Source organism: Phyllobacterium sp. CL33Tsu (assembly GCF_900113985.1).
In the GTDB taxonomy this organism is placed as follows: Bacteria; Pseudomonadota; Alphaproteobacteria; order Rhizobiales; family Rhizobiaceae; genus Phyllobacterium; species Phyllobacterium pellucidum.
In genome coordinates this window covers 1-57,129 of the sequence record NZ_FORJ01000003.1, presented here as the reverse complement: position 1 = coordinate 57,129, position 57,129 = coordinate 1, and the positions used below count along the sequence as shown (strand labels likewise).

The 57,129-nt window shown below is 58.2% G+C and carries 53 protein-coding genes and 3 tRNA genes (1 of these 56 only partly in view); 30 read left to right on the top strand and 26 right to left on the bottom strand.

Annotation, left to right across the window (positions count from 1 at the left end; translation table 11 throughout):
* On the bottom strand, positions 1-866 hold the 5' portion of the coding sequence (locus BM074_RS12960) for a hypothetical protein (RefSeq protein WP_244532871.1). Its footprint begins 169 nt before the window's first position; the window shows 866 of its 1,035 coding nt (coding positions 1-866); it begins with the start codon at positions 864-866; its stop codon lies beyond the left edge, outside the window.
* Between the two features lie 426 nt (positions 867-1,292).
* Between BM074_RS12960 and BM074_RS12955 the strand changes: the two genes are divergently transcribed.
* Positions 1,293-1,964, top strand: a complete 672-nt coding sequence (locus BM074_RS12955) for a class I SAM-dependent methyltransferase (protein WP_091922519.1) — start codon at positions 1,293-1,295, stop codon at positions 1,962-1,964.
* A gap of 306 nt (positions 1,965-2,270) precedes the next feature.
* Here BM074_RS12955 and BM074_RS12950 read toward each other — a convergent pair whose 3' ends face one another.
* Together BM074_RS12950 and BM074_RS12945 are read right to left on the bottom strand one after the other, a co-directional pair.
* Complete coding sequence (locus BM074_RS12950; protein WP_139217664.1) at positions 2,271-4,229, bottom strand: hypothetical protein; 1,959 nt, start codon at positions 4,227-4,229, stop codon at positions 2,271-2,273.
* Positions 4,230-4,818: 589 nt separating this feature from the next.
* Positions 4,819-4,895: transfer RNA gene (locus tag BM074_RS12945), tRNA-Asp, on the bottom strand.
* 188 nt (positions 4,896-5,083) lie between these two features.
* On the opposite strand from BM074_RS12945, the gene BM074_RS12940 reads away from it, so the two are divergent.
* Both BM074_RS12940 and BM074_RS12935 read left to right on the top strand, forming a co-directional pair.
* A tRNA-Val gene (locus BM074_RS12940) sits at positions 5,084-5,159 on the top strand.
* 157 nt (positions 5,160-5,316) lie between these two features.
* On the top strand, positions 5,317-5,919 hold the full coding sequence (locus tag BM074_RS12935; RefSeq protein ID WP_175499008.1) for a HupE/UreJ family protein: 603 nt from the start codon (positions 5,317-5,319) through the stop codon (positions 5,917-5,919).
* Positions 5,920-5,980: 61 nt separating this feature from the next.
* Here BM074_RS12935 and lon read toward each other — a convergent pair whose 3' ends face one another.
* The 4 genes from lon to BM074_RS12915 form a co-directional block, all read right to left on the bottom strand.
* Positions 5,981-8,401, bottom strand: coding sequence for an endopeptidase La (gene lon / locus BM074_RS12930; RefSeq protein WP_027232450.1), 2,421 nt, complete (start codon positions 8,399-8,401; stop codon positions 5,981-5,983).
* A gap of 440 nt (positions 8,402-8,841) precedes the next feature.
* Positions 8,842-10,116 carry an ATP-dependent Clp protease ATP-binding subunit ClpX gene (gene clpX, locus BM074_RS12925; protein ID WP_027232449.1) on the bottom strand — a complete coding sequence of 425 codons (1,275 nt, stop codon included), beginning with the start codon at positions 10,114-10,116 and terminating at the stop codon, positions 8,842-8,844.
* A gap of 208 nt (positions 10,117-10,324) precedes the next feature.
* Positions 10,325-10,954, bottom strand: a complete 630-nt coding sequence (gene clpP, locus BM074_RS12920; RefSeq protein ID WP_027232448.1) for an ATP-dependent Clp endopeptidase proteolytic subunit ClpP — start codon at positions 10,952-10,954, stop codon at positions 10,325-10,327.
* Positions 10,955-11,084: 130 nt separating this feature from the next.
* Positions 11,085-12,188 (bottom strand): NAD(P)/FAD-dependent oxidoreductase, encoded by a 1,104-nt coding sequence (locus tag BM074_RS12915; protein WP_091922515.1) that lies wholly within the window; start codon positions 12,186-12,188, stop codon positions 11,085-11,087.
* 88 nt (positions 12,189-12,276) lie between these two features.
* On the opposite strand from BM074_RS12915, the gene BM074_RS12910 reads away from it, so the two are divergent.
* The gene (locus BM074_RS12910) at positions 12,277-13,521 is read left to right on the top strand and encodes a cytochrome P450 (protein ID WP_244532853.1); all 1,245 of its coding nucleotides are present in this window, start codon (positions 12,277-12,279) and stop codon (positions 13,519-13,521) included.
* On the opposite strand, the gene BM074_RS12905 is transcribed toward BM074_RS12910, so the two are convergent.
* The 5 genes from BM074_RS12905 to BM074_RS12885 all read right to left on the bottom strand — a co-directional run bounded on the left by BM074_RS12905 (position 13,522) and on the right by BM074_RS12885 (position 17,128).
* Positions 13,522-13,866, bottom strand: coding sequence for a cupin domain-containing protein (locus tag BM074_RS12905; RefSeq protein WP_091922511.1), 345 nt, complete (start codon positions 13,864-13,866; stop codon positions 13,522-13,524). It abuts the gene before it with no gap.
* A complete protein-coding gene (locus tag BM074_RS12900; protein WP_091922509.1) occupies positions 13,866-15,152 on the bottom strand; it encodes an O-acetylhomoserine aminocarboxypropyltransferase in 1,287 nt (428 codons plus the stop codon). The genes BM074_RS12905 and BM074_RS12900 overlap by 1 nt, the downstream gene beginning before the upstream one ends.
* A gap of 152 nt (positions 15,153-15,304) precedes the next feature.
* On the bottom strand, positions 15,305-15,742 hold the full coding sequence (locus BM074_RS12895) for a CoA-binding protein (protein WP_027232443.1): 438 nt from the start codon (positions 15,740-15,742) through the stop codon (positions 15,305-15,307).
* A gap of 6 nt (positions 15,743-15,748) precedes the next feature.
* Positions 15,749-16,564, bottom strand: a complete 816-nt coding sequence (locus BM074_RS12890; protein ID WP_091922507.1) for an enoyl-CoA hydratase — start codon at positions 16,562-16,564, stop codon at positions 15,749-15,751.
* A 15-nt stretch (positions 16,565-16,579) separates the two neighbouring features.
* Positions 16,580-17,128 (bottom strand): hypothetical protein, encoded by a 549-nt coding sequence (locus BM074_RS12885; protein WP_091922506.1) that lies wholly within the window; start codon positions 17,126-17,128, stop codon positions 16,580-16,582.
* Positions 17,129-17,181: 53 nt separating this feature from the next.
* On the opposite strand from BM074_RS12885, the gene BM074_RS12880 reads away from it, so the two are divergent.
* The gene (locus tag BM074_RS12880; protein WP_091922504.1) at positions 17,182-17,637 is read left to right on the top strand and encodes a PaaI family thioesterase; all 456 of its coding nucleotides are present in this window, start codon (positions 17,182-17,184) and stop codon (positions 17,635-17,637) included.
* Between the two features lie 15 nt (positions 17,638-17,652).
* Here the strand turns inward: BM074_RS12880 and BM074_RS12875 are convergent, their stop codons facing one another.
* Genes BM074_RS12875 through BM074_RS12865 form a run of 3 tightly spaced genes read right to left on the bottom strand, consistent with a single transcriptional unit; the run spans position 17,653 to position 20,918 of the window.
* Complete coding sequence (locus BM074_RS12875; protein ID WP_091922503.1) at positions 17,653-18,288, bottom strand: Isoquinoline 1-oxidoreductase subunit; 636 nt, start codon at positions 18,286-18,288, stop codon at positions 17,653-17,655.
* A gap of 11 nt (positions 18,289-18,299) precedes the next feature.
* Positions 18,300-20,456, bottom strand: a complete 2,157-nt coding sequence (locus tag BM074_RS12870; protein WP_091922501.1) for a xanthine dehydrogenase family protein molybdopterin-binding subunit — start codon at positions 20,454-20,456, stop codon at positions 18,300-18,302.
* Positions 20,457-20,459: 3 nt separating this feature from the next.
* A complete protein-coding gene (locus BM074_RS12865) occupies positions 20,460-20,918 on the bottom strand; it encodes a (2Fe-2S)-binding protein (RefSeq protein WP_091922499.1) in 459 nt (152 codons plus the stop codon).
* Between the two features lie 266 nt (positions 20,919-21,184).
* Here BM074_RS12865 and BM074_RS12860 point away from each other — a divergent pair, with 266 nt between their 5' ends.
* Both BM074_RS12860 and BM074_RS12855 read left to right on the top strand, forming a co-directional pair.
* Complete coding sequence (locus BM074_RS12860) at positions 21,185-22,117, top strand: DUF930 domain-containing protein (RefSeq protein WP_091922498.1); 933 nt, start codon at positions 21,185-21,187, stop codon at positions 22,115-22,117.
* Positions 22,118-22,230: 113 nt separating this feature from the next.
* A complete protein-coding gene (locus BM074_RS12855) occupies positions 22,231-22,803 on the top strand; it encodes an HdeD family acid-resistance protein (protein WP_091922496.1) in 573 nt (190 codons plus the stop codon).
* A 9-nt stretch (positions 22,804-22,812) separates the two neighbouring features.
* On the opposite strand, the gene BM074_RS12850 is transcribed toward BM074_RS12855, so the two are convergent.
* Both BM074_RS12850 and BM074_RS12845 read right to left on the bottom strand, forming a co-directional pair.
* Entirely contained in the window at positions 22,813-23,490 is a 678-nt protein-coding gene (locus BM074_RS12850; protein WP_091922994.1) for a pentapeptide repeat-containing protein, read from the bottom strand.
* A gap of 185 nt (positions 23,491-23,675) precedes the next feature.
* On the bottom strand, positions 23,676-24,086 hold the full coding sequence (locus BM074_RS12845) for a cupin domain-containing protein (RefSeq protein WP_091922494.1): 411 nt from the start codon (positions 24,084-24,086) through the stop codon (positions 23,676-23,678).
* Positions 24,087-24,304: 218 nt separating this feature from the next.
* On the opposite strand from BM074_RS12845, the gene BM074_RS12840 reads away from it, so the two are divergent.
* Positions 24,305-24,730 (top strand): hypothetical protein, encoded by a 426-nt coding sequence (locus tag BM074_RS12840; protein WP_027232432.1) that lies wholly within the window; start codon positions 24,305-24,307, stop codon positions 24,728-24,730.
* Here BM074_RS12840 and BM074_RS12835 read toward each other — a convergent pair.
* The gene (locus BM074_RS12835; protein ID WP_027232431.1) at positions 24,722-25,693 is read right to left on the bottom strand and encodes an HAD family hydrolase; all 972 of its coding nucleotides are present in this window, start codon (positions 25,691-25,693) and stop codon (positions 24,722-24,724) included. The genes BM074_RS12840 and BM074_RS12835 overlap by 9 nt on opposite strands.
* 255 nt (positions 25,694-25,948) lie before the next feature.
* Between BM074_RS12835 and BM074_RS12830 the strand changes: the two genes are divergently transcribed.
* Together BM074_RS12830 and BM074_RS12825 are read left to right on the top strand one after the other, a co-directional pair.
* Positions 25,949-26,539 carry an ankyrin repeat domain-containing protein gene (locus BM074_RS12830; protein WP_091922491.1) on the top strand — a complete coding sequence of 197 codons (591 nt, stop codon included), beginning with the start codon at positions 25,949-25,951 and terminating at the stop codon, positions 26,537-26,539.
* A gap of 47 nt (positions 26,540-26,586) precedes the next feature.
* Complete coding sequence (locus BM074_RS12825) at positions 26,587-27,096, top strand: YHS domain-containing (seleno)protein (RefSeq protein WP_027232429.1); 510 nt, start codon at positions 26,587-26,589, stop codon at positions 27,094-27,096.
* Positions 27,097-27,102: 6 nt separating this feature from the next.
* Here the strand turns inward: BM074_RS12825 and BM074_RS12820 are convergent, their stop codons facing one another.
* Positions 27,103-29,319, bottom strand: a complete 2,217-nt coding sequence (locus BM074_RS12820; protein WP_091922490.1) for an adenylate/guanylate cyclase domain-containing protein — start codon at positions 29,317-29,319, stop codon at positions 27,103-27,105.
* Positions 29,320-29,528: 209 nt separating this feature from the next.
* On the opposite strand from BM074_RS12820, the gene BM074_RS12815 reads away from it, so the two are divergent.
* The 8 genes from BM074_RS12815 to BM074_RS12780 all read left to right on the top strand — a co-directional run bounded on the left by BM074_RS12815 (position 29,529) and on the right by BM074_RS12780 (position 38,167).
* A complete protein-coding gene (locus BM074_RS12815; protein WP_228018621.1) occupies positions 29,529-30,767 on the top strand; it encodes an adenylate/guanylate cyclase domain-containing protein in 1,239 nt (412 codons plus the stop codon).
* Between the two features lie 125 nt (positions 30,768-30,892).
* Complete coding sequence (gene ppk2 / locus BM074_RS12810) at positions 30,893-31,813, top strand: polyphosphate kinase 2 (RefSeq protein WP_091922487.1); 921 nt, start codon at positions 30,893-30,895, stop codon at positions 31,811-31,813.
* 187 nt (positions 31,814-32,000) lie between these two features.
* Complete coding sequence (locus BM074_RS12805; protein WP_091922485.1) at positions 32,001-33,962, top strand: elongation factor G; 1,962 nt, start codon at positions 32,001-32,003, stop codon at positions 33,960-33,962.
* 322 nt (positions 33,963-34,284) lie between these two features.
* Positions 34,285-34,749, top strand: a complete 465-nt coding sequence (rplM, locus tag BM074_RS12800; protein WP_027232425.1) for a 50S ribosomal protein L13 — start codon at positions 34,285-34,287, stop codon at positions 34,747-34,749.
* A 2-nt stretch (positions 34,750-34,751) separates the two neighbouring features.
* On the top strand, positions 34,752-35,228 hold the full coding sequence (gene rpsI / locus BM074_RS12795; RefSeq protein ID WP_027232424.1) for a 30S ribosomal protein S9: 477 nt from the start codon (positions 34,752-34,754) through the stop codon (positions 35,226-35,228).
* 129 nt (positions 35,229-35,357) lie between these two features.
* Positions 35,358-36,311, top strand: a complete 954-nt coding sequence (gene speB / locus BM074_RS12790) for an agmatinase (protein WP_091922484.1) — start codon at positions 35,358-35,360, stop codon at positions 36,309-36,311.
* A 73-nt stretch (positions 36,312-36,384) separates the two neighbouring features.
* On the top strand, positions 36,385-37,332 hold the full coding sequence (argC, locus tag BM074_RS12785; protein WP_091922482.1) for an N-acetyl-gamma-glutamyl-phosphate reductase: 948 nt from the start codon (positions 36,385-36,387) through the stop codon (positions 37,330-37,332).
* Entirely contained in the window at positions 37,325-38,167 is an 843-nt protein-coding gene (locus tag BM074_RS12780) for an aminoglycoside phosphotransferase family protein (protein ID WP_348271661.1), read from the top strand. The genes argC and BM074_RS12780 overlap by 8 nt, the downstream gene beginning before the upstream one ends.
* Here BM074_RS12780 and BM074_RS12775 read toward each other — a convergent pair.
* Positions 38,156-38,995, bottom strand: coding sequence for an MFS transporter (locus BM074_RS12775; RefSeq protein ID WP_244532851.1), 840 nt, complete (start codon positions 38,993-38,995; stop codon positions 38,156-38,158). The two genes, BM074_RS12780 and BM074_RS12775, sit on opposite strands and share 12 nt — an antisense overlap.
* Positions 38,950-39,372, bottom strand: coding sequence for an MFS transporter (locus BM074_RS23295; RefSeq protein WP_244532849.1), 423 nt, complete (start codon positions 39,370-39,372; stop codon positions 38,950-38,952). The genes BM074_RS12775 and BM074_RS23295 overlap by 46 nt, the downstream gene beginning before the upstream one ends.
* Positions 39,373-39,537: 165 nt before the next feature.
* Here BM074_RS23295 and BM074_RS12770 point away from each other — a divergent pair, with 165 nt between their 5' ends.
* Both BM074_RS12770 and BM074_RS12765 read left to right on the top strand, forming a co-directional pair.
* On the top strand, positions 39,538-39,777 hold the full coding sequence (locus BM074_RS12770; RefSeq protein WP_027232419.1) for a type II toxin-antitoxin system Phd/YefM family antitoxin: 240 nt from the start codon (positions 39,538-39,540) through the stop codon (positions 39,775-39,777).
* Complete coding sequence (locus BM074_RS12765) at positions 39,774-40,157, top strand: type II toxin-antitoxin system VapC family toxin (RefSeq protein WP_091922478.1); 384 nt, start codon at positions 39,774-39,776, stop codon at positions 40,155-40,157. Before BM074_RS12770 ends, BM074_RS12765 begins: the two co-directional genes overlap by 4 nt.
* 4 nt (positions 40,158-40,161) lie before the next feature.
* Here the strand turns inward: BM074_RS12765 and BM074_RS12760 are convergent, their stop codons facing one another.
* Positions 40,162-41,259 (bottom strand): COX15/CtaA family protein, encoded by a 1,098-nt coding sequence (locus BM074_RS12760; protein WP_091922476.1) that lies wholly within the window; start codon positions 41,257-41,259, stop codon positions 40,162-40,164.
* A gap of 158 nt (positions 41,260-41,417) precedes the next feature.
* Between BM074_RS12760 and BM074_RS12755 the strand changes: the two genes are divergently transcribed.
* Positions 41,418-41,633, top strand: a complete 216-nt coding sequence (locus BM074_RS12755) for a DUF2842 domain-containing protein (RefSeq protein WP_027232416.1) — start codon at positions 41,418-41,420, stop codon at positions 41,631-41,633.
* Between the two features lie 13 nt (positions 41,634-41,646).
* Here the strand turns inward: BM074_RS12755 and BM074_RS12750 are convergent, their stop codons facing one another.
* Positions 41,647-42,666, bottom strand: coding sequence for a polysaccharide deacetylase family protein (locus tag BM074_RS12750; protein ID WP_051615128.1), 1,020 nt, complete (start codon positions 42,664-42,666; stop codon positions 41,647-41,649).
* Positions 42,667-42,827: 161 nt separating this feature from the next.
* On the opposite strand from BM074_RS12750, the gene BM074_RS12745 reads away from it, so the two are divergent.
* Positions 42,828-43,958, top strand: a complete 1,131-nt coding sequence (locus tag BM074_RS12745; protein ID WP_091922474.1) for a GNAT family N-acetyltransferase — start codon at positions 42,828-42,830, stop codon at positions 43,956-43,958.
* Positions 43,959-43,970: 12 nt separating this feature from the next.
* Here BM074_RS12745 and BM074_RS12740 read toward each other — a convergent pair whose 3' ends face one another.
* Positions 43,971-46,118 carry a GumC family protein gene (locus BM074_RS12740; RefSeq protein ID WP_091922472.1) on the bottom strand — a complete coding sequence of 716 codons (2,148 nt, stop codon included), beginning with the start codon at positions 46,116-46,118 and terminating at the stop codon, positions 43,971-43,973.
* 240 nt (positions 46,119-46,358) lie between these two features.
* Here BM074_RS12740 and BM074_RS12735 point away from each other — a divergent pair, with 240 nt between their 5' ends.
* The 5 genes from BM074_RS12735 to BM074_RS12715 all read left to right on the top strand — a co-directional run bounded on the left by BM074_RS12735 (position 46,359) and on the right by BM074_RS12715 (position 51,249).
* Positions 46,359-46,904 (top strand): polysaccharide biosynthesis/export family protein, encoded by a 546-nt coding sequence (locus BM074_RS12735; protein WP_091922470.1) that lies wholly within the window; start codon positions 46,359-46,361, stop codon positions 46,902-46,904.
* 7 nt (positions 46,905-46,911) lie between these two features.
* Positions 46,912-48,054, top strand: a complete 1,143-nt coding sequence (locus BM074_RS12730) for a glycosyltransferase family 4 protein (RefSeq protein WP_091922468.1) — start codon at positions 46,912-46,914, stop codon at positions 48,052-48,054.
* 63 nt (positions 48,055-48,117) lie between these two features.
* Positions 48,118-49,659: an undecaprenyl-phosphate glucose phosphotransferase gene (locus BM074_RS12725; protein ID WP_091922466.1), complete on the top strand. Its 1,542-nt coding sequence runs from the start codon at positions 48,118-48,120 to the stop codon at positions 49,657-49,659.
* The gene (locus tag BM074_RS12720) at positions 49,656-50,909 is read left to right on the top strand and encodes an O-antigen ligase family protein (protein ID WP_244532847.1); all 1,254 of its coding nucleotides are present in this window, start codon (positions 49,656-49,658) and stop codon (positions 50,907-50,909) included. The genes BM074_RS12725 and BM074_RS12720 overlap by 4 nt, the downstream gene beginning before the upstream one ends.
* An 88-nt stretch (positions 50,910-50,997) precedes the next feature.
* A complete protein-coding gene (locus BM074_RS12715) occupies positions 50,998-51,249 on the top strand; it encodes a hypothetical protein (RefSeq protein ID WP_091922464.1) in 252 nt (83 codons plus the stop codon).
* A gap of 13 nt (positions 51,250-51,262) precedes the next feature.
* Here BM074_RS12715 and BM074_RS12710 read toward each other — a convergent pair whose 3' ends face one another.
* Complete coding sequence (locus BM074_RS12710; protein ID WP_091922463.1) at positions 51,263-53,419, bottom strand: mechanosensitive ion channel family protein; 2,157 nt, start codon at positions 53,417-53,419, stop codon at positions 51,263-51,265.
* A 348-nt stretch (positions 53,420-53,767) separates the two neighbouring features.
* Between BM074_RS12710 and BM074_RS12705 the strand changes: the two genes are divergently transcribed.
* Positions 53,768-54,049 carry a hypothetical protein gene (locus BM074_RS12705; RefSeq protein WP_091922462.1) on the top strand — a complete coding sequence of 94 codons (282 nt, stop codon included), beginning with the start codon at positions 53,768-53,770 and terminating at the stop codon, positions 54,047-54,049.
* Between the two features lie 351 nt (positions 54,050-54,400).
* Complete coding sequence (locus BM074_RS12700; RefSeq protein WP_091922460.1) at positions 54,401-55,078, top strand: DUF1194 domain-containing protein; 678 nt, start codon at positions 54,401-54,403, stop codon at positions 55,076-55,078.
* A gap of 83 nt (positions 55,079-55,161) precedes the next feature.
* Here the strand turns inward: BM074_RS12700 and BM074_RS12695 are convergent.
* A tRNA-Pro gene (locus BM074_RS12695) sits at positions 55,162-55,238 on the bottom strand.
* A 658-nt stretch (positions 55,239-55,896) separates the two neighbouring features.
* On the opposite strand from BM074_RS12695, the gene BM074_RS12690 reads away from it, so the two are divergent.
* Positions 55,897-56,562: a nitroreductase gene (locus tag BM074_RS12690; protein ID WP_091922990.1), complete on the top strand. Its 666-nt coding sequence runs from the start codon at positions 55,897-55,899 to the stop codon at positions 56,560-56,562.
* Positions 56,563-57,129: the final 567 nt, after the last annotated feature.

Here is a 57,129-nt window from a genome sequence, read left to right as displayed (position 1 = left end):
TTGACAGGATGGAAATAGCCGACATTGACATCGACGATGCTGCCGTTCGAATAACCGGAGCCGCCGCCGCCTCCCGAGCCCATGCCGGAACCGGTGAAGATCGTATCTGAACTTAAATTGAAGCCGCCACCGTCTCCGCCAATGCCGGCGATTTGGACGGCACCCTGATCAAAAACAACATTGTTGGTCTGGTGAGCTTCGGCCGATCCGCCGGCTGCGCCAACGGCGATGTTGATTGGCGAAAAGATGGCGACGTTCACATCGATCATGCTGCCGATGAAGTACCCGTTGCCACCGTGCCCGGCATAAAGATCGCCGCTATAGGTGAGCGCCGTTCCAGCGCCCCCAGGCGAATTGGTGATGGCACCATTGTGGTCGCCGCCATCGCCGCCGATGCCACCGATCTGGGTCGCGCCCTGCAAGAAGAGGGCATTATTGTCCTGATGGGCCGTCGCATGCGAGCCTGAACCCCAGGATACGGCCGTATTGACGGGAGCAAAGACCCCGACGTCAGAGCTGACCATGCCGCCGTAGAAAATACCGTTACCGCCGGTCCCGGCGTGGTTCACGGTATCGCCGCCCCCGCCATTCAAAACGACATTGCCGCTGCCACCGTCTCCGCCCATGCCAGCCATTTCGGTAACATGCTGATTCATCAGCGCATTGTTACCCTGATTGGCGTCGGCCGAGGAATGAGGGCCAGCGATGGCAGCATTGGAAGGCGTAAAGATCGCGAGCGGATCGGCCGATATAAGCCCGATGGCGATCCCATCGCCACCGCTGCCGGCGGAACTGCTCGGAAGAACTTCAAGCGGAAGCCATGTCGGCACGAGCGCCAGATGCCCCGAAGCGGAACCCGGGATCATGCTTTGATTGACGCTCGGGTTGAGCGCTTCTTCCGCTACGGGCCGATTATCCGCCATGACGTCTCTCCACTCCGCTTACACGCACGGTCCCGACAAAACATACGGGCGCATGGTTCTTATTGTCCGCTATTGTGAAGGCGAACGGCGAAAAAGAAGAGCCTGCAATTCGTCTACAGCCGTTTGGGCGTAGGAATAGCCGTTTGGCTATATCCCTCGGCTTTCAACTCCGCGGGCCCGACCGGCCCGAGGGTGCCCCCTAGCGCACCTTCCTGGGCAGCCGGCATAGACGACAAAATGCCTTCCGCTTCTAGAACAATTTGACGCCTTCGCTGTCGAGGAAGGCGCCGATGCGACTTTCCGGCTGCCCGTCATTGTGATCTGATGCTTCATCGATTAGGCTATGGTCGATGAAATAGGGGATATGGAATGGCCTTAGAGTCTGCAGCCAACGTCACTGAGATTTACAAGAAGCGCTTCATAGAAACTGGCCTCGCGAAACGGGACCGGGTATGGAAAACGCTTTGCAGCTCGTATTTCAACGATCTCGTAGTTGCGGATGGCTCTATCCTGGATCTCGCTTGCGGATATGGCGAGTTCATCAACAACATCAACGTTCGGGAAAAATACGCGGTTGATCTTAACCCGGACGCGGCGGAGCACCTTCTTCCCACGGTATCCTTCACGCCATCAATGGCTGATGATCTTGGCCACTTGCCAAGCGACTCGCTTGATCGCGCATTTACGTCAAATTTTCTTGAGCACCTTCCGGACAAAAAGGTTTGTGACGCGGTTCTCAAAGAAATTCTGCGGGTTCTAAAACCCGGCGGGCGATTCATCATTATGGGCCCCAACATTCGCTACGCTTACAAAGAGTACTGGGACTTTTACGATCACTATCTGCCTCTCTCCGATGTGTCCCTGGCGGAGGGCCTCGCAATGAACGGTTATAAGGTCGTTTCGGTGACAGATCGCTTTCTACCATTCACAATGGCAAACAAGCAGCCTACGCACGACCTGCTTATAAAAGCATATCTGCGTATGCCTTTCTTCTGGCGTTTCTTTGGAAAGCAATTTCTTGTAGTCGCCGAGAAGCCGTGACCAATCTTGTCGATGCTCTATTGGGCATAGATAAGCGACCAGTAAGACCATCCCCAGTCACACGCCGCGACGCATTCTGTACGCAGCTTCACTGATTGTGTGGCTTCGGGCAGTTCGATGCTCGCGGCGTGCTCGCCCCGATCCTGCTCTTCTGTAAGAGGCGTGAGACACCGTTTGAACAAGGGAGTGGAACCAGAAATTTCTGCCACAAAACATACTCCGGTTGTGGTGCCCTGCTGCCACGACCCATCCCGCATGCCAAATTTAACATTAAGCACTTTGTGACCCGATACATCTATTTTTACTTCAGTTGGGCTGTGGGCGAACAACTTTCTGTCCAGTTTCCTTGATTCTGGCCTTCAAAAAAGCGTTCGCGGTTGACGCGGCAGCCAAAGGATGGGTGTCGAGTTTGGCGTACTGAACCTTAAATTCAGGTACGTAGGATCGGCCAAGCCAATTTGGACGAAGAATCTCAAAGCTTACTGGTCGGTTAGAGCCAATAGGAGTTTCAACCCCTGTCGCTATGTCAATAAATTCTCCAACCGACTTAATAACTGGCGATAGAATAAAGCCGTTTTCCGCTATACCCGGAATAAACCGAAAAACCTCTGGTTCACGATCGGCATAGTACAGTTTTATGTGCAACTCAGGGGTCTTGAATAATAATCTTATTATTCGTCCAATGAGGGTATGCCTGATTTCAATTTTCGCGAAAACAACGGAGTCATCCTTAGGAAGGTCTATCTTTTCGCCAATGCGACCAGTTGCCATACTGAATGCCCCGGTAAGTTCCGGCAATGCTTGCGCGCGTTGCCTTAGAACCACGAGCCCGTCTTTTTCTTCTGTCGGCTCGTATTTTTCTAAAAACAAAGGCCAAAGCGCTCCTTCAGTAAAAGCTGGGAGCCGTTGATCGATCGGATCGATCCCAAAAAGAACTGTACGAGGTGCTCTCGTCGACTTGAAAAATTCGCGATTTGCCTCGATCAATGCCGTCGAGTACGTGGCATATTCCTGGATGGTCGGCCTGGGCGTGTATTGCATACCGGATGCGATCACGCGAGATTGGATATTGGGTATGACATCGACCGTCCCCTCAACCAAAGGCAACGGCTTCGCTGCCTTTATGCGCGCCTTTGCGGATGACTGTGCCTCCGCATGATCGTCTGCCCATCGAGCGGGATTCCGCAGAAATCTTCCAATCTCGCCAACTTCCGACAAGCCTGCAGATAGGCGGGTTGGGATGCTTGGGATCGACCATCGGTCGCCGATAGCGTCAAAGTTTGCATAGGTGTGCGTCCACACGATTGAACATAGAACGATACCTGCCAAGGCAATTTTGCCGACGTTGGAATTGGCCACAAAAATGGCCCCGCCAATGCTCAAGATCAGGGCTGACCATGCGATAAGCGAATGCAGATCGTGCCTGACAAACCCGTGCTTCAATGAGAGAAGTAAAATAATGAAGAGCAAAACCGGGGCGCTCGACACTTGGATGAACTTCCCAATCGTGAAGGGCTTTAACCTAAACAATTGATCCAGGGCGAAAATAGTTGCTCCCGAAATGGCGAGGACAAGCCAAATCGATATCTCTTTGAAAGAGCCCGGCGTACTCATTGAGTCAGAGTAAGAGGCTGACACATCCAGGCTGGACACCATGTAATCCGGGAGACTGCCAATTTGCATCCCCGCGAGGAACATGGCCAGGACCAAAGCCACAAGAAATAAAACTGAGCAGATCGGAGCCTGACGGCGAGAAAGCCTAATGAAGTCGATTAACAGTGAGGCTAATATTATGACAGGTAAGGCGGAAAACTTTGTCAGAGCAATAATCGAAAATGCAGTGGCCGATGCTGCAATGTACCAAGTGTTAGGCTTGTCGTCTCTTCCTACCACGTACACAGCGAACAGCGGCAGAATATTGAGTATGGAATCTACGAAAACGGTGCTCATCAGAGCTGCGAGGATAAAAATCGTCGTGTAAACCGCATCCTTGGTGAACAACTTGAACGAAGTGAGAACACCATATGCAATCAGGATCACCGAACCCGCGAACACCGCGATTGAAAAGTCCCCTTGGTAATATTTATAGAGTACGTTCAGATATGGGCCGACGGTAAAGCGAATGTCAGGGCCGAACTGCAGCCCACCTGATTGTGCCTCGGAAACCCCCGCTATCCAACTGGGATCTAAACCATCGGCGATAGGTGTGAACTTCAGTCGGATGACGGATGAAAGCCACACTCCAAAAACGGCAGTTGCAACCACCCTCACCCAATACCCGACCCTTACCATTCATCACCCAAAACAACAAATCTTGAGAACGAGCTATACCAGATCGTGATTCTGAGCAATTTATGATTTTATGAAACTGGGTGCCTAGCGACTTTCCAAGCCCCTTCTGCGGGCAACGGCTTAACCGCAGAAATTCGCCGGCTTGCGCCTGATGCCATTCAAATGGCGTAAACTGGCTGCTACCGCGATCTGTTCCTTCATTCGTACGATCATCCGAAATGGCAATGAAGCGAGAATGCTCAGTTCCTGCCTTCTCCCAACTTTTCAATTGCCGGGTCACCGATACGACGTCTTACCAAAGTGGAGGATTGTTTTTTTACGCTCATGTATAGCTGCGAAAATGGGCCACAGCATCGATCAGAACAAGACGCTGCAAAAAACCTATATGCGGTCAACCTGACGGCAAGCAGCGGAAGAGTCACGCAAGATTGGACGCAGCAAAAATGCTTTAGAACAGAATGAGATCAAAAAGTTGAAACTCGTGGGTAAATAACAGTTGAAACTCGCGAGAGCGCCGCTCTTCCAGCGGCAAGCTATTTAATTGATTTATTTGAGAGAAAAGTGGCGCGAGTGACGGGGCTCGAACCCGCGACCTCCGGCGTGACAGGCCGGCACTCTAACCAACTGAGCTACACCCGCGCACTTTCGTGCCGAACATTTCGTCCGGCGTGAGCGGTCGTTTAAGGGGTTCGCGGGGGTGTGTCAAGCACAACCGAACAGGAAAAATGCGAATGTGAAAAACTCTTCGCGGAAATCATAAAAGTGTCGCAACCCTCTTGCCAATATCGCGCTAAACGCATAAACGCTCCGTCCATACCCTTTGCGTAGGGCGATTAGCTCAGTTGGTAGAGCGCTTCGTTTACACCGAAGATGTCGGGAGTTCGAGTCTCTCATCGCCCACCATTCCATCTCCCAAACCGTATCTGAGAGACCGGCGATCACGACAGCGATGACCGCTGATTTTATGCCGCTGTCAGCATTTCCTCTTTCTCTCGCGGCCCATCTGCGGCAACAATGGCTTCAGCCTCCTTCCAAGAACGCTGAAACACGGGAACAGAACATGCCAGCCCTCCGCACCTTCAAAATCGCCGTTGCCCTTGCCGCCAGCCTATTACCGTCCCTTGCCCATGCCCATGTGGGCCTCGGAGATACAGGCGGATTTACGCACGGATTCGCCCATCCTTTAACCGGGCTCGACCATATCCTTGCCATGGTGCTTGTTGGGATCCTCGCCGTACAGATGGGCAGGCGTGCCTTATGGCTCCTCCCCCTTGCCTTTATCGGCATGATGAGCGCCGGCGCTGCGCTGGGCTTTGCTGGCCTTGGCATGCCGTTCGTCGAGGTCGGCATCGCAGCATCGGTAATCGTGCTCGGCGCCGCTGTTGCGTTTGAGGTAAGGCCGCCAGTCGCCGTTGCCGTTGCCCTCGCAGGTCTGTTTGCCACCTTCCACGGTCATGCGCATGGCGCGGAGATGCCGATGAATGTTGCCGGGTACGCCTACGGCGCCGGATTCATCGCCGCCACCGCAATTCTTCACCTTGCAGGCATCACCCTGGGTCTCGGGGTCGCCAAATTTGGCGAGCGCTTCGGTCCCAATCTCGTGCGCATCGTCGGAGCGATCGCCGCTGCCGCTGGCCTCGGTATTCTCGGCGGCGCTATCTGAATTCAAGCACCGAATCAAAAAGGCCGGGCAATTGCTTGCCCGGCCTTTTGTATGCCCTCGCCTAGTGAGCGACCTGCGCTGCCGTTTCATCCTCGACAGGCGCGGCCGGCACATGTGCTGGCTCGGTCCACTCGATCCGCTCCGGCTGACGGATCAGAGCGTGCTTGATCACCTCGTTGGCATGCGAGACCGGAATGATCTCGAGGCCGTTCTTCACATTGTCAGGTATTTCCACCAGGTCCTTGGCGTTATCCTGCGGGATCAGAACAGTCTTTATGCCACCGCGCAGCGCGGCAAGCAGCTTCTCCTTGAGGCCGCCGATCGGAAGGACCCTGCCACGCAGAGTGATCTCGCCGGTCATGGCGATATCCTTGCGAACCGGAATGCCCGTCAGTATCGATACGATGGCCGTAACCATCGCGATACCGGCCGAGGGTCCGTCTTTCGGCGTTGCGCCTTCCGGCACGTGCACGTGGATGTCGCGGCGATCGAAGAGTGGCGGCTCGACGCCGAAATCAATCGCGCGCGAGCGGACATAGGAAGCCGCTGCGGAAATCGATTCCTTCATCACATCGCGCAGGTTGCCCGTTACTGTCATGCGGCCCTTTCCGGGCATCATGACACCTTCGATGGTCAGCAATTCGCCGCCCACCTCGGTCCAGGCAAGACCTGTTACGACACCGACCTGGTCTTCGCCGTCGATCTGGCCGAAACGGAACTTCTCGACACCGAGATAGTCGTCGATGTTGCTTTCCGTAACCTTCACCGCCTTCTTCTTGGTCTTCAGAATTTCGGTGACGGCCTTGCGGGCGAGCTTCATCAGTTCACGTTCGAGACTGCGCACACCGGCTTCCCGCGTATAGTTGCGGATGATAGCGCGGATCGCACCCTCTGAAACCGAAAACTCCTTCGGCTGCAATGCATGATCGCGAATAGCCTTGGGCAACAGGTGCCGCTTGGCGATTTCCAGCTTCTCATCTTCCGTATAACCGGCAATACGGATGATCTCCATGCGGTCCATCAAGGGGCCTGGAATATTCAGCGTATTGGCCGTCGTCACGAACATCACATTCGACAGGTCGTACTCGACCTCGAGATAGTGATCCATGAACGTCGAGTTCTGTTCCGGATCGAGCACCTCGAGCAGCGCAGAGGACGGATCGCCGCGGAAGTCCTGGCCCATCTTGTCGATCTCATCGAGCAGGAAGAGCGGATTGGACTTCTTGGCCTTCTTCATCGACTGGATGACCTTGCCGGGCATCGAACCGATATAGGTACGGCGGTGACCGCGGATCTCGGCCTCATCCCTCACGCCGCCGAGCGACATGCGGATATATTCACGCCCCGTCGCCTTGGCGATCGAGCGGGCAAGCGAGGTCTTGCCGACGCCGGGAGGACCGACGAGGCAGAGGATCGGACCTTTGATCTTGGTCGAGCGCGCCTGCACGGCGAGGTACTCAACGATACGGTCCTTGACCTTGTCGAGCCCGTAATGCTCGGCATCGAGGATCTCGTCGGCGAGGTTGAGATCGTTCTTGATCTTCGACTTCTTGCCCCACGGAATGGACAGCAGCCAGTCAAGATAGTTGCGAACGACGGTCGCCTCGGCGGACATCGGGCTCATCTGCCGCAGCTTCTTAAGCTCGGCATTGGCCTTCTCGCGCGCTTCCTTCGAGAGCTTGGTCTTCTTGATCCGGTCTTCCAGCTCGGCTGCCTCGTCGCGGCCGTCTTCGCCATCGCCGAGTTCCTTCTGAATCGCCTTCATCTGTTCATTCAGGTAGTACTCGCGCTGGGTCTTCTCCATCTGGCGCTTGACGCGCGAGCGGATGCGCTTTTCCACCTGCAGGACGGAGATTTCCGATTCCATGAACGACATGGCTTTCTCGAGCCGTGCGCGCACCGAAAGAATCGAAAGCATGTCCTGCTTTTCGGGAATCTTGATCGCTAGATGTGAGGCGACCGTATCGGCCAGCTTCGAGTAATCCTCGATCTGTCCGGCGGCGCCGACGACTTCCGGCGAAATCTTCTTGTTGAGCTTGACGTAATTCTCGAAATCCGAGACGACCGAACGCGCAAGCGCTTCGATCTCGACAGGATCTTCCTCGGGTTCTGCGAGCGTTACGGCAGTGGCTTCGTGATATTCCTCGCGATCGCTGAAACCGGTGATTTCGGCGCGGGCGATGCCCTCGACGAGCACCTTGACCGTACCATCCGGCAGTTTCAGAAGCTGCAGCACGTTGGCAATCGTGCCAACCGTGTAGATCGCGTCGGCCTGCGGATCATCATCCGCAGCGTTCTTCTGTGTGGCAAGCAGGATTTGCTTGTCGACGCCCATGACTTCCTCAAGCGCACGAATGGACTTTTCGCGGCCGACGAAGAGTGGAACGATCATGTGGGGGAAGACAACGATATCGCGCAACGGCAGAACGGCATAAAGCCCGCTCTGGCCACCCGCTGGTGTCTTCTTGCTTGCAACCGTCATTTCATGTCCTTTCTCAGGCCATCTGGCCAGATCGCCACGCCCGGGGTACCCATGGGTTGCATGATCATTCCAAAAAGCGTCCACTTTCGGGGATCAGCATGAGCGGCGTACTACCGGTTGTGCGGCTTACCTCATTACTTGGAGTGGCGGCCCGCCTGTTTCAAGCATCCCGGCCCCAAGCACAGTCACAGAATCGTAATCTATCCTGCTCCTGCAAATTTCGGAGCGCAATCTTCCGCAAGGCAACAATTAGGGTGCGACGGTGTGATTATCGTGGAAATCATCCACATACGCCGTCTGCTCTTCATTGCCTTTCGAACAGCGCTCGATGGTGTCAACCAACCTCATGCAACCTTTAGCGCAATTCAGCCGACATATAAAACAGAAAAGCTCCGCAGGTGTGCGGAGCCTTTCGCATTTGGCGGCCAATCTCTCCGCGATCAGGCGGAAACATTGCCTTTCTCTTCCTTGCGTTCGGCATAGATGTAGAGCGGGCGTGAATTGCCCTCCACCACATCGCCGGAGATGACGACTTCCTGGACGCCGTCGAGCGTCGGCAATTCGTACATCGTGTCGAGCAGGATCTTCTCCATGATCGAACGCAGGCCGCGTGCGCCGGTCTTGCGGGCAATCGCCTTCTTTGCAATCGCCTTCAACGCGTCCTCGTGGAACGTCAATTCGACGTTTTCCATGTCGAACAGGCGCTGATACTGCTTGACCAGGGCGTTCTTCGGTTCAGACAAAATCTGCACCAGAGCGACTTCATCAAGGTCCTCGAGGGTCGCGATGACCGGCAAGCGGCCCACAAATTCCGGAATGAGGCCAAACTTCAACAGGTCCTCCGGCTCGAGTTCGCGGAAGATCGCGCCGACGCGACGATCGTCCGGAGCCTTGACCGAGGCACTGAAGCCGATGGAGGTCTTTTCGCCGCGAGCCGAGATGATCTTGTCGAGACCAGCAAAGGCGCCGCCGCAGATGAACAGGATGTTCGTCGTGTCGACCTGCAGGAATTCCTGCTGCGGATGCTTGCGGCCGCCCTGCGGCGGGACGGAAGCAACCGTACCTTCCATGATCTTCAGCAAGGCTTGCTGCACGCCCTCGCCCGACACGTCGCGGGTGATCGACGGGTTGTCGGACTTGCGGCTGATCTTGTCGACCTCGTCGATATAGACGATGCCGCGCTGCGCCCGCTCGACATTGTAGTCGGCAGATTGCAGCAGCTTGAGGATGATGTTTTCGACATCCTCGCCGACATAACCAGCTTCCGTCAGCGTCGTCGCGTCCGCCATGGTGAATGGCACGTCGATGATGCGTGCAAGCGATTGAGCCAGATAGGTCTTGCCGCAACCGGTCGGGCCAACCAGGAGGATGTTGGACTTCGCCAGTTCGACTTCATTGTTTTTCGATGCGTGCGCCAACCGCTTGTAGTGGTTGTGCACAGCGACAGAGAGAACACGCTTGGCATGGCTCTGACCGATAACATAATCATCGAGAACAGCCATGATTTCCTGCGGCGTCGGGACGCCTTCGCGGGATTTCACCATCGAGGATTTGTTTTCCTCGCGGATGATGTCCATGCACAATTCGACGCATTCATCGCAGATGAATACAGTCGGGCCCGCAATCAGCTTGCGAACTTCGTGCTGGCTCTTTCCGCAAAACGAGCAATAAAGCGTATTCTTGGAATCGCCGCCGCCGTTGCTGACTTTGCTCATTGCAGTTTCCTTTCAGTATCGGCCCCGCTCTCTCAGGACCGTCACTTCCAACCGACGGAAGTGAATAGACGTATGCAGATCGGGCTTCCTAACTCACAATGGCTTAACGTAGCGTCTGTTGGCCTCTATGCAAGCCGGTTGTGTGGCAGAAAGTCCGCATCGGTGTCAAAAAATGTTCATTTCAGACCCCGATGCGGGAATTAGCCGGTTACTTTATCTCGCCTTCCAGAAGTTCGCGGGACTCAAGCACCTTGTCGATCAAGCCGAATTCAAGTGATTCCTGTGCCGTCATGAAATGGTCGCGGTCGAGCGTGCGCTCGATCGTCTCATAATCACGCCCCGTGTGCTTCACGTAGATTTCATTGAGGCGGCGCTTCAGCTTGATGATGTCCTGGGCATGGCGCTCGATGTCGGAGGCTTGTCCCTGGAAACCGCCCGAAGGCTGGTGCAGCATGATGCGCGCATTCGGCAGGGCAAAGCGCATGTCCTTTGCGCCGGCCGTCAGCAGGAGCGAGCCCATCGACGCGGCCTGACCGAAGCAGAGCGTTGCCACGGCGGGGCGAATGAACTGCATCGTGTCATAGATCGCCATGCCGGAGGTGACGACGCCGCCCGGGGAGTTGATGTACATGTTGATTTCTTTTTTTGGATTTTCCGATTCAAGGAAAAGCAGCTGCGCGCAGATCAGCGTCGCCATGCCGTCCTCGATGGGTCCGGTAATGAAAATAATGCGTTCTTTCAGCAGGCGCGAGAAAATATCATAGGCCCGCTCGCCCCGATTGGTCTGTTCGACGACCATAGGCACGAGGTTCATAGCTGTTTCGATTGGATCTCTCATCGGTGGGCCTCAGCGTTTTGAGAATAATGGGGCATGCCCCAGATTCGTGGATGACACTTTCGATACATAGGGCTTCGTAACCCGTTTCCGCAAGATCCTCGCATGACCATGCCGGGTGGGTTGCGGACGATCAAGCCGCTTCCGCGCGCAGCCAGCGCTGCAGCAAGGGCAGGCTGCCATCGTCAAGGGAGCGGGCGACGCGCCTGCCGACAGCCGCACCAAACTTGTAGCCATGGCCGGAACAGGCTGAAACGATAAGGCATTTTCCGATTTCCGAAGCGAAGAAGCGCTCATCGGCGGTAAACGTGTAAGCGCAGGTGACCACGTCCACCACTCTGTACTCCGAAAGCCGCTTTATCGGCGGCGCGAAATGAGCGCGTATGGCCTCGCCCTCGCCCTCAGCCGCCACGCGGTCGAGATCAGCGTCGCTGCTCTGGCGCTTATGAAGCCCGGTTCCGAATTTGAGACCACCACCGCCGCTTGCCGGTATGATGTAACCGTCAGTACCCCCGCCGACGTCGAGGACCACGGGCGAATTCTCCCATGCTGACCGCAAGTCCGCAGGCGGGTCGAGATAGACAACGGCGGTGCGATAGGTTGTCAGGTTTGTTGCAAGCTCCGGGAAGAGTTTGGTGACCCAGGCGCCTGCGGTGACGATCACGCGATCCGCTTCGATGACTGTGCCATCGGCGAGGCGGACTGTGGCCAAATCCGTGTCGACCGAAACGACCCGGGCGTTTTCCATGACCCTCGCGCCCTTTTCGCGCAGCCAATGCGCCAAGTCCGTTGCGATTTTTCGGCAATGAAGCGCGCCGCCCTCCGGCGAGAAGAACGCGTAGCGGAACGTGCCTTCCTCAAGATAGGCGTAGCGCTCAACGGCATCCCTGGGCTCATAGATTTCGAGCGGATAGCCTCCCTGCTCAAGCCCTTCACGATATTCATCCGTGTCATCGCCGGCCTCCCGCGATACGCAAATGAAACCGCGTGGATCAAGGTGGCTCGTCCCAATATCGTGCCAAAGCTCGTCCCAGGCCTCGTAGGCTTCGGAGATGGCGTCGGCATATCCGCCGGCCTTGCCATAGGCCCGGCGTATGATGCGGTGGTGGTCGCCCGAGGCGGCGAGCGGATTGGGGATCGGCCCCTGTTCAAGGAGCGTGACCAGATGGCCGGCCTTGGTCAGGGACCAAGCCGTCGACAATCCGGCGATGCCAGCGCCGACAATGGTGATTTTCATGGTGGGATTCCTGTATCAGTCTTGGGGGCTGAAATATGAAACGATATGTAGTGAATGCTCAACCCCTGATCACGCATGGAAAATGCCAATGTCCCTCCCCGCATCGTTTCGCCACGATCCCGAACCCCGCCATCTGCAGCTTGATCCGCGGGACCCGAGCTTCTTTCAGGACCCCTACCCGGCCTATGCGCACCTCCATGCGGCAGGTTCCAGTTTCTTCTGGGAAAACTACGGATTCTGGTGCTTCATCGGCTACGATGCCGTCAACCGGCTCTTGCGTGATCGGCGTTTCGGCCGGGAAAAGCGGCACAGCGATGCCGATTCGCAAGGCAGAGCCGGGGACCGTTCGCATCTGATTGATTTTGATCACATCGAGAAGTTCTCGATGCTTGAACTCGAGCCGCCGGTCCACACGCGGTTGCGCACGCTGGTCAATCGCGCTTTCGTTTCGCGTCAGGTGGAGCGGCTGCGCCCGCGCATCGAAGCGCTGGCAAACGATCTGATCGACAAGTTCGAGCCAAGAGGCCAAGCCGACCTGATAGCGGAATTTGCCACGCCTATTCCCGTGACTGTTATCGCGGAAATGCTTGGCGTGCCGACGCAAGCCGCGCCGCAACTTCTGGATTGGTCACACCGCATTGTAGCTATGTATATGCATGGCCGCACCCGTCAGTCGGAAGAAAGCGCGAACGCCGCCGCGGCAGAGTTCTCGCAATTTCTGCGCGACTATGCCGGCAAGCGCCGGTCAGAACCGGCCGATGACCTCTTGAGCCTCTTGCTTGCGGCGGAGGCAGACGGGGCAAAGCTGACCGAAGACGAACTCATTACAACGGCCATCCTGCTTCTCAACGCCGGCCATGAGGCAACGGTGCACCAGACCGGTAATGCGGTTAAGACCATCCTTGAAAGCGGTACACATCCCGCAAGCCTTCTGGCCGATGCGGAAACCACGGCCAAAACCGTGGAGGAATGCATCAGGTACGACGCACCGCTCCACATGTTTACCCGCTATGCCTATGAGTCGATCGATCTCGGGGATGGCATCAAGCTCGAGCCCGGCGACCAGATCGGATTGATGCTCGGCGCTGCCAATCGCGACCCGCTGGTCTTTCAATCGCCCGAGATTTTCCAGCCCGACCGCACGGACCAGAAAAATCTCTCATTTGGCGCAGGCATCCACTTTTGCATCGGCGCGCCGCTGGCGCGGCTTGAACTGCAGGTGGCGCTCAAGGTGCTCTTCGACCGGTTACCCAATCTGGGGCTTCGCGACGTGCCGCGCTATCGCAACACCTACCATTTCCACGGGCTCGAACGGCTCGAAGTCACCTGGTGATCAAAGCCTGATCACATATTCCTTGCGCGTCGTCTCCAGGACTTCCCACGTTCCGCGAAATCCCGGGCGCAAAACGAAACTGTCGCCGGCACCGAGGTGATGCGGGTCGCCACCTTCCTCGGTGACAATGGAGTGGCCTGAAAGGATGTGGCAAAACTCCCACTCGTCATAGACGATCTGCCATTTGCCCGGCGTCGCCTCCCAGATGCCGGCATAGAGGCCGCCATCCGCCTCCTCGGCGTTCCAGGTGCGGAATTGCGGATTACCCGAAACGACCCGGTCCGCCGTAGGGGCGCCAAGTTCCGGCTCGATTCCGTCAATGGCGATTTTAACGAGATGCCCCATCAGCCTGCCTTGCTCAATGCCTGTTCGAGATCGGTGATAATATCTTCAACGCTTTCAATGCCGATGGAAAGCCGTACAACGTCAGGCCCGGCTCCCGCCGCGACCTTCTGTTCGTCGCTTAGCTGGCGGTGGGTGGTGGACGCTGGATGGATGACCAGCGATCGCGTATCGCCAATATTGGCAAGGTGCGAGAAGAGTTGCAGCGCCTCGACGAATTTGACGCCGGCATCGTAACCGCCGCGCAGGCCGAAGGTGAAAACGGAACCAGCGCCCTTAGGCGCATATTTCTGCTGCAATGCGTGATAGGCGTCCTCGGGCAGGCCGGCATAGCTGACCCACGCAACCCCCTCCTGCCTTTGCAACCATGTGGCGACCGTCAGGGCATTTTCGGCATGGCGCTGCATGCGCAGCGGCAAGGTCTCAATACCCGTGAGGATCTGGAACGCATTGAACGGCGAAAGCGCCGGACCGAGATCGCGCAGGCCAAGAACGCGGCAGGCGATGGCAAAGGCAAAATTGCCGAAAGTTTCGTGGAGGACGGCGCCGTTATATTCCGGTCGCGGCTCCGACAGCAGGGGATAATTGCCGGATTTCGACCAGTCGAAGGTGCCGCAATCGACGATGATCCCACCCATGGAATTGCCATGGCCGCCGAGAAACTTGGTGGCGGAATGCACAATGATATCGGCGCCATGCTCGATCGGCCGGATGAGATAGGGCGACGCGAGCGTGTTGTCGACGATGAGCGGGATGCCGCGGCGATGGGCTATCTCGGCGATGGCCGCAATATCCGTAATGATCCCGCCCGGATTGGCGATGCTTTCGATGAACACCGCCCGTGTACGATCATCGATCTGCGCTTCGAACGAGGCGGGATCGTCGCCCTCCGCCCAGCGCACCTGCCAGCCAAACGATTTGAAAGATTGGCCGAACTGGTTGATCGAGCCGCCATAAAGCTTGTTCGACGCAACGAAATTGTCGCCCGGCTGCAGAAGGGTGTGGAAGACCAGAAGCTGCGCCGCATGACCGGAGGCAACACTCAGCGCGGCGGTGCCCCCCTCCAGCGCTGCGACCCGTTCCTCCAGCACCGCATTGGTCGGGTTGGTGATGCGCGAATAAATATTGCCGAAAGCCTTCAGCCCGAACAGCGACGCTGCATGGTCAGCATCGTCGAATACGAACGCGGTCGTCTGATAGATCGGCGTCGCGCGTGCGCCTGTCGCAGGATCGGGCTTGGCGCCAGCGTGAACGGCAAGTGTTTCTATTCCGGGTGCGCGATGCGCCATGGTGTTCCTCCTGTCGGGATAATCGGGCAAACTATGGAATGACGACGCTGGAGCCTACAGCGCATGTTTGCAAAGCAACGTCGACCAATTTCAGTCCAAGCTTGAGATTCCAATGCCTTGGACAATGGTTTCGGTGAAATCGAACCGGCGGCTCACCCCTGATCGAGACCGAGCAATGCATACTCGATGGCCGGGCAGCGATCCATTACCACAGTTAGACCAGCCGTTTCGGCCTTGCGCGCCGCACCCTCGTCGCGCACCCCAACCTGCGCCCAGAAGACTCTCGGGCGCTGCTCCAGCGCCAGGACCTCATCGACGAGTGCGGGGAGCGCCGCCGAATTGCGGAACACATCGACCATGTCGAACGGCTCGGGAATATCGGCAAGGCGGGCGTAGACCGTTTGGCCATGAATCTGCTTGCCCTTGTGCCCGGGATTGACCGGAAAGACCTTGTAACCCTTGGCAAGGAGGAACTGCATCACCGTGTTGCTGGGGCGCGACTCATTTGGAGACGCACCGACAAGGGCTATGGTCTTGACCGAAGTCAGGATGCGGCGAATGAAACTGTCGGAATAGTGGTTGTGGTCCATGAGGGGTTACTCACCTTTCCACTCGGGCGAACGCTTCTCGATAAAAGCATTGATACCCTCTTCTGCGTCTCGCGCCAGCATATTCTCGACCATGATACCTGCCGCATAGTCATAGGCTGCGGTCAGCTCCATTTCGAGCTGACGGTAAAATGCCTCCTTGCCGATCTTCACGGTCAAAGGCGATTTTGCTGCAATGCTTTGCGCATATTTCCTGACAATCTGATTGAGATACTCCTGCGGCACGACGCGATTGACGAGGCCGAATTCGCGCGCCGTCGACGCATCGATGGTTTCACCCGTGAGCAACATTTCCATCGCCTGCTTGCGTGATACATTGCGTGAAAGGGCGACCATGGGCGTTGAACAGAAGAGCCCGATATTGACGCCCGGAGTGCAGAATGTCGATTTGTCGGAACAGATCGCCAGATCGCACGATGCGACGAGTTGGCACCCCGCCGCGGTCGCAAGCCCATCGACAGACGCGATGACCGGGCGCGGATGGCGGACGATTTCCTGCATCAGTTCTGCACAGAGGCGCATCGTGGCTTCACAGAAGGCGCGGCCACGATCTTCGTCACTCCGATGCGCGGTCATTTCCTTCAGATCGTGCCCGGCGGAAAAAAGCTTGAGGCCGGACCGGAAGATGATCACACGCACACGTTCGTCCTCGCGCGCAGATCGCAACAGGTCGAGCAGCATCTGCATCATGGCAAGTGAAAGCGCGTTTGCCGGAGGATTTTGCAAAGTCAGCAGCAAAATGCCGCCCGACAGTTCCGACGCGATCATGGGCTCTTCCTTGCGGATAGCGTGAATTTCTCCCATCGAACTCCTCTTGGATTATTGGCCGGGCGGTGCCCAAAGATCATAGAACGGCTTCAGCGTTCGCAGATGGCGCTGGACGATTGCGAGGTTCTCTGGCGTGGGCCTCGCGCTTTCCACCCGCGCAAGACCCGCCTTCAAGCCGTTGATCATATCAGCCTTTTCCTGATCGTTAAGATTGGTCATGGCAGGAATGGCGTCAATCGCCTTTTCTACTTCAAGGCGCGGATCGGGATTGGTCGCCCAATGATAGGTCACCATGATCGTGTTGGTGGTGTTTACCCAGTCGGTAAAGTTGGCAAAGCCGAATTCGGCCGCTGTCTCATCAAGCGCCGCCTGGCGCTGGGCCGCCTCACCCTGCCCGTTTACCTCCCTCGCCCGGGCCGCAACCGGTGCGAAGCCATAAAGAAAGCGCGTGATCATGTCTTCCGTCAGCGCAACGGGACGTTCCGGCAGGCTGAACGGCTCGATCGCCTGCATGGGCGGCGGCGGGGTTTGAGTAGCGAGCACCCCGACATAGACGAGTGCGGCGATGCACGATGCAACAACTAATCCCGGCGGTTTCATGCGCTCATCCTTGTCAAGACGATGCAGTTGCTTAGTTTGAAAATAGTAGCGAAATGCTAAAGAAAACAATCGGGAGGGCTATTGTGGCACCGTTGATGGACGTCGAAGCGCTGACATCGTTTCTGGAACGTGAATTTCCGCAGGTAAATGCTGACGGTATGACATTCATCGTTACCGACGCAGGTGAGGGCTTCGCCTCGATGCGTCTCGATCCGAAGGACCGTCATCTGCGGCCCGGCGGAACGGTGTCGGGGCCGACACTTTTCGCCCTCGCCGATCTTACGGCCTATGTAGCAATCCTCGCGCAGATCGGTCCCGTAGCGCTCGCTGTCACGATCAATCTCAACATCAATTTCCTGCGCAAGCCCAAACTTGGCGCAATCGACGCCACGGCACGCGTGCTGAAACTGGGCAAACGGCTTGCTGTCGTCGATATCTCCATGACAAGCGCCGTGAGCGGCGAACTTGTCGCCCACGCCACATCGACCTATTCTATTCCACCTAAGTAACGGATTGGCGCATGCCTACGACGGGCAAGCGGCGCCTGTCTCGACCCAGGCGCGGATCAACTCGCCGAATTCGGCTTGCGTGCCCGGCACGGGCTCACGTCCCTCGCCTGGTTGCCAGCCCCACCCGACAAGATCGTCATGGGCCATATGCTCGACGATCTGGTCGAGCGTCTTGCCGCCATTGCGCTGGGGATCCTTGATCTGGCTGCAAATTTGACCGAGCGACCTGCCCTCCCAGGCCATTTCGATGGGCGCCAGGTGCCAGTTGCCATTACCGGGGATGCTCTTGATGGTTTCGGCCTGCCCTACAACCTTGACGTTTTCCGGGCCATGGCAGGTGCTGCACATCATGCCGGGGACGCCCATGCCGGCCTCGCCCCGCGTGACCGGCGGCTGGTGCACATGCATCGACATCGACTGCAGCGGCCTGTCGGTCGCCGGATGGCAGTTCACGCAGCGCGGATGCTGGATCACCTTGCCGGCCTCTTCGAAGAGCGCCACCGAGCGCTGATTTTCATCAGCAATAGCCTGAAAGGCAGATGCCGGTTTCAGGGCGTTCACCGGGTTGTCCTGCGCCATCGAGATATTCGAGACGGCAAGGGCGGCGTTGATGGCAACCGCCACGGAGACGTAAGCGAGGTTCCTGTTCATTGCGCGCCCCCTCAAACCGAGCCGATACTGACGATCGGCAGCCGCCGCACGGCGCCATGGCCGAGGCGGCGCCAGGCGTTAGCAATGGCCGGCCCGACAGGCGGAACCCCGGGTTCGCCGACGCCCGTCGGCTTTTCGCTTGAAGGGATGATCGCGACCTCCACCGCAGGCATCTCTTTGATGCGCAATGAACGGTAATCGTGGAAGTTGGACTGCACGATCTTGCCGCCTTGGCCTAATGTGACAGCGTCGAAAAGAACCGCGCCGACGCCATAGCCGATGCCGCCCTCCATCTGCGCCTTGATGACGTTGGGGTTGATCGCCACACCGCAATCGACGGCGCACCAGACCTTGTGAACCCGCGGCGCGCCATCATCGCCGGTCGATACTTCGACGATCTGCGCGACATAGGTGCCGAAGCTCTTGACCACCGCAACACCGCGCTGGCGCCCTTCAGGCACGGCGGAACCCCAGTCGGCCATTTCGGCAACCTTCTTCAAGGTTTCCATATGGCGCGGCTCCTTGCTCAGGAGCGCAAGCCGTCCCTCGACCGGATCCTTGCCCACCTTCTGCAGTAGCTCGTCCATGAAGGTTTCGACCGCAAAGCCCGTGTGCGTATGACCGACCGACCGCCACCAAAGCGGCGGCACGGCAAGGGAAACATTGTGCGAGATGACGCGCAGGTTCGGTATGACATAGGGCAGGTTCGCCGCTCCTTCGACGGAGGTTTCGTCGAGGTCCGCCTTGGCCATTATGGATTGGCCGACGATTGTCTGATCCCAACCGACAACATTGCCGTTCGCGTCGATCGCGCCGCGCATCCTGTGCATGTACATCGGGCGATAGAAGCCGCCGCGAATGTCGTCTTCGCGCGTCCACATATGTTTCATCGGCCGCTTTCCGTCGGTTGCGGCGAAAACTGCCGCCGCTTCGGCGATATAGGGCGAGCCAAATTGCGCCTTGCGACCGAAGCTTCCGCCGGCGAGCTGCGTGTTGACCCGCACCTTCTCAGGATCGAGGCCGAGCACCTGCGCGGTGACCTTCTTGTCCATCGTGGGGAACTGCGCGCCGTTAAAGACATCGACCGATCCATCGGCCGCCTTGATAAACACCGCATCGAGCGGTTCCATCGGCGCGTGCGCGAGGAATGGAAAGACGATGTCGGCTTCGAGGGTCTGTACGCCGTTGCCGCTGAACGACTTTTCAACGTCACCGGTGTTGGCGGCTTCATGCCCATCGGTACCGAACAGCTTGGCGAAATCAGCAGTGAGTTGGTCGCTTGAACGTGTTTCCGCCTTGGACAGGTCCCACTCGACCGTGAGCGCGTCGCGGCCTTTCAAGGCGGAAAATGTGTTCTCGGCATAGACCGCCACGCCCTGCGGGATTGTCTTGACGTCAAGGACGCCGGGGATCTTGCGCGCTGCCGCGTCATCCACCGACTTGACGGTCGCACCGAAATGGTCCGGATGGGCGACGACAGCATAGAGCATGTTGTCGGCGGTAATATCTAGGGTGAACACAGCCGTGCCATTGGTTTTGCTTACCGTGTCGAGCTTCGGCAATTCCTGCCCGATAAGTACGAAGTCCTTGGGGTCCTTCAGTTTCGGCTCAGCGGGAGGGGTCTGCGTGGCAGCCTTGTCGGCAAATGCGCCAAAGCCGCTTTCCTTTCCGGACCCCGAATGTTTGATGCGGCCCTTTTCAACCGTGATCTCGGCTGCGGGAACACCCCATTCGGCAGCCGCCGCGGCAACCAGCATGGCGCGCGCCGTTGCGCCCGCCTTGCGCAACTGGTCATAGGAATTGGCGATGGACGTGGAGCCGCCCGTGCCCTGCAGGCCAAATGCCAGATTGCCGTAGATCTTGTCGTCGGCCGGTGAATGAACCGCGCGCATCTGGCTCCAGTCCGCATCGAGTTCCTCGGCGACGATGGTCGAAAGCCCCGTAAACGGTCCCTGGCCGAACTCGATGTGCTTGGAGAGCACGGTAACAGTGTCGTCGGTGCCGATCTTTATGAAGGCATTGATCTGGGAGAGGCTCTTGTCGCCTCCCGCCGGTACACCTTCAAGCGCAGACGCGTTGAAGACTTTCGGCGCGAGTGTGAATCCGATGACGAGGCCAGCGCCGGCGAGAAAGGAACGACGCGTTGTTGTGAGAGCATTGAAGGTCATGGCTCAGCCCTCCATCGTGTCGGCGGCGTTGTGGATGGCCTGCCTGATGCGGTGATAGGTGGCACAGCGACAGATGTTGCCGGCCATCGCACCGTCGATATCCTCGTCAGTGGGCTTCGGCGTCAACTGCAAGAGCGACACGGCGGACATGATCTGGCCTGACTGGCAATATCCGCATTGGGGAACGTCTATCGCGATCCATGCCTTGCGAACCGCCTCCGCTTCCTTGCCCTCGATGCCTTCGATGGTGATGACCTCCGATCCATCGACCGTCGAGATCGGCGTAATGCAGCTGCGCTGGGTCGATCCGTCGAGATGGACGGTGCAAGCGCCGCACTGGGCGATGCCACAACCGTACTTTGTGCCTGTCAGTTTTTCGAAATCGCGCAGGACCCAGAGCAGTGGGGTATCGGGATCCCCGTCGAAAGTCCGTTCCTGTCCATTTAGCTTGAAGGTAATCATGGCGAACTCCGCATCTGGCTTGCAACGCTTGTGCTTGCTTGAGTTGGTGTCTTCGTGGAGCTAAAGGCATAACATGATTTTTTTCGCCAGCGCCACGCGATGTCATCACCTCACGCCATCGTGAGAGCGCTGCATCCAGGGCGGGATCATCCTGCCTACAGCCTTGCTCGTTTGTCCGGCCTGATCGGGGGCTAAACGTTCGTAGCGCGTGGAAGTTGCGCCGCTCATGCTGAACTTTTAGGATCCGATTGATCGGGAAACAGTCGATGCATGAGTTCGCGGAAAAATCGTCAAGAAGATTGGGATGGGGCGCGCCCGTTTCCGCGATCGTGCATATAGGTGTGATCCTGTTGCTGGTGCTGGGATTGCCTATGCCCTCGCCGGTCACAACGCCTCCGCAGGAGGTAGACGTGACACTTGTGCCGCCTCCGCCGCCACCGGCACCGCCGCCACCCAAGCCCCAGGAGCCCCCTGAAACGGCTAAACCTGCCAAACCGGTCGAGGTATTCGAATCTGCTGCCGCAAAGACAGAGCAGAACGTGAAGGAGCCGCAACCGGCGCCGTCAGCGCCGAGCGATCCTGTCGAAGACCTGACTGACAAGCCTGCGGAACCGGAGAACAAGGCCGCTGCGGGTGGAAAGCCGACAGAAGCCGCGCCGAGCGCACCGGACCGGACAAGCCCGGACGGGCTTGCTGCGGCCGATGCCAAGGCAGCCGAGGCGAATGCTGCTGCCGCGCCGAATCCGGCTCCGGCTCCAACCGCGTCTACCGCCCCAAAGCCGGATGAAAGCAAGAAACCGGCTGCGGCCAAGCCCGCATCCCGACGCGGCAAACTTGTGGTGGCGCGCGAACTCTACTCCGCCGGGGCGCTGTTCGATCCGCGCGTCATGCAGGCGCTCGGGCGGTTGCCGCCGCGACAGCGCATGAAGCAGGTGTGCATGATAGAGGCGCTGGAACAAATCCGCCGCCAGAGGCCGGGAACGGACATACTTGTTCCATTTGGCGCGAGCGGAAGCAGCTATACCGCCACGACACTCGATGCCATCGGTGGTGCGTTCCGCAACGGTTCTAACTGGTACGACCTCGACTTCCATTGCAAGGTCGATAATGAGGGAACCAAGGTGGTCGCTTTCAGCTACGCGATGGGTAGCCTCGTGCCGAAAAGCGAATGGGTCAGGCGGCAGTTTCCTCTCGATTAGATCCTGATGATGGCTCTCCGCACGCACCGTTACTGTTACGTACTTGTTCCGACAGCGTAACCTCGCGAAAGTCGCCACATTTCAGTCGATCAATTTCCATTTGGAGAGCAACGATGTCGATGTCATTGGATCAAGCAGCCGAAGTCTATCGGGAAGCCATGCGGGCGACCGTCAAGCGGTACTCCCTGTGGTATCTGATCGAAGGAATATTGCTCGTCGTTGCGGGCGTTCTGGCGATCATCTATCCGGTGTTCTCATCCGTCGCGGTTATTCTGTTGCTTGGCTGGTTGCTTATTTTCAGCGGCATCCTGCAATGCCTAGGGCTGTTCTATGCCCGCCATGTCCCGAATTTCTGGCTGCAGCTCATTTCCGTCTTCCTTGCCGTGCTGATCGGTTTCCTGTTCCTGCGCGATCCGGCGCAGGGTCTCGTTACAGTGACCTTGCTGCTTATCGTCTTCTTCATGATCGAAGGCATATCGAAGGTGGTCTTCTCCCTGACGATCCGGCCCTTCCCGCATTGGGGTTGGGTTCTCGTCAGCGGCATCATAGGCATTCTTCTGTCGCTGTTCCTGCTGATAAGCCTGCCGGTTACAGCGCTCTGGCTCATCGGTTTGCTGCTCGGCATCCAATTGATCAGCGTCGGAGGGGCGCTGGCGCAGCTCGCCTGGAAAGTACGCCATAGTTGAGGCGATTTGTCAGTTGTCGCGATCGTCGGGCGGGCACGGCCATCCCGACGGCGGGTTGAGGCCGGCAGGCAATTTGGTTTTGGCGTCACCGCAGGCGAGTTCGATCTGTCCCTGTTCCAGCCCCTGCGCCGCCGAGAGATCGAGCCCCTCGATCCGCGTCAGATACATGAAAGCATGGTCGAAGATGATCGGTCCTTCAAATGTTGCATGACTAAGGTCTGCCCGGGACAGATTGGCCAGCGAGAAACGTACGCCGGTCAGGATGGCGTCATCGAAATCGGCGCGTCCAAGCTCGGCCTTTTCGAAGTTCGCTCCCGTCAGCTTGGCCTTAGCAAACCCGGATCGTTGCAGTTCCGCACTGGCGAAGTTGGCGCCTTCAGCGGAAATGCCGGTGAAATTGCTGCGGTAGGCCTCGACCTTGGAGAAGTTGGCCTTCTCGGCTGCGGCACCGGCCAGCGAAGCCCGTACCAGTGTCGCCTTTTCCAGGTTTGCCGATTTGAGGTTGGAGTTGCTGAGATCGGTAGAGGCAAAATCGGTGCTGAAGAGCTTGGCACCTTCGAGTTCGCTGCCGGGAATCATGATGTTGCGCTTTGTGCAATCGGTCCAGTCCAAACCCGGCGCTGCGGTGGAACCGCAATCTGCCGCCAACGCAGGTCCCAGCGGCAATATAGTGCAACCTGTCAACATGCAGGCGGCGAGGAACGCGCTCCGCCGCTTTACCGGAGCTGAGACTTCCATCACCACTTCCATTGAGACGCTCATACCGCACTCCGATTCTGTCACGCCATGGCAGCCAAGATAGCGCAGCGCATTGCCGAAACCAATTGATCCAACAGGCAAAAATACATTACCTCCGGCTCACGCGTATGCTGCTAGGGCACGACCGCATCGAGTTCCGGCAAAAGGACAACGCTTTCCTGCTCGTTTGGATCCGTGCGGGCAATAATTGCCGTGCAAGGCGTGTTGCTGAGATTGGCCGGCAGATGCGGCACGCCTGGAGGAATATAGAAAAGCTCGCCCGCATGGACGACAATGTGGTCCTTGAGCCCTTCGCCGTACCAGGTATGTGCCTCGCCCGACAGCATATAGATCGCCGTTTCGTGGGCCTCGTGCATGTGCGCCTTGGCCCTCGCGCCCGGAGGAATCGTCAATATATGCATGCAAATTCCCGTCGATCCGACCGTCTCGGCGGCTATTCCTTCAAAGTAATTCAGTCCCTGTTTGCCGCCGTAGGTGTGATGCGGTTTGACCAGCCGGCACGTCGGTTTAGATTTTACGTCCATCATCGCCTCCAAGAGAGGTAAGGGAAAGTCATGCACGTTTTAACCGCCAGCATAGCATGCAATGGCTGGGAAACCGCTGTGAAAACTGCCGTGGTTCACCCTCACGGGTGATGCGGCGAACCGGCGGTTCGATCAGTATCCATCCGCAAGCCAATGATTCGTCTTACTCATTATGCGTGCCCTGCGTCAGACCCTCGGTTGAATGTCAGGAGAACTGCATGCCGGACAGACACGAATTCTATCGTATCGAGATTTGCGGTCGTACATTTACCGGTACCGTCCACGCTGACGGCCCATACCTCAAACTGCTCGAGAGCCGCACCTTTGGTTATGGCGCCCCGCTGCGCTCGCATCTGGTGCTGTCGAAGGTCCCAGGGAGGCGCTATTACGCCATCTGCAGAAATTCCGAACCGCTCATATCGCTTCCCCTCTTCCTCGATGAGGATGTGGAACTGCTTGCCAGGGAATTTGGCATACCGATCGATGACAGATCCCGGCACTATTCATTTGAACGCAGCCCGGCCTCACGAGCGCTAAAGCAATGGTCGTTGCAACACCCTGAAATCGCTCGCGCCTGTTCGGGCCTGACGTCGCTCGTCCCTCGCTGGTACCAGGCAGGCCGTCGCCGCCTCGCTTCACTTTGACGGCGGGAAAATAACCTTCCAGTCGTTCTTCATGCTGACGACCTGCCAGCCCTTTGCGACTGCTTCATCCCAGCCTTTGTCGAACTTCGCCAGCTTGTCGGTGCGGTCGTAGGCATATTCGCGCTCGGCGTCGTCATGATGGATATAGACCGCCAGCCTCGCACCGCTTCCTGCGGTTGTATATTCAAGCATCTCCCGGTCGCCGTCGGAGTTGCCGATGGCCATGATTGGCCAGCGTCCAATGAAGCGATTGATACCCACGGGCTTGCCGGGACCGTCATCGATGAATTCGACCTTTGGTTCCTTCATCAACTCAGGCTTCCCGTCGGCCCCAAGCTGATATTTGACGACACCGGAGGAACCGATCACCTGCTCGGGCGGCACGCCATAGATTTTGTCGGCAAAGACGCGCATGAACTCAACGCCTCCGCCCGACACGATGAAGGTGCGGAAACCATTGTCGCGCAGGTAGGCGAGCAATTCGAGTTGCGGCTGGTAGACGAGTTCACCGTAGGGCTTTTGACGGACCGGATGTTTTGCCGTGGCAAACCAGTCGGCGACGGTCTTTGAAAATGCCTCTGTACTCATACCGGCGTGGGTCGCCGCCATGATTTCGAGCATGCCTTTCATCCCGGAGGCCTCGACCCCGGCGAGATCGTTGGCAAGAACGGACTTAAAGGGCTCCGTGTCCTTCCACTCGGGATGCTCCGGCGCCAGACGCTTGACTTCGTCCAAGGCAAAGAAAAGTTCAAAAGGCACAGGCTTTTCTGCCCATAGCGTGCCGTCATTGTCGAAGACGGCAATGCGGTCTACTGGCGCTACGAAATCGGCCGAACCATCGGTCGTGACGCGCTTGACGAAATCGACGATGGCTGTGCGGTTTGGCCCATCGTTCCAAGACGGCAGCGGGTCGGACTGTGCAAGGGCTGAACCCGCGTTTAGGAGCAGAAAGACGAAAAGAATTGCCCAAACCCTGGCGAGCCCATGAACGCGAACCCATCCCAATTTTGTGAAATTTCCCACGGCGACCCCTCCTGGCAACAGGTAACTTTCACTCATAAACGCTCGCGCCCGGCACAACTGGAAGTACGTAACTGTTACAATTCGAACAGCGCCTTTCGGGTGAAGCAAAAGCCTAATCCTTGTCCGGTGGGTATCGCCGTGATAATTTGTCGTCATTCCGCTCAAGAGAATCCGAGATAGGGCGGAGGATGTGGGATGAAGATTCTTTATGGTTCCGTTCTAGGTATCCTGCTTGGGATCACAGCCGCATGGGCGGGTCCGCTGCACGATGCTGCCAGGGACGGGGATGTCGCTCGCGCGAAACAACTGATCGACCAGGGCGCAAAGGTGGGCGAACCCGATGAAACGGGCGAACCGGCATTGGTCATTGCTGCATTGAATGGTCGCAAGGATGTGGTCGTGCTATTATTGGAACGTGGTTCCGATATCGAGATCCGTAACAAGGGCGGCCTGACCGCTTTGCATGCTGCTGCCTATGGCGGCCATCTCGACGTGGTGGAATTGCTCGTTTCGAAGGGCGCTGCAGTCAACGACCAGAAGAATTTTTACCACATGTCGCCCCTGCATGCCGCCTCCGAGGAGGGCCATGCAGATATCGTTGCGTTTCTCCTGGCGAACAAGGCCGAGGTCGAGGCAACGGAACGGAATGGCTACACGCCTCTAAGCCAGGCGGGCTGGCGTGAGCATTGGGATGCAGCCGACCTTTTGATCAAGGCGGGTGCTGTCTGCCAGAAGGCCGACCTTGTCGGCGAGCGGCTTTACGACGAATGCACCAAGCGCAAATAGCGCGGCGACGTTGCGGGCCGTCCAGATTCATGAATTGGAGGATTGGAATGTCAGATCACAGGCGGAGACACGCGATAGCGTTGGCAGCGGCCATTGGCATGCTTTCGTTCGCACAGCCCGTTGTGGCCGAGGAATTCGTCAACACCGGATATTTCGGAGACGTGGCGATAAAAGGGTACGATCCGGTCGCCTATTTCACCCAGCATGACGCCGTGCAAGGCAACCCGCAATATTCATACCATTGGCTGGGCGCGACCTGGCAATTTGCCAACGCCGAAAACCGCGACCTGTTCAAGGCGGATCCCGGCAAATACGCCCCGCAATATGGCGGCTATTGCGCTGACGGCGTTTCCTTCGGCACGGTAACGACTAACATTGATCCCAAGGCATGGCGCATAATTGAGGGCAAGCTTTACATCAGCTACGACCCCGGTACGGCAGAGGGCTTCGAGAAAAGCCCGACCAAGCTTACCGACTCGCAAAAGCACTGGTCGGAGGTCGAGCAGACACTTGTCTCTGAAAAGCAGGACAAGAACTGGGAAGCTCCAGCCAACTAGCTTTCGCTATAAGGGCGCTACGGAAAAATACTTCAAGGATTGCGGCGTGACCTGGATATAATCCAAGTCGCGCTCGTCCGTTGTCGTATTGCGGTAAACATAGCCGCAGACGGTGCGGTCGCGAAAATACCCCGGGTATTTTTCACAAAGCCGGTTGCCCTGGATTTCAACGGCGCCCGTGATGTTGGTATTGGCGCTCCGATAGGCGGTATTGCCTGCACTGTCGAAAAACTGGACGAACTGCGTACCGTTCCGGTGCTTGCCGGCCCATTTCTTGTTGTTGACCAGGTCGTTCAACTGGGATTCGCTCAATTGGTCGGCCTGATTTCCCTGGAAATCGAAGGGCCATTGCGGCACCCGCGCGGCCTTCAAGCCGGCAAGATGGTAGTCCAGATCCTCCTTCTGCCAGTAATCGTAGAGATAGCTGTAATAGGTCAGGTTGGCGTCCGGGAAGAGCGTCATCAACTTCGCCTTTTCTTCAGCCGCCGGCGTCAGCTTCCCCTCATCGACATAGGCGGCGGCGAGATATTCGCGCGCCGGCTCCGCCCGGGGAAGAGAATCGCGCGCCGCCTCGAGCAAGGGGATCGCACGCTCGTTCTCGCGCGAGGTGTAGTAAACAATCCCCGCAAGCAGTTTGAAGCTGGGTTCCGGCGACGGGTCGAGCCGCAACGCGCGGTCCATTTCCGTCACCGCCTGCCCGCGGCTGCCGGTTTGCGCAAGAATGAGAGCAAGGTTTGCCACAGCTTCGGGGTCATTGGGCTGGGTTGCGACCGCCCGGTTGGCGGATTCCCGCGCCTCCACTTCACGGCCATCGACGAGTTGCAGCAGCGCAAGCACGGTATGGGCCCGGGCGTTGTTGGGATCGATCTTCAGTGCCTCGCCAGCCGCATCATAGGCAATCTTGCGCGCGACCGCCGCCGACCAGAGGAAATTGTAGTCGTTGCGCCATACGTCGACGGCGACGCGCGCTATGCCTGCATGGGCGTTGGCAAAGCGTGGATCGAGATCGATCGCCTTCTGATAATATGACAGGGTTCGCCGGTAAGTCTCAACATCCGCATAGAAAAACCCTTCCTGCTCGGCCCGCATGTAATAGTCGTACGCTTCGAGATTGTCGGTGGGGATGCGCGCGAGTTGGTCCCGCTCGCCCTCGCTGAGCTTCACTTCGAGCGCGGATATGATCTTGCCGATCACATCGTCCTGTACGGCGAAGAGATCGGCATATTGCCGGTCGTAGCGCTCGGCCCAAAGGGAAAGTCCCGTTACCGCATCGATGAGCTTGACGTTGATGCGCAGGCGGGTGTCCGCCCGTTGCAGGGTGCCTTCAAGAATATAGTGCACGCCGAGTTCCGAAGCGACGTCCTGTATCTTGTTTGCCGAGGTGCTGACGGCGAACACGGAATGGCGCGCGATGACGAAGAGGCCGGATACTTTCGAAAGTTCGGTGATGAGATCATCCGTCAGGCCTTCAGCAAGATGATCATGTTCAGTGTCTCCGCTGACATTGATGAACGGCAGAACGGCTACCGACGGTTTGTCGGGCAAGGGATAGGCAAAACGCTGCACCGGCGTCGCTGGCCATATCAGGGTCCAGGGCTTGAACCACAGCGCTCCCCCGGCAAGCACAAGCACAAGGAGCGCGGCCGCGGCAGGCACCCGCCAGCTGAGCTTCTTTTTAGGCGCTCCAAGCGTCTTGCCTGCAGCGGATGGGTCGAGCACGACGCGATAGACGCGTACCGGTTCGGCAATGCTCTTTACCTTCTGTTCGCCAAGAGACACATAGCCGACGGGGAGTCGCGATTTCACGTGATCGTAAGTGGTTCCGGAGATGGCGATGCCCCCAGGCTCGGCAAGTGCCTGGATGCGATCGGCGATGTTGACGCCATCGCCATGAATATCGTCGCCCTCAACGATGATATCGCCGAGATTGACGCCGATGCGAAAATCCAGGCGATGACCGGCGGGTTCTCCTGCGTTTCTCTTTGCTTTCTCCTGCTGGATCTCCACCGCACAGCGCAAGGCATCGACGACGCTATGGAATTCGACCAGCACCCCGTCGCCCATGGTCTTGACCAGACGGCCGTGGTGCTTGGCAATCTTGGGTTCAAAGACTTCGTACAGATCGCTCTGGAACCTTGCGCGGGTTCCTTCCTCATCGATCTGGCTCAAGTGGCCATAGCCGGCAACGTCGGCGATGAGCACGGCAGCTAGGTGACGTTCCATTTCACCGTTTTTCCCCGGAGCACAATGTCACTCCTTCTCGCATCTTATCGCAGGTAGGAGGCAGAGGCCATTACGCTCAAATGGGTGAGCGCGAAGCCGGCCTGCAGGAACAAGGTCGAGTGCTATTATTTACCAGCTCTGCTTTAATCCATCGGTCCGCGCTCTATTTAAGGGTGTAGCCTGGACTAACGATGACGGAGAAATTCACAATGCAAGCCCTATCCACTGTTCCTCCGCTCGTTGGTGACCTGGCCTGGCCCGCCAAACGGCGCAAGGTGCTCGACTGGCTCGTGCATGCAACCCGTGAAGAACGCTTCATCGACAATATTTTCGTCGAGCTGTGCAATCGCCTTATGGAAGACGGCGTGCCGGTCGCCCGCTCGACGCTGCATCTCAGAACCCATCATCCCCAGTGGCTCGGCGCACGGATTCTCTGGAAGACCGGCTTGGACAAGGCCGATATCCAGACATTCGGCTACGGCATCGAGGAAACCGAACGGTATCGCAACAGCCCGATCGACCAGATCAGGAGTGGCGTGCGCGAAATCAGGTGGCGACTCGAAGAGGATAGCGGGGAAACCTATCCGCTCTATAACGAGTTGCGGTCAGAAGGCCTCACCGACTATATCGCCTGGCCGCTTTACCACACCCTCGGCAAGGAACATGTCGTCACCTTTGCCGCCGACGCGCCGGGCGGTTTCAGCGACGAACACGTGGCCTACCTTACCGACCTGTTGCCTGCCCTCGCACTCGTCAGCGAAATTCGGTTGAAAAATCGCCTCGCGCGTACGCTGCTTGAAACTTATGTCGGTCCGCACGCGAGCGAACAGATTCTTGCCGGCGCCACGACGCGCGGCAGCGGCGTAACGGTCGGCGCTGCCATATTGATCTGCGATCTGCGCGATTTCACCGGAATATCCGATCTCTGGCCGCGCGACGACGTTATCGAATTGTTGAACGGCTACTTCGACGCAATGTCCGAGCCCATCGCCCGCCATGGCGGCGAAATATTGAAATTCATGGGCGACGGGCTGCTTGCCATATTCCCGCTGAGCGATCCCATGGCCTGCCGCAATCTGCTGCAGGCGATCAACGAAGCCCAGACCGCGCTTGCGGCGCTTAACGAGGATCTCGTTGGCAAGGGCCGCAACCCGCTCGGCTATGGCATCGGGGTCCATGTCGGCGATGTGATGTACGGCAATATAGGCTCGCGCAGCCGGCTTGACTTCACTGTGATCGGCCCGGCCGTGAATATCGCCTCGCGCCTCGAGAGCCTGACCAAGGAAATCAAGCGTCCGGTCCTTTTGTCGAAGGCGTTCGTGGAGATGGCCGATTGCGGCAACGAATTCGAAAGTCTTGGCTCGCACAGGCTGCGCGGGCTTGAGCGACCATTCGACGTATTCGGATTGAAGGAACACGACAAGGCCGCCGTGCTGTCGCCCGCATAGAGGAGCGACAGGGCCTCGCGCCGGTTCACAATTGTTTCAAAAATCCTTCATGACGGCGTGGCATAACCGACGGCACAGTAGCAAAATGTGCTCCGCCGTCAGTTGGCCAATCCCGGAGAGGCGATATGAACAATTCCAAGGAAAATTCCGATGCACAGGACTGGCTTGAAGCTGAGCTAGCCGACACGCTTGACGAGGATTACGAACTGGAACTCTCCGAGCCGGCGCTTTCGGAGGAGATCCGCAAGATTTATCGCAAGTCTCATCCGCCCTCAATTCCGCGCATCGACTACTTCCGTGCCCTGCTCTCCCTGCAGTCGGAACTGATCAAGCTTCAGGACTGGGTGGCTTACCACAAGGAAAAGGTCGTCGTGATCTTCGAGGGTCGCGATTCTGCTGGCAAGGGCGGTGTCATCAAGCGCATTACGCAGCGCCTCAACCCACGTATCGTCCGCGTCGTTGCGCTGCCTGCTCCGTCGGATCGCGAAAAAACCCAGTGGTATTTCCAACGCTACGTGCCGCACCTGCCGGCAGGCGGCGAGATCGTGCTCTTCGACCGTTCCTGGTACAATCGCTCCGGGGTTGAGCGTGTCATGGGCTTTGCCGGTGAAGACCAGGTGCAGGAATTCTTCCACGACGTGCCCGGGTTCGAGCGCATGCTGGTTCGCTCCGGGATCAGGCTGGTGAAATACTGGTTCTCGATCACCGACGAGGAACAGCAGATGCGCTTCCTTATGCGCATCCACGACCCGCTGAAACAGTGGAAACTTTCGCCGATGGACCTAGAGTCGCGCGTTCGCTGGGAATCCTATACCAAGGCCAAGGAAGAAACTTTCGCCCGCACCAACATTCCCGAAGCGCCGTGGTACATCGTCGAGGGCAATGACAAGAAACGCGCACGGCTCAACTGCATCGATCACCTCCTCAGCCGCATCCCGTACGAGGAGGTGCCCCACGAGGACATCGCTCTTCCCGAGCGCGTGTTCAATCCGGACTACGAGCGCAAGGTCCTGCCGCCCGAACTCTATGTGCCGGCGAAATATTAGAGCGCTTCTCTTGTTTAGATAGAAACAGTTCAGTTCCGCGGATGGCGGGACACTCCACCAAGCAAGGAACGCCTCGAGCCGGGTCAGGCAACCATCTAAATCAGCGCGTGTCCCTAGCGATTTTGGCCCGTGTAGGGCATCATCCTTCCAGCGGAGATTTTGTGATGCTGGCAGAGGGAGGATCGCCATGCGCTGCTTTACGGTACTCGGACCTTCGCAAACTGGAAAATCCACGCTCGTGGACAAACTCGGCTCGCTTGAAGGTTCCCCACGAAAATCTGTTTCTCCTTATGGACTTGGCCTGACGGAATTCGAGTTCGGTGGCGAGGCGTGGTGCGCGCTGGACACGCCCGGATCAGGCGAAGCGATTGCTCATGCCCACCACGCTCTTCTCGCCAGCGATGCCTGCATCCTGTGCGTTTCAACCAACCCGGAAGAAGCCGTCCTTGCTGCGCCATACCTGCGCGCGATCGAAGCGTCGGGTACGCCTTGCATCCTTTTCGTCAACAAGATGGATGAGCCGCGCGGGCGACTGCGGGACGTTGTCGCCGCGCTGCAGGATTACTCAAATCACACACTCATCCTTCGCCAGATTCCCATTCGCGAGGGCGACAAGATCGTCGGCAGTTGCGACCTGATTTCCGAGCGCGCATGGCGCTACCGCGAAGGTCAGCCATCGTCGTTGATCGAAATCCCTCCAGACCTCATCGAGCGCGAACATGAGGCGCGCGCCGAACTGCTTGAACACCTTTCCGAATTTGACGACTGGCTGCTTGAGGAATTGATCGAAGACCGTGAACCGGCAACGAATGCCGTCTATGCGATCTCCTCGCGGGTCCTGCGCGAAAACCGGATCATACCGGTGCTCGTCGGGGCCGCAAGCCATAGCAACGGCATCATGCGCCTGATGAAGGCGCTCCGCCATGAAGCGCCGCAGGCTGACGTGCTGCGCAAGCGGCTGTCGGCAGGGGGAAGCATTTCCGAAAGCGCTCTGGTCGCCGTCGGGTTTCACGCCTACCACCGCCAGAATGTCGGCAAGACCGTTCTCGTGCGCGCTTTCACGGACGGCTTGAAGCAAGGCACCATGCTGGCGGGCGCACGGCTCGGCCCGGTGCAGGATCCGGGCACCGGAAAGCCGATTGCCTCGGGTGCCGCGTCGGCGGGTGATGTCTTTGCGACGGTCAAGTCCGATCACCTGCCCGTCCCCGCGCTGCTTGGCGCGGATGCAGCCGTCGACGCCCCGAACTGGACCAATGCACCCACGCCAATGATGGAGCGCATACTGGTTCCAAGCAGCGAACGCGATGAAACCAAGCTCTCCGAAACACTGGCAAAATTGGCCGAAACCGATCGCGGCATCAAGGTTGCCCAGGAAGAAGGAACCGGTGCGCAATTGATCAGTTCCCAAGGGCCCGTCCATCTGCGTGACATTTGCCGGACCTTGGCCGAAGTCTTCCACGTGGATGTCAGCGAGAAGCCACCGAGCCCGGTCTACCGCGAGACGATCTCGAAATCATCGGATGTCCACTATAGGCACCGTAAGCAGACGGGGGGCGCCGGACAGTTTGCCGACGTGAAGTTGAGCGTCAGGCCCAATGGGCGCGGCGAAGGCTTCAGCTTCGCCGAAACGGTCAAGGGCGGCGCAGTGCCACGCAACTTCATACCGGCGGTCGAGGCAGGTGCGCGGGAAGCCATGGACAAGGGTCCCCTGGGGCTGAGGGTCATCGATGTCGGTGTAACGCTCACTGACGGCCAGCACCATTCGGTCGATAGTTCCGAATTCGCCTTCCGCGCGGCCGGAAAGATGGGTGTGCGCGATGCGCTTGCCCAGGCTTCGTCCGTACTGATGCAGCCGATCTATCGGGTCGAGATCAAGATCCCCTCGATCTATTCCGGAAGCCTGGTGCCGATCATATCGTCCTTCAAGGGACAGGTGCTCGGGTTCGACCGCGACGACAAGGCCAAGGGTTGGGATATATTCCGGGCCCTCATTCCGGGCAGCGCCCTCGATGAACTTGCGCGCACATTGCGCTCGGCAACGCAGGGCATCGGGACGTTCGCCAAGACATTCGACCATTTCGAGGAAATGTACGGCAAGGAAGCGGATGCGATAATCCAGGCGCAAGGCGCGCACGCGAACGAGCATTGACTGGCGGGTTGCGTGCCTGCTGCAAGCGCTGGCGGGCACGACCCCAACCTGGCGCATTTCAGCTTGGGGCGGGCACCGCGAGAGCCAAAAAATATGCGGTAATATAATACCTTTTTTCTAACATATTGTTTTTTAACACTGTTTTGCTAAATATGGCGAAATCTAGTGCTTGACGTGTTTGCCGGGGACCTATATTGAACCTCTCGACTGCGGTGGGTCTTTTCCCGCCGCTTTTCATTGTTGCCGGAATTTTCGAATTTCGCGCAACGCAAGCAACAAGAAAAGCCTTCCTTCGTGAAGGATGATCTCAAGGACGAACACAATGGCTACCTTCTCTCAGAAGCCGGCAGAAGTGACGAAAAAGTGGATCCTGATTGACGCCGAAGGTCTCGTCGTCGGTCGTCTCGCCACTCTCGTTGCCAACCGCCTGCGCGGCAAGCATAAAGCAACCTTCACCCCGCACGTTGACGATGGCGACAATGTCATCATCATCAATGCCGACAAGGTCGTCTTCACCGGTAAGAAGTTCACCGACAAGGTTTACTACTGGCACACCGGCCATCCCGGCGGCATCAAGGAACGCACTGCCCGTCAGCTCCTCGAAGGCCGTTTCCCGGAACGCGTCGTCGAAAAGGCTGTTGAGCGCATGGTTCCCCGCGGACCGCTCGGCCGTCGCCAGATGAAGAACCTGCGCGTTTACGCTGGTTCCAACCACCCGCACGAAGCTCAGTCTCCCGAAGTCCTCGACGTCGGCGCGCTGAACAGCAAGAACAAAAGGAGCGCATAAGAATGGCTGAGCTCAATTCGCTCGAAGCTCTCGGCACCATTGCCGCCAGCACGCCTGCCGCAGCGCCGGTCCATGTCCAGAAGCTTGACGCAAAGGGTCGCGCCTATGCGACCGGCAAGCGCAAGGATGCGGTTGCCCGCGTCTGGATCAAGCCGGGTTCCGGCAAGATCGTCATCAACGACAAGGAATACGGCAAGTACTTCGCACGTCCGGTTCTGCAGATGATCCTGCAGCAGCCGATCGTTGCTGCCAACCGTGCCGGCCAGTACGACATCATCGCCACCGTTGCCGGCGGCGGTCTTTCCGGTCAGGCCGGTGCCGTTCGTCATGGCATTTCCAAGGCCCTCACCTACTTCGAACCCGCTCTGCGCGGCGTTCTGAAGAAGGGCGGCTTCCTGACCCGCGACAGCCGCGTTGTCGAACGCAAGAAGTACGGCAAGGCCAAGGCCCGTCGTTCGTTCCAGTTCTCGAAGCGCTGATCTCGGCACTTCAATTGGACAAGAACAGAAAGCGGGCCTTCGGGTCCGCTTTTTTGTTGCGGTCGCCGGCATATGACGGTTATCGAGTAAAAGCTTTGCCTAGCCCCACTGCCCTGCCTGGAGAATTCAATGCCATCGAAATCCATCGACCACGCCTTCACAGCGCGCGCATTGACTGGCGCGGCGAGCGATCCGACCCATGCGGGCGCACTCTCCTTCATGCGTCGCCGCTATACGAAAAACCTCAACGGCGCGGAAGCGGTGGTGTGGGGCATCCCCTTCGATTCGGCGGTCTCCAACCGGCCGGGCGCACGCTTCGGTCCGCAGGCGATCCGTCGCGCTTCGGCGATTTTCGACAATGACCCGCAATATCCGTTCCATCGCGATCTCTTCGCTGATCTGGCCGTCATTGACTATGGCGATTGCCTGCTTGACTACGGCAACCACCAGAAGACGCCCGCTACCATCGAACGCGAAGCCGCGAAGCTCATCAAGTCTGGCGCCTTTCTCGTTTCGCTCGGCGGCGATCATTTCGTCACCTGGCCGATACTGAAAGCCCACGCAGCGAAGTATGGACCGGTCGCGCTCGTGCAGTTCGATGCGCATCAGGACACCTGGTACGATGATGGCAAGCGCATCGATCACGGTTCTTTCGTCGGGCGCGCCGCGCGCGAGGGTGTGATCGACCCCGCCCATTCGATCCAGGTCGGCATTCGCACCCATGCACCGGACGATTGCGGCCTGAAGATCGTCTATGGCTACGAGGTCGAGGAACTCTCGGCCGCGGAGATCGCCAAATCGATTATCGCGCGCACCGCCGGCAAGCCGGTCTACCTCACCTTCGACATCGATTGCCTCGACCCGGCCTTTGCACCGGGCACCGGAACTCCCGTTGCCGGCGGACCGTCGTCGGCTAAGATCCTCTCGGTGCTGCGGCATCTGACGGAACTCAACATCGTAGGCGCCGACGTGGTCGAAGTCGCGCCCGCCTATGACCATGCGGATGTAACGGCCATCGCAGGTGCCACAATCGCGATGTATTACCTTGGTATGCTGGCGGAGAAAAAAGCGCGACGAGGCTGATTGCGATCAGCTTAGACATTGAATCCGCTTTTCTCCCCAACTATCTGAATTCAAAGCTTCCAAGGGCAACGACATGAAACCCAAGATCTTCATCGACGGCGAACACGGCACAACAGGTTTGCAGATCAGGACGCGCCTTGCGGGCCGCGACGATCTCGACGTGCTTTCGATTCCGGAAGCCGAACGTCGTAACCGCGACATGCGGGCAGACTTCCTGAAGGAGGCCGACGTCGCCATATTGTGCCTGCCGGACGACGCTTCGAAAGAAGCCGTCTCAATCCTCGAAGGGCACAATTCGACCAAGATCATCGATACCTCGACGGCACATCGCGTGCATCCCGACTGGGCCTACGGTTTTGCCGAGCTCGACCGCGCGCAGCGGCAGAAGATCGTCGACGCCCGGCTCGTCGCCAATCCCGGCTGCTATCCGACCGGAGCGATCTCGCTGGTACGCCCGCTGCGTGATGCCGGCATTTTACCCGCCGACTATCCGGTCACTGTCAACGCAGTTTCCGGCTACACCGGTGGCGGCAAGCAGATGATTGCGCAGATGGAGGACGCGGCCAATCCGGACCATATCACGGCCAACAATTTCCTTTACGCCATGCCGCTCAAGCACAAGCACGTGCCGGAACTGCAGATGCATGGCCGCCTCGAGCGCCGTCCTCTGTTTTCGCCCAGCGTCGGACGCTTTCCACAAGGCATGATCGTGCAGGTGCCACTGTTCACAGCCGACCTCGATGGCAATCCTTCACTGGGCGATATCCACGCGGCGCTTGGTGCCCACTATGAAGGCCAGGATATCGTCCAGGTCGTCCCGCTTGCCGAAAGCGTGCAACTTGCACGGCTCGACGCCGAAGAACTGCGGGACACGGACATCATGAAATTGTTCGTCTTCGGCTCGGAGGATCAGGGACAGGTCAATCTGGTTGCGCTCCTCGACAATCTCGGCAAGGGCGCGTCCGGCGCGGCCGTGCAGAACCTCGATCTCATGATCGGCCATGGGGGATACGGTGAATGAGACGTTTCCCGCCGAGTGGAACGTCTCCTCCCCTGAACTCCTCGCCGAAACGCCCACAAGCCGCATTACCAAGGTGCGGCTCCCTGATGGAACGCCGGCCATCGTCAAGGCTTTGACGCCGATCGGCATGAAGGACGAGCTGCCTGGCGTTCATTACCTCGACTGGCACGACGGCAGCGGTGCGATCCGCGTCCTTGCGATCAAGGACAACCTGCTGCTGCTCGAATATGCCGGCCGACGCACCCTTCTCGACCATCTCAACGAATTTGGCGATGAAGCGGCGACTGCTATCGCCGTCGAGGTGTTGCGCAAACTCCTGGACACACCGCACGACGACCGAGCTTTCGCGCCCGACCTCATCCCGATCCGCCGGCAGTTTGCGAGCCTCTTTGCCAAGGCGGAAGGCGACCACAGGAATGGAATCGACAGCCTGTTCGTGGAGGCGGCACGGATCGCAGACGAGTTGATGAACAAACCAATGAACGTGCAGCCGCTGCACGGCGATGTCCACCACGAAAACATTCTCTTTGGCGACAGGGGTTGGCTGATCATCGATCCCAAGGGCCTTCTCGGCGATCCGATGTATGACGCGGCCAACATGTTCTACAACCCGCTGGATCGCCAGGATCTGAGAGCAAGCGAGACGCGCGTCGCGACCATGGCGCGGACGTTTTCGCGCGCCTTCGATCGCGACATTCGCACCATTCTCGGTTATGCCATGGTCCACGCGGCACTTTCCGCCTCCTGGCACACGGAAGATCAAAATTTCGAGGAGGGCGAGCGCAGTCTGGCCGTCGCGCGGGCGGTACGGAGCGTACTCACTTCACTGGTATGAACGGCGTACAAGGCGCGCGACCATCAGGAAGGTGACGACACCGCAACAGCCGACAAAGGCGGCAATGGCGAGCGCCGCATGCGGACCAAACTGCTCAAGGATAAACGCGAAAATAAAGGGCGCCGTTGACGACACAGTCAGGCGCGCAGCGGTGATCTTGCCGAGAATTTCGCCGTAACCTCGATGCCCGAACAGGGCGAGTGGGAGCGTTCCCTGGACAATGCTGTTCAGTCCCGAGCCCATGCCGAAAAGCATCGCGAACAATACTGCGCCGGCGATCAGCGGCACCGGCGACGGCAGGAGCAGCATGAGGAATGCAAGCGGGATTAAGGCCGTGGAGAGGATAGCCACGGCGAGCGCCGAGAACCGATGACCGAGCACCATGTTGACGAGACGGCTTGCAAACTGAGACGGCCCGAAGATCGTGCCGACCAGCACCGCTGACGTGCCGAGCCCCACCGCCGCCAGAACAGGAACGAGGTGCACAAGCATAGCGGAAAGTGCAAAACTTCCGAATGAGAAGCCGCTGGCAATGAGAATGAGGGCAGAACGGCGGCTTGCCAGAGGCAAGGAGCCGGCATCGAAGGTTGCAGGATCAGATGACGCCTCCGGTCTCAGCATCGGCGATCGTCTGGTCATCTGGGATAGCCAGAAATGGATCGGAAAACAGATGCAGAGCTGGAGGCCGGCGTAAAACAGGAAGATTTCGCGCCAGGTGAACCATTTCAAGAGCCCTGTCGCCAAGGGCCAGAACAGCGTCGAGGAAAAACCGGCAATGAGCGTCAGTAGCGTAATTCGGCGAGGAGCCGCTTGGGGATCGATCTGCACGAGAACCGCGCAAAGGCCGTGTTGTAAAGAATGAACGGCGTGGCGATGCCCGTCGTCACCAACGCAGGAGCAAAGATGCTCCAGTTTGGCGCCCAGGCGCAGACCAGCAATGACACTGCGGCAGCAAGGGAACCAAGCGTCATGACCCTCCCCGCGCCGAAACGATCGGCCCAGCGTCCCGACCAGGGTGAAATGATGCCACCGATGAGCAGCGTCCCGGAGAATACAGCGAACAGCCATTCGCGCGAGCGCGCAAACTCCTCGCCCATCGCCGGCGCCAGAATGCTGAAACTGTAATAGAGCGTGCCGTAGCTGATGATTTGCGAAACGCCGAGAGCGCTGACAGCGGCCAGTGAGCGTCTCGCACTTAGGGTCATTCTATTCGTTTCCACATGTTGTCCCGCTTCTTGCGAGCGGCAGCCAAGAACTACACTGAGTCCCGTTCGCGGAAAACGGTTCCGTACAAAATCTCGTGCCTGACCAACTTGACCAAGCGCCCTATGGGCCTTACATTGGTCAAGTTAGTCAAGAGGAAGCCGTCAATGAACAAAGTCAATCTGTATGACGCAAAAACCAATCTTTCCAACCTTGTTGACCGTGCAGCGGCTGGTGAAGAAGTGGTGATCGCCAAGAACGGCGTGCCCTTGGCCAGACTGGGACCATTGCCGAAACAGAAACAGTCACGGCACCCGGCAAAGGCACTCGGAATATCCTATATCGCGGAGGATTTCGACGCTGTGGATGATCAGACTGTCGAGCTCTTCAGTGGCGGCAACGCATGAACCTTCTGCTCGATACCCACGTGCTTCTCTGGTGGGATGCCGGGGCCTCAGAGATGGGCGCTACGGCGCGAGCGGTCATCGCAAACCCTGATAATACAGTCTATGTAAGCGCAGCATCCGTTTGGGAAATCGCAATCAAGAGCGCCAAGGGTAAATTGCGCTTCAACGGCTCAGCCCACGCCGCCATCGAAGCTAACGGCTTTTTGCCGCTGTCTATGTCGACCGCACACGCAGAATTGGCGGGCCGGCTCGAATGGGCCCATGCCGATCCGTTTGACCGCATGCTCGTGGCACAAGCCCAATCGGACGGACTGATCCTGCTGCACGCCGACGCCGTCATCCACGAATTCCGCGAAGTCGCACAACTCTGGGCGCGATGATCAGCTATCTTCCCGCGATTACCTCGGTCTCATGTGGATAGCTGCCCTTTGTGGCGCGCCAGTGCGCGACCGAAAACCCGAGCAGAACGATTGCAAAGCCTTGATGAAGAAGGCCAAGGCCGATTGGCACCATCATCAAGAGCGTCGTGACGCCGATCGCCGCCTGCAGCGCGACAATCACCGCGAGAAGCACGGCGCGGCGTGCGTGGGTCGTGCCCGGTGCGCTGCGGCTGACTGAGACGGCCTGCCCGATCGCCACGAGGAAGACGAAATAAGCAAAGCACCGATGGACGAACTGCACCGTCTTCGGATTCTCGAAGAAGTTGTGCCAGATCGGCTGGATCGGGAAAAGATCGCCCGGAACCATCGAGCCATCCATCAGCGGCCAGGTGTTATAGGATAGTCCCGCGTCGAGACCCGCGACGAGCGCGCCAAGGTAGATCTGGACGAATACCAATACGACAAACCAGCCGGCAAAGCGCTGGATCGCGCGCTCCGCCGGGGCCTCAGAATATACGGCAAGACCCCGCGCCACATACATTACCGCCGCAAAGATGATGCAGGCGAGCGTCAGGTGGGTGGCCAAACGATATTGGCTGACGTCGACGCGGTCTACGAGCCCGGACGCCACCATCCACCAGCCAACCGCACCCTGCAGCGCGCCGAGGGCGAGGATACCGACCATGCGCGGCTTCAGGCGGCGCTCCAGACGGCCGGTGAGCCAGAAGAAGGCAAGCGGCAAGGCGACGAGAAAGCCGACGCTGCGTGCGAGAAAGCGATGCGCCCATTCCCACCAGAAAATCTGCTGGAACTCGGAAAGGCTCATGCCCTTGTTCAGCCGTTCGTACTGGGGAATCTGGCGATACTTGTCGAATTCCTCGATCCACTGGTCGTGACCGAGGGGCGGAATGATGCCGTGGATCGGCTTCCATTCTGTGATCGAAAGACCGGAGCCGGTCATGCGCGTGGCTCCGCCGACGATGACGATCGTGGCGAGGACAATAAGGACCAGATAAAGCCAGATCCGCACGTACTGGCGGTTGCGAGCTTCGCGATCCTGAATGAGGCTGATCGCGCCGGCGCTGATTGTCTGATCGGTCATCGCATACTCCTGTCGGTCGCGGATAGGTGCCGCATAAAGGTGGCGAAGACAAGCTGGGTTCGCGCGACACGCCGTCGCGTTTTTCCAGTATGGCGGGCTTTTTGGCTTTCCGATCCGGTTTTTAGGCGCTACAGGAAGCGCTGAACTTGGAGAATGCGATGCCGGTCCGGCTGAAGAAACTTATTGGTACATTTCTGCTCGTGGCGCTGGTATGTGTCTACGCCATCATCGCGACGGTCTTCGCGGTTGCCCTCCTCGCCAATGCCAGCCCCTGGATCCATCTCCTCTATTTCTTTGGCACGGGGATATTGTGGGTCGTCCCGGCAATGTTCATCATCAGCTGGATGGAAAAGGCGCCGAAGAAGAAGGCCTGAGCCTGGCGCGTCCTTAATCGCCCTGCACAACCCTGCGCCCGGCATTGGCAATGGGTGTCGTCACCCCGCTCATCATCGTCTGGGCATAGACGAGTTTCTGGAAGCGACCGTTGATCGATATGCGTGGCAGTGCATGCAGATTGGTTCGGTGTTCGACATGGATCGTGCCATGGCGCGTCGTCACCGCCGAAACGAAGCCCTCATCTTTCGCTATCTCGGCTTCACGCCTGCCCGCCGCCTTGGCGGACCCGTAGGGAAATGCAAAGTGGACAGGGCGCTTGCCGAGATGATCGCCGATCATATCCGCCGATTGGCGCATTTCCTGGGCGACCATGCCGGCGGTCAGACGTTTGAGGTTGTAGTGGTGCACCGTGTGGCCGCCGATCGTGCATAAGGGATCGGCCGAAATTTGCTGCAATTCCTTCCAGGTCATGACGTCCTGATCTGCCGCAACGCCGCACAATATACCGGCTTCGGTGCACATTTCGCGCAGTACAGGCAATTGCTCCAGTTCCGTCAATGTATATGAGAAATATCGCATAAGGCCATGAAAAGCAGCGCGTTTCTGAAGGACCGTGGAGCAGCGCCACTCCGGCCCTCCCGGCACCTTGATGTGTGTCGTCTGCGCGACCAGCTTTTCGACGACTTCCCACCAGAGCACCGCTGCGCCTTCGATAAAGCCCGGCGCCACATAGACCGTAAATGGGACGTGATGCTTCTGGAACACGGGATATGCATGGTTAAGATTGTCGTTGTAGCCATCGTCAAGCGTTACCGCGACAAAACGCCGATCGCTGCGAACGCCGTTCTGAACGCGATCGGCCATCTGGTCCATCGACACGAACTCGGTGCCCTCCGCTTTTAGCGAGACAAGAATCTCGTCGAGAAATTTGGGGGTGATGGACAGCGAGCGTGTTACACCGAGCGGACTTATGCAATCGGGACGGACGCGGTGCAGCATGATGATCGAACCAAGCCCGCCAAAGCGATTGCGCGCGCCTTGCGCGAAACCACTATGCCAAGCCAGTCGCATCACGGCTTTGCGTAATAAATCAGCCGTGTGGACCATTCTTTCACCAATTTACGCTAATCAAGAATAATCGGAGGGTTGTTTTCAGGAATTCATGCAACCTAAATGTTTAAAAAATACTGATCAATGAGTCCTCTTTAACTTTCTCCCCGACGGAAAACAATATGGCTCCTTCCCGGCTTGTGCCTCGAATCGTTGTCGATGCCAGCGAAGCAACGACTTTATGGAATGCCTTTGCAGGTGAGTTTCTCGCGGGCGCTGCGCAGACTGCACAGTGGTTCTCCTGCTGGCAATCATCCGCCAATTCCGATTGTCTCGTTGCGGCACTTTTAATGGACGGCGCCCCTGTACTCCTCCTGCCGCTGGAGGTCGAGCGACGAGGAAGCTTGCGCATTGCGTGCTATGTCGGCGGACCCCACGCAAACTGCAATTTTCCCGCACTTTTACCCACGCTCTCGATCACTCAAGACGATCTCAACGGTCTCTTTCAGGCGTTGCACAGGGCGAGGCCCGACATCGACATCGTTACGCTGTCACGCCAGCTCCCCGAGCTTGCCGGGGCTGCCAATCCACTTATGCAGTTGCAACATCGCACAAACCCCAATATCAGCCTCGCCATCCGGCTTGATGGCAGTTTCGAGACCGTCCTCAACCGCCACAATTCAAAGCGAAAGATGAAGAAGCATCGGCACGTGGTCCGGCGCTATGACGACGCAGGGGGCTTCAAGATCGTCACGGCTGCCAGCGCCGCCGAAAGCAGGAACATGCTCGACGATTATTTTGCCTGGAAGTCTGATCGCCTGGCGCGGGCAGGCATCACGAACACCTATGAGCCGAAGGGCGTTAAGGAGTTTTTTCACCACTTGTTTGCCGACGAAACAAATGCCGCCTCGCCGCGTTTTCAGTTGCGGGCTCTGGAAGTCAAAGGCAAATATCGGGCGGTTCTCGGCAAATCTCACGCCAAGGGAATGACCTTCATCGACTTCGTCGGGATCGCCGACGACGAACTCGTCAGTACGAGCCCGGGTGAATTCCTGTTCTATAAGGATATCGAGGAGATCTGCGGCTCTGATCTCGCCATCTATAGTTTCGGCATCGGGGACGAGCCGTACAAGCGCAGCTGGAGCGAAATCGAGACGCCAACCTACGACAATGACATCAGCTTGACTGCCAAGGGACGCTTGTTCTCGCTCTATCTCGGTGCACGCGGCTCAGTGGTGCGCCGGATCAAGCAGAACGAAAAAGTCTGGGCGATGGTCAAGACGGCCCGCGCCAAGCTCCGCGGCCAATCCTAGCAGGGCCGAGCGCTAGGCAGAGCGAACAATCCTTCCGCCATCGAGCCGCAACTGTTCCTTGTTGAATGCCGTCAGAAGTTCCGGCTGCAGGAGCTTGGCGTCAAACACCGCCTTTGCTGTCGTAACCACATCAGGATCATCGGGGTCGACGACGCAGAGGATAAGCTCGGTGCCGTCGGCTATGATATGTTTCAACTCCTTGACGGTGGCCGCACCACCATCGATCACCACAAGATCATATGCCGATTGCAAGGCATTGAGGATCATGGGCAGGCGACCCACCGATTGCATCGCCTTGGCCGGGTCGTGATTGCCAAGCGGAATGACCTCGGCCTGCGAATAGTGATCGGGGTGGATCACATCGCTGAAATGCTTGTCGGATACGAGCAGATTGGTAATGCCCGGAAGGTTCTTCTCATCAAGCATGGAACGGCCAATCTCGCCGGAGCCGGTCATGTCGATGAGGATGACCCGCACGCCGCGGTCGGCAAGCTCGCGGACCAGCAGTATGGTCAGGGCCGAAGCTTCATCACCCTCCGGGGAAACAACGACCGCTCGCGCCGCCCCACTTGCCATCAGCCGGGCGGCCACATTGGCAACTCCGGAATGGTCCGCTTGAACCGGAACAGTGAGTGCCTCCTTCGCCGGAGGTTCGATTGCTGGCCGCGGGGTTTCTTCCGGCCCTGAAATCGCGAGCGTCGCCGGACTGAGCGGGAGTGCGGGAGGCACGGGTTCCGGGAGGACCTCCCGCGCATTGTAAGCCGGGCGCAGGGCCGCTCCGGTAAACAGCGCACGCAGCAGGGTCAAAATGCTCAGCAACAGCAGCGAGGCGACGAATGCCGCAACGGTCATTGGCATGATCTTCGGAAAATAGGGCTCGATTGGCCGGTCGGCCCGTGAAAAAATGCGGGCATCCGCGGGCATCGAGCTGCGGTCGATCCGCGACGAGGCCTCGCGGTAGCGGGTCAAATAGGATTCGAGCAATTGTCGCTGGGCTGTGGCCTCGCGCTCAAGCGCGCGCAACTCCACCTCTTCTTCGCCGGCCCTCGACGATTGCGCCTTCAATTCATCGAGCGAGCGCATCAGTTGGGCTTCGCGCAGGCGCGACGTCTCAGCCTCGCTTTCGAGCGAGCCCTGAACCTTGCGGGCTTCGAGCCGGATCTGCTGGTTGAGATCGGCAAGCTGCGAGCGCAATGCCTTGATGCGCGGATGTCCGCTCAAAAGCGTGGATGACTGGTCGGCAATGTCATTGTTGAGCTGCACCTGCCGCTCGCGCAGCCGCTGGATCAGGGGCGATGCCATCACGTCTGGCAGCGTTTCGACAGCTGCACCATTGGCAAGCGCCGTACGCACGCTTTCGGCCTTTGCTTCGGTCGCAGCGCGATTGGCACGAACACGCGACAATTCCGAGGAAAGCTCGGATAATTGCTGCGTTGCAAGCACGGCATTGTTCTGGCCGATAAGGAGATCGGACGAACTGCGGAAAGCTGCGACTTTGGCCTCGGCTTCCTTAACGCGCTTGCTGAGATCGTCGATTTCAGGTTGCAGCCAGCCCGTGGCGTCTTCGTTCGATTGCGACTTCGATGCCTGCTGAGTGGCAATATATTCGTCGGCAATGGCGTTGGCGACCGCGGCAGCGAGCGCCGGGTCCTTTGACGAAAACTGGACGACGATGACGCGTGAGTTCTGTACTGCATAGACGACAAGCCGATCGCGCACGCCCTGAAGAATATAGTCGTCGCGGGTCTCTACGTCCGGGTTCTTGCCAATACCCACCTCGCCGAAGAAGCGTCCGATTGCCGATGGCTCGGCTCCAGCGGAAAGTTCGGGATTCTTGCCGAGGTCGAGCTTGACGATGACGCGCTTCAGGAGATCGGAAGAATTGATCACCTCGACCTGGCTCTTGATGCCCTCCTGATCGATGACCGCCCGATCGTCCGCCTGCTGCGTCGTCGGACGGGTGAATATCGACTCCCGCGTCTCGATGAGTATCCGTGTTTCCGCCCGATATTTTGGCGAAACGGACGACAAGGCAGCAAATGCCAACCCCGTCAGCAGAATTGAGCCGAGGAGGATGCGCCACTTGCTTCGCCAAAGGCTGGCGAACAAGGCACCTATATCAATGTCTACATCGTTACCGACAGTGCTCGCCCCGGCCATTCATGCAACTCCACTTCGATCGGCGACATGGTAAATGCCTATGGTAACCAGCGCGTTAAGAATATCTGCTGCGAATGCATGATCAAATTGAGGCATACTATTCTTAAGCACATGAAGCGCCGGCCTTTGCCGATATTTTACCAGCCATTAACCCTAATGAATTGATAATCCCAGCAAGAATCGAGAATTCTCGTTGCAACTGTCGTTAGGGTTCAGGCCGTGTCCAGCAAACAGATCTTAATGGTCGCCATTGGCGTGCTATCGATGACGCTCGGTGGATGCGCCAGTTACCGGCCGGCTCCCCCTGCTTTCAACGCAGCGATCAACAAGCCGTACGTCTTGGATGCCGGCGACCGCATACGTCTGACCGTCTTCGATCAGGAGGGTATCACCAATACCTATAGCGTAGACCAGGCCGGCTATATTTCGGTTCCGCTTGTCGGCAGCGTTCCTGCCCGCGGCAAGACAATACAACAGATAGAGGCGGCGGTTGCCGCCAAACTTCGCAAAGGCTTCTTGCGCGATCCTGACGTGGCAGTGGAGATCGACCGATATCGTCCTGTCTTCATCATGGGCGAAGTCGGCGCAGCTGGCCAATATTCCTACGTTCCCGGCATGACCGCTCAAAAGGCGATTGCCGCTGCCGGCGGGTTCACGCCGCGCGCTAACCAGGCGGATGTCGACATTACTCGTCAGATCAATGGCGAGAGCCTGACCGGCCGCGTCATCATTTCCGAACAGGTGCTGCCCGGCGACACGCTCTACGTGCGCGAACGGTTCTTCTGATCCTGTCATGACGAACGAGAAATCGCTGCGGATTGTCCACTGCTTTCGCGCTCCCGTCGGCGGGATATTCCGTCATGTTCGCGACCTCATCGATGCGCAGGTGGCCGCGGGGCACAAGGTTGGCGTCATCTGTGACGCGTCCACTGGCGGCGCCTTCGAGGAAGCGCTGCTCGACGAGATGCGCGGCAAGCTTGAACTTGGCCTCGAGCGGATCGCCATGCAACGCCAGATCGGTCCCGGCGATGCCATTGCCGCGTTCCGCACCTACAAGATCATCGCCAGGATGGCTCCCGATGTCCTCCATGGCCACGGCGCAAAAGGCGGCACCTATGCGCGCCTTTTCGGATCGATGCTGCGGCTTACCGGCTCGAAGGTTGCGCGCTTCTATTCGCCTCACGGCGGCAGTCTCCACTTCGACCCGGCTAGCATGCAGGGCCGCGTCATTTTTAGCGTCGAGCGGCTGCTGGAACGGATGACCGACCGGATCATATTCGTGTCTGCCTATGAGCAAGGCGTCTATTCCAAGAAGATCGGTGTACCGCGCTGCGGACATGCGCTGATCTATAATGGCCTCAAGGATAGCGAGTTCGAAACAGTCCCTTTGGACGACGATGCGGCGGACTTCCTCTTCATTGGCGAGATCCGAGAACTGAAAGGACCGGATATTTTTGTAAACGCGCTCGCGCGAGCGACCGCCGCATCCGGGCACACGTTGAAAGCCGTCATGATCGGGGATGGCAAAGATCGCGCCGCCGTAATCGAGCAGGCGCAAAGGGACGGTTTGAGCCCGCACATTCGCTTTCTGATGCCCATGAAGGCGCGCGAAGCCTTCAGGCTGGCAAAGGTAGTGGTCATTCCCTCGCGTGCCGAGGCCCTGCCCTATATTGTGCTGGAAGCACTCGCCGCCGGTCGTCCTGTCATTGCCAGCCGGGTTGGGGGAATTCCTGAAATTCTTGGCGAAACGTCGCTCGCGCTCGTCGAGCCGAACGCCGAGGCCCTGGCGAAAACCATGACGCGCGCCATCAACGATCTGGCTGCGTTCAAGACGCTGCTTCCCGATATACACGCCCTTCGCGAGAAATTCGGCGTAGCAAACATGGCCGCGCGCCTGGAGGCCGAGTACGTCTCGGCACTTGCAACACAAGGTTAGTTTCTTTTCTGTATTTCAGGGCGATCCGTGCTAATGAGGGCCGCTACAACTTCAGGGTCAATCATGAAAGACAGAAAAGCCGACCACGGGTTTTCGCGCGATGCTGTGCGCAGCGTTGCTTCGCGGCCCGCCAAGCCGGTCGAGGAGAATGCTAAACTGAGCCCCATCGCTCACGCCATTGCCTCCCAATATGCGCGCAACACCAATTCTCCCGTCATGATCAGCGGTGTGATGCGCATGATCGAATTCGCAATCATTGCGTTTGTCGGTTTTGCCGTCTTCGTCATCTATGTCGGCTCGCCTGCGAATTCGTTGATGCACTACACGGCGGCGATATTCGCAACGGCAACCCTAAGCATCCTCTTTCTCGAGTTTGCGGACAGCTACCAGCTTGCGGTCATGCGCGATCCGTTTCATACGATCGGCCGCCTTGTTTTGAGCATTTCCGGTGCTTTTGCCCTGATCTCGCTGGCTGGTTTCTTCCTCAAGGTCTCCGAGGATTTCTCACGCCTCTGGTTCGGGGCCTGGTTTGTGACCGCACTCGTCGCCTTTGTCGGTTTTCGCCTCGTGATGTCGAGGTTGATCCGCCGCTGGGCCCGCAACGGCAAGATGGAACGCCGCGCGGTGATCGTCGGCGGCGGCAAGCCCGCCGAGGAACTCATCCGGTCGATCGAACAGCAGCCATACAACGACATTCGCATCTGCGGGGTCTTCGACGATCGCGACGCCAAGCGCTCGCCTGCCGTCGTCGCCGGCTATCCCAAGCTCGGCAATATTGCCGAACTCATCGAGTTCGCCCGTATCGCGCATATCGACATGCTCATTGTTTCGCTGCCGATCACAGCCGAGGCGCGCGTCCTTTCCCTTTTGAAGCAATTATGGGTGCTCCCGGTCGATATCCGGCTTTCAGCGCACAATAATCACCTGCAGTTCCGGCCCCGCGCCTATTCCTATATCGGCTCGGTCGCGATGATCGACCTTTTTGACAAGCCGATCAACGATTGGGATTCGGTGGCAAAACGTGCCTTCGACATCTTCTTCAGCCTGTTGGGACTTATCATATTCAGCCCGGTCATCATTGGCACGGCGATCGCCATCAAACTCGAGAGTAAGGGTCCGGTGATTTTCAAGCAGCAGCGGCACGGCTTCAACAACGAGTTGATAGAGGTGTGGAAATTCCGTTCGATGTTCACCGACATGTGCGATCCGACCGCCCGCAACGCCGTGGTGAAGGACGATCCGCGCGTGACCCGCGTTGGCCGTTTCATCCGCAAGAGTTCGATCGATGAATTGCCGCAGTTCTTCAATTCGCTGATGGGCACGCTCTCGCTCGTCGGCCCGCGGCCGCATGCCGTCTATGCCCACACCCGCAATCTTCTTTATCATGAAGTCGTCGACGGTTACTTCGCCCGCCACCGGGTGAAGCCCGGCGTCACCGGCTGGGCCCAGATAAATGGCTGGCGCGGCGAGGTCGATTCCGATGAAAAGATCAAGATGCGCACCGAGTTCGACCTCTACTACATCGAAAACTGGTCGCTCTGGTTCGACCTCAAGATCCTGTTCCTGACGCCCATCCGCCTCCTCAACACGGACAACGCCTATTGAGCGCAATCACAACCCCGAGTGAAGCTGACAAGGCGAAACACGCGCTAAAGAACCGCGCCCTGATCGGGCTTATTTCGACGTTTGCTGTAGGGCTTGGGGTGTTTCTGAGCGGCTTCGTCATCGACGAGCCGGCGCCCTACGAACTCTATATGGCAGGGCTTATCGGCATTTGGGCGTTGTTCGGCCTTCGGCTGTCCCGCACCGTTGCCGTGCTGCTGGCGATCCTTGTGGTATTCAATGTCGGCGGCGTGATTTCCATGGGCCAGATGCCCGAACTGAAGACAGCGCCAATGTATATTGCCGTATCGCTGTTTCTTTGCCTCACCGCCGTTTTCTACGCCGCCATCATCAATGCCAATGAACGAATCCTGTCGGTGATGTTCAAGGCCTACATTCTTTCAGCGGTGTGCACGTCGCTGCTCGGCATTCTCGGCTATTTCGACGCGTTTCCCGGCGCGGATATATTTACCCGCTACGGCCGCGCCATGGGCGCATTCCAGGACCCCAACGTCTTCGGGCCGTTCCTGATGCTGCCGCTTGCCTGGCTGGTTCACGGCGTTCTGGTCGGTGATCTGCGCGCCCTGCCCGTCCGGCTCGTTCCGATCCTGATCATAACGCTCGGTGTATTTCTTTCCTTCTCGCGCGCAGCCTGGGGCATGGCGGTGTTCATGATCGCGGGCGTTGCCTTCGTCCTCTTCATTCGCAACCCCAGCCCGAAATTTCGCCTGCGGATCATCGTGCTTGCCGGCCTTGCGGTCGTGTTCGTTCTGCTTGCCGTCCTCATCGCGCTGCAGATACCAAGCGTCTCCGAGCTCTTCACGGCGCGCGCGCAGCTGGTCCAGGATTATGATGAAGCCCAGTTCGGACGCTTTGCCCGCCATTGGTATGGGCTGTTGATGTCGATCGATCGCCCACTCGGGATCGGTCCACTCGAGTTCGGCCCAATCTTCGGCGAAGACACGCACAATATCTGGCTGAAGGCTTCGCTCGACTATGGCTGGATCGGCTTCATCAGCTATCTGACCCTGACCATGCTGACACTCGGATTTGGCCTTCGCATTCTCTTTCGCGAGCGGCCGTGGCAGCCCTATTTGCTGTGCGCCTATCTCGCCTATGTCGCCCATGTGGCAATCGGCAATATCATCGACACCGACCACTGGCGCCATTTCTGGCTGCTTGTCGGCATTATCTGGGGCTGCGTCGCGCTGGAAACGCGCTACCAGAACCGAAGGTCGAGTTTTCCGGCATAAGGCTGTGGCAATTTAAACATTTTGATTTATAAATCTTCTCCAGGCGTTCGGGGGGAAACGAGACGCCAATATCGAGGGTGGACCGCCGTTGACCTTTTTCGACGATGACAATCCTAACTATTCGAAAGTGGACGGCGAACTCATGCAGTTCGCCCTCGACAATGCCGCCAAGAGGCTCGGCCTTTCCGACAAGAATGATCCCGAGCTCAATACGCTCGCACGTTTCGTCAGGGCGGCATTCATCATCGGCAACCGCGATGCAACGGCAATGGCTGAATTTGCGGTCGATGCCGTAATCATGCGGCGCAAGCGTATCGGTGCGGACACTATTGCGCCCTGAACCGAAATGAGCTTCAGCCCTCGCCTTCAGCTGCCTTCGCCGCCTCTGCAGCCTTCTTGCGGTTCAACGTGTCGCGGGCGGCCGCGGCTGAGGTCGCGGAGTGATCCTCGTTTCCGGCAACCTGGACAGTCGGGGAAGCGAAACCAATGCCGTTTTCGGCAAAGGCTTCGCGGATCATCGCATAGGCGCGGCGGCGAATGGTGGATTGATGCCCGGGCTTGGTCATCATGGCAAAGCTTAAGTTGATGCCGTAGTCGCCGAATGCTTCCACGCCCTTCATCTTCACGGTTTCTATGATCTGTGGACCCATTTCCGGATCGTCCAGCAAGGCGGCCCCTACCCCCTTCACCACCTTTTTGACCTTGGCAATGTCCGTGTCGTAGTTGACGGAAATCAAGAACTTGTCGATCACCCAGTCGCGGCTCATGTTCTGCACCGCGCCGAGCGTTCCGAAAGGAACCGTGAAGATCGGCCCCCTGTGGTGTCTCAGCTTTACCGAACGAATGCTGAACGACTCGACAGTGCCCTTGTAGCTGCCGCTCTGGATATATTCGCCAACGCGGAACGCATCGTCGGTCATATAGAAGACGCCGCTGATGACATCCTTCACCAGCGATTGCGAGCCAAATCCGATGGCAACGCCAAAGATGCCGGCACCGGCGATCAATGGCCCGATCTCGACGCCGAGGCCGGAAAGCACCATCATGACCGCGATAGTCACGATCAGCACGGCGAGGAAATTGCGCAGGATCGGCAGTAGTGTCAGCAGACGGCCACTGCGGGCAAGCTCGGCCTCGTCGCCGCCTTCGATGCGTGCACGTTCGATCCGCCGATTGATCAAGCCCTTCGCCAATTGCCAGAGAAGATCGGCTGCAAGCAGAATGACGACGCCGCTCAAGACCCCACGAATGAGGCGTGTAGCGCTTTCGTCGCCCATCAGGCCGCTTGCGCGGAACCTTGCAACCGATGCGAGCCAGGCGACCGCGATGATAATGACGATGGCTCGCGCGCCGCGCTCCATGAGCACTTCGAAAATCGCACTGCGCGACTTGACCGCCTCTTCATCGCTCCCGAAGAAGGAGCGAACGATGGCGCTTGTCGCCCGCAAGATCGGGGGAAGCACGAGCGCGTAGATACCGACCCAGAGCAAAAGGCCCAGGCCCGCGATCCAAAGCAGCCAAAGGACGCACAAGTAGAAGGTGAGCAACCATTCCTTTAAACGATAGACCTTTGATTCCGTTTGCGTTTCCGGGCGGCGCCATACTGCTTCGATCCCAATTGCAAGCAGACCAAGGCCGAGAATGTAGACCAGAAGACTTCGAACGTTCGGCGTGAAATTCAGAACGTCCATCAGGCCGGCCAAAGCCCAACCGGCGAAGAAAATGAAGGCAAATGCACCGACGCGCGGATACCAGAATTTCGCCTTGACGTCGTCCATGGGGATCAAGCGCAGTTGCGGGTGCACGCCGTCGCTCGCATAGGCGCGGTGCGTGCCGAGAAGGACCGCCGTTATCTGCATGATGGCGCGCCAGGCGATGAGCGCAATCAGCAATGGTAGAACCAACTGGGAAAGCAGTGGCGGCCAGGTGAAAGCAAGAAATGCGCCGACGCTGGCGATTGCAAAGACAACGAGCGGCGCAATGGCGATGAATATCGCCTTGCCGATTACGTGATGGCGCGCGGTGGTACGGGCCTCGGTGACGTTGGCAAGGCTGCGTTCATGGGCACGGCCAACCAGGCGTCGGAAAATAAACTCGGCGCCGAATCCAAGCGCGGCAAAGCCCGCGAACAGAACGAGGATGGCCCCCGGTCCGCGACCATGCACTTCGGTCATGATCGTGTCGCTGGCTTCCTCGAACTCACCCGGCACTTCCGGAATAGCCTCGCCGATCCCACGTAAATGCGCGCGGATCGCGTTGGACCACTTCATGAAATCATTCGCCGACGCGCCCATCGACCCTTCCGTTGCCGGCGCGGCATTCTTTTTCTCGAGCCACGCCTTGACCTCGGGATCATCGAGGAGCTTCAAAATCTGTTCGACTTTCGCTGGAGGCGGCGCAGGCGCTGTCTGCGCGCGGGCAGTTGCGGCACAGCCTATGAAGGCGATTAGGCCCAGTGCAAGGAGCGCGGCCGCTCTCGCAGCCCATACCCGAAACACGACACTACCCATCAATCCGCCCCCAACAAAATTTCTCTCACTATGCCCCACAATATGCCGAACTGCCTTACGAATAAATTGCTGTATCAATGCACCCGAGCGAACCCGGAATCGCCCGCCGAAGCGGTCATGCTGGCAAGGGAGATCAGCCATCAATTGCCGGGCCCGCTCGGGTGGGGCAATCGGAGGGAGGCACCCTGGTTGCCCGTCCGATGTTCGGTCAAATAAAGTGCCGCGTCAAAGTTGTTACAGTAACATCGTTGCAATTCGGCATAGTGCCGAGCATCTTCTTGGCGACGGCAATAGCCTGTTCGGTCGGATCTCCACCTAAATAGATCCACTTTTGCTTGGGGTTAGAGCATGAAATTCATCTTTGCGGCTCTCGTTGCTTTCTTCTGCATCGCAAACCTGGCTGAGGCGCAAACGATGGAAAAGAACATGCTGGAGCGCCGGACCGCCCGCGCGATCCGCAACGCAGGATACTGGTGCGATCAGGTATCGAACGCCTATATCGACAAGGTATTGTCTTCCATGGGCCCGACGGTCGTGCGCGTCACCTGCGACGACAAGACCCGGTTCGAGCAATATAAGTTGACGATGACCAAGGACAACAAGATCGCGAAGATCGAAGTCTGGAAGTAACGCCACGTCGAAGCGACGGCCGACGCTAATGCAGGCGAATCAAGCCGTCTACGTTCCCCCGGGGCTACATGCCCGCGGTGCGCAGCAGCATCAGGATCGATACCCACAGGACCAGCATGCTGGCGAGACCGATGACGTAGTAGTTTGGTGAGTGTTCCATAAGGGCGCTTGTACAATGCCGAGGTTTTTAAATTGCTAAATCGCACCACTACAATTTGAACCACTCATAATATTTTTGCCGACTTGCCAAAATGCGTCGCCCGCCCCTTTAACCCATTTGGGGGGAGAGTGTTCGTCCATCGTGCATGTTACGATGCCGGCTTCCGTCAGAGCGCACCACGGGGGTGGTCCATGCATAAGGCGTTGCTCTTTGCGGTGGTGACCTTGGCTGCCATCGTCACTTCTTCGCGGTCGCACGCATGCGTCGATACTGCGCTGGTGCTGGCAGTCGATGGCTCGGGCAGCATTAGCGACGAGGAATACGAATTCCAAAAATCCGCGATCGTCGCTGCGTTCCGGGACAGGCAGGTCCTGTCTGCCATAAGGGCATCCGGCACCGTGGCGGTTGCAGCGGTCTTTTGGGGAGACGGCGAGTTTCCAGCGCAGATCATCGACTGGGCCGTCATGGACGGCATCGAGCCTTCGCAAAAGTTTGCCGACGAGATCGAAAAAAGCGAGCGGTTGGTCTTCGGCAACACCGATATAGGTGACGGTCTTTGGGTCGCGCTCGAGCTCCTGTCGGGATCGCATGCGTGCGCGAGACGGCGGATCGTAGATATTTCCGGCGACGGCATGGAAACGACGAGACCACGACGGAGGCGCTCGGTTTCCCTGCTTCAGGCACGCCAACGTGCGCAGGAGATGGGTGTTACCATCAATGCTCTGGCGATCTCCGATGAAGAGACCGATCTCGCGGATTACTACAACGACCGGGTCATCCTCGGTTCCGAACGGTTTGTAATGAACATACGAAAGTTCGAGGATTTTGCGCTGGCGATCAGACTGAAACTCATCAGGGAATTGTCCTGACTTTCCGCGCGGAATTGCCCACGAAATTCATGCGGCGAAATCGCCCGTGGGGACGAGCTGCTCAACACCTATTGTGGAGATAATGGTCGGAGTGGCGGGATTCGAACCCACGACCCCTTGACCCCCAGTCAAGTGCGCTACCGGGCTGCGCTACACTCCGAACCGCTGAAAGCCCTAGATTACTGGACTTTTTTTAGCAATACCCCAAACGTAAGAAAAAGAACAAACTGCACACTAATGCACGCCGTGGAATTAGACCGGCACCAAATGTCCCACGACGCTCCAATGGGACGCCGTGCATGATCGCTACCTTCTCCACCAAGAATCCCTCGGCATCAGGTTGTGTGGATCGTCGTGAGCCGACAGAATCCCATCTCCGAATCACTTTGCCCCAAGACCCCAACAGCCATGCAGCCACCTCGAAAGCGGTATCGCCCCAAGCCCGACAAGCGCGATCAAGCGACCAGGATCTCCGATTTTGTCTCCAGCCTTAGATCAGCCAATCCGAAGCTGACTTCACGGGACATAGCATCCCTTCTGGATATTTCGCCCTTTCATCCTCCATCCGCGGACAATTGGTCTTCAACTGCGGTGATGAAAATAATTCGGCAGCTTGAACTGGGCCAGGCTGACAACGCCAGGGCGTAAGAACATAGAAGCCCCTAATGTTGGCGATGCTCGATAGGACCAAGGGTGGGTGGCGATGCCCTCACACGCATGAGGTCGCTAAACGTTTGATCTAGGCCTCCCAGACCACGGTGTGACTACAACCTCCATTGCAAAAAAAGTAAAAAACGCATCGCGTTATGGAGGCGATCATGGATGTGTATGAGGCAGTTGCAACCCGACGAGCGGTGCGCGGATTCAAAGACGAGCCTGTGTCGAGAGAATTGCTCGAGCGCGTGCTGTCCGCCGCGGCGTGGGCTCCGTCCGGATCGAATATCCAGCCGTGGAATACTTATGTGATGACCGGCGCGCCGTTGGCTGAACTCAAGACCGACGCCGTCGAGCGCGTGGCCCACGGCGACCCGTGGGACGAGCGACAGTACGAGATGTACCCGTCCGTGTTGAAGTCCCCCTACGCCGAGCGGCGATCCGCCTTCGGCAAGGAGCGCTACAGCGCGCTCGGTATTGCGCGCGAGGACTGGGAGGCGCGCCAGCGGGCAGCCATTGCCAACTGGAACTGCTTCGGTGCGCCGGCCGCGCTGTTCTGCTATATCGACCGCGATCTGGGCCTGCCCCAATGGGCTGACGTCGGCATGTATCTGCAGACCGTGATGTTACTGCTCCGCGCCGAAGGACTGCACAGTTGCACGCAGATGGCGTGGTCGCAGGTTCGCGAGTCGGTCGCGGAGGCCCTGTCACCTCCGGAAGGTCTCATCCTCTTCTGCGGCATGTCGATAGGTTACGAAGACCCCACGGTGAATTACCCCCGTACAGGCCGCGCGCCACTCGCCGAGACGGTCACGTTCGTCGGCGGTTAGTTGCTTACATCACGTACGCGACCCCTTCGTGCTCGAGCCCGACGGGAGGCTGGCGTTTCGACGCGTTTGCGGATTATCTAGGGCGCCTGGACCGCTCTAAGCTCAAGAACGTGCGTTCGGTCTCAATCCAGGCTGGTGTCGCATCTAGAGCAGCTCGCGGTCCGCCAGACGTATACTACTGTAAATTACTTCCAAACCAGCCACACCGGCGTCATGGTGCTGATTACGCGCGAACAAATGCCCCGCAAGGCAGTATCGGGCTTTGCCACCGTCGCGTGAATGATCGAAGACAGCTTTATTCTTTTCCCAGGCCCGGCTCGCATAAAATGCCACCGGGAACAGAGACGCGCGCGCGGCACGTGGCTCACATCGCCATTGTCAGCTCTATCACCGCGTTTTGCGTCGAACTTGTCCTTTCAGCGCCTTGGCCATCCTGCAATGGCCCTTCGAGGGAGTAGAAGAATGAGAACGACACTGAAGAGCATGACGGCAGCGATAGCTGTTGCCGGTGGCCTTTTGGCTGGCACGGCGGCGGTACACGCGCAGGACGCCAAACCCAATATCCTT

Bases quoted from the DNA above. Each gene is read 5' to 3' on its own strand.
- BM074_RS12955 (WP_091922519.1), top strand. From the start codon at position 1,293: ATGGCCTTAGAGTCTGCAGCCAACGTCACTGAGATTTACAAGAAGCGC.
- BM074_RS12935 (WP_175499008.1), top strand. From the start codon at position 5,317: ATGCCAGCCCTCCGCACCTTCAAAATCGCCGTTGCCCTTGCCGCCAGC.
- lon (WP_027232450.1), bottom strand. From the start codon at position 8,401: ATGACGGTTGCAAGCAAGAAGACACCAGCGGGTGGCCAGAGCGGGCTT.
- clpX (WP_027232449.1), bottom strand. From the start codon at position 10,116: ATGAGCAAAGTCAGCAACGGCGGCGGCGATTCCAAGAATACGCTTTAT.
- clpP (WP_027232448.1), bottom strand. From the start codon at position 10,954: ATGAGAGATCCAATCGAAACAGCTATGAACCTCGTGCCTATGGTCGTC.
- BM074_RS12915 (WP_091922515.1), bottom strand. From the start codon at position 12,188: ATGAAAATCACCATTGTCGGCGCTGGCATCGCCGGATTGTCGACGGCT.
- BM074_RS12910 (WP_244532853.1), top strand. From the start codon at position 12,277: ATGTCCCTCCCCGCATCGTTTCGCCACGATCCCGAACCCCGCCATCTG.
- BM074_RS12905 (WP_091922511.1), bottom strand. From the start codon at position 13,866: ATGGGGCATCTCGTTAAAATCGCCATTGACGGAATCGAGCCGGAACTT.
- BM074_RS12900 (WP_091922509.1), bottom strand. From the start codon at position 15,152: ATGGCGCATCGCGCACCCGGAATAGAAACACTTGCCGTTCACGCTGGC.
- BM074_RS12895 (WP_027232443.1), bottom strand. From the start codon at position 15,742: ATGGACCACAACCACTATTCCGACAGTTTCATTCGCCGCATCCTGACT.
- BM074_RS12890 (WP_091922507.1), bottom strand. From the start codon at position 16,564: ATGGGAGAAATTCACGCTATCCGCAAGGAAGAGCCCATGATCGCGTCG.
- BM074_RS12885 (WP_091922506.1), bottom strand. From the start codon at position 17,128: ATGAAACCGCCGGGATTAGTTGTTGCATCGTGCATCGCCGCACTCGTC.
- BM074_RS12880 (WP_091922504.1), top strand. From the start codon at position 17,182: ATGCTAAAGAAAACAATCGGGAGGGCTATTGTGGCACCGTTGATGGAC.
- BM074_RS12875 (WP_091922503.1), bottom strand. From the start codon at position 18,288: ATGAACAGGAACCTCGCTTACGTCTCCGTGGCGGTTGCCATCAACGCC.
- BM074_RS12870 (WP_091922501.1), bottom strand. From the start codon at position 20,456: ATGACCTTCAATGCTCTCACAACAACGCGTCGTTCCTTTCTCGCCGGC.
- BM074_RS12865 (WP_091922499.1), bottom strand. From the start codon at position 20,918: ATGATTACCTTCAAGCTAAATGGACAGGAACGGACTTTCGACGGGGAT.
- BM074_RS12860 (WP_091922498.1), top strand. From the start codon at position 21,185: ATGCATGAGTTCGCGGAAAAATCGTCAAGAAGATTGGGATGGGGCGCG.
- BM074_RS12855 (WP_091922496.1), top strand. From the start codon at position 22,231: ATGTCGATGTCATTGGATCAAGCAGCCGAAGTCTATCGGGAAGCCATG.
- BM074_RS12850 (WP_091922994.1), bottom strand. From the start codon at position 23,490: ATGTTGACAGGTTGCACTATATTGCCGCTGGGACCTGCGTTGGCGGCA.
- BM074_RS12845 (WP_091922494.1), bottom strand. From the start codon at position 24,086: ATGGACGTAAAATCTAAACCGACGTGCCGGCTGGTCAAACCGCATCAC.
- BM074_RS12840 (WP_027232432.1), top strand. From the start codon at position 24,305: ATGCCGGACAGACACGAATTCTATCGTATCGAGATTTGCGGTCGTACA.
- BM074_RS12830 (WP_091922491.1), top strand. From the start codon at position 25,949: ATGAAGATTCTTTATGGTTCCGTTCTAGGTATCCTGCTTGGGATCACA.
- BM074_RS12825 (WP_027232429.1), top strand. From the start codon at position 26,587: ATGTCAGATCACAGGCGGAGACACGCGATAGCGTTGGCAGCGGCCATT.
- BM074_RS12820 (WP_091922490.1), bottom strand. From the start codon at position 29,319: ATGGAACGTCACCTAGCTGCCGTGCTCATCGCCGACGTTGCCGGCTAT.
- BM074_RS12815 (WP_228018621.1), top strand. From the start codon at position 29,529: ATGCAAGCCCTATCCACTGTTCCTCCGCTCGTTGGTGACCTGGCCTGG.
- ppk2 (WP_091922487.1), top strand. From the start codon at position 30,893: ATGAACAATTCCAAGGAAAATTCCGATGCACAGGACTGGCTTGAAGCT.
- BM074_RS12805 (WP_091922485.1), top strand. From the start codon at position 32,001: ATGCGCTGCTTTACGGTACTCGGACCTTCGCAAACTGGAAAATCCACG.
- rplM (WP_027232425.1), top strand. From the start codon at position 34,285: ATGGCTACCTTCTCTCAGAAGCCGGCAGAAGTGACGAAAAAGTGGATC.
- rpsI (WP_027232424.1), top strand. From the start codon at position 34,752: ATGGCTGAGCTCAATTCGCTCGAAGCTCTCGGCACCATTGCCGCCAGC.
- speB (WP_091922484.1), top strand. From the start codon at position 35,358: ATGCCATCGAAATCCATCGACCACGCCTTCACAGCGCGCGCATTGACT.
- argC (WP_091922482.1), top strand. From the start codon at position 36,385: ATGAAACCCAAGATCTTCATCGACGGCGAACACGGCACAACAGGTTTG.
- BM074_RS23295 (WP_244532849.1), bottom strand. From the start codon at position 39,372: ATGACCCTAAGTGCGAGACGCTCACTGGCCGCTGTCAGCGCTCTCGGC.
- BM074_RS12770 (WP_027232419.1), top strand. From the start codon at position 39,538: ATGAACAAAGTCAATCTGTATGACGCAAAAACCAATCTTTCCAACCTT.
- BM074_RS12765 (WP_091922478.1), top strand. From the start codon at position 39,774: ATGAACCTTCTGCTCGATACCCACGTGCTTCTCTGGTGGGATGCCGGG.
- BM074_RS12760 (WP_091922476.1), bottom strand. From the start codon at position 41,259: ATGACCGATCAGACAATCAGCGCCGGCGCGATCAGCCTCATTCAGGAT.
- BM074_RS12755 (WP_027232416.1), top strand. From the start codon at position 41,418: ATGCCGGTCCGGCTGAAGAAACTTATTGGTACATTTCTGCTCGTGGCG.
- BM074_RS12750 (WP_051615128.1), bottom strand. From the start codon at position 42,666: ATGCGACTGGCTTGGCATAGTGGTTTCGCGCAAGGCGCGCGCAATCGC.
- BM074_RS12745 (WP_091922474.1), top strand. From the start codon at position 42,828: ATGGCTCCTTCCCGGCTTGTGCCTCGAATCGTTGTCGATGCCAGCGAA.
- BM074_RS12740 (WP_091922472.1), bottom strand. From the start codon at position 46,118: ATGGCCGGGGCGAGCACTGTCGGTAACGATGTAGACATTGATATAGGT.
- BM074_RS12735 (WP_091922470.1), top strand. From the start codon at position 46,359: ATGGTCGCCATTGGCGTGCTATCGATGACGCTCGGTGGATGCGCCAGT.
- BM074_RS12730 (WP_091922468.1), top strand. From the start codon at position 46,912: ATGACGAACGAGAAATCGCTGCGGATTGTCCACTGCTTTCGCGCTCCC.
- BM074_RS12725 (WP_091922466.1), top strand. From the start codon at position 48,118: ATGAAAGACAGAAAAGCCGACCACGGGTTTTCGCGCGATGCTGTGCGC.
- BM074_RS12710 (WP_091922463.1), bottom strand. From the start codon at position 53,419: ATGGGTAGTGTCGTGTTTCGGGTATGGGCTGCGAGAGCGGCCGCGCTC.
- BM074_RS12705 (WP_091922462.1), top strand. From the start codon at position 53,768: ATGAAATTCATCTTTGCGGCTCTCGTTGCTTTCTTCTGCATCGCAAAC.
- BM074_RS12700 (WP_091922460.1), top strand. From the start codon at position 54,401: ATGCATAAGGCGTTGCTCTTTGCGGTGGTGACCTTGGCTGCCATCGTC.
- BM074_RS12690 (WP_091922990.1), top strand. From the start codon at position 55,897: ATGGATGTGTATGAGGCAGTTGCAACCCGACGAGCGGTGCGCGGATTC.